The following is a 56,485-nucleotide window of genomic DNA, read 5'->3' as shown; positions in this document are numbered from 1 at the left end:
AATGCTCCCGAACGGGTTGCCGGTCACTCCTGCGGCGTAGCCTCATGCCCCGGCATCCCAGGGGTACGCCGACGCTCCTTCATCTCCGCCTCATAGATGTGCCGTCGACCGCCAGCCAGCGTCTCCCGGGCGTATCGCTCGACTTCCTGGAACGCGGCGTAGTAGCCGTCGTCGAACTCCTCCATGATCTGGAAGGTCCAGCGGCCCGGTAGGACGTTCCGGCCCAGCAACTCCCGCTCCACCCGGTCGGCCACCTCATCGTGCCCTGCCTGTCGCAACAGCTCGACCACGCGGTCAAGCGTGAGGTCTGCGCCGCCAACAAGCTGGTGTGCCGAGTATAGGTGTCCACGAACTCGGTGAATTGTCTCAAGCGACTTACTCAATTCTCCTAGCGCCTCAACGGTTGTATCATCGAGGCCCGGCGGTCGCATCAGCTCATTGCTGGGGTATTCTTCCTTGCGCATTTCTCTGGCTCCCCGAAGCTTTAGCATGGTCGTCAGTTCATCCTAAACGCGGAAGCTCGCGGAGCATATAAGCTGCTAGCCCTTTGGAAGTGTCGACTTCGCTCAGCACGGCTGCAACGGCTAGCCGAATTGGCCTAGCGTTGGCTGGCATCCCATCTTGAATGATCGACTTGGCGGCGGACTCCAGCAGGTGCCGAGCAGACCTCACGCTTTCGCCGGAGCCGCTCCTTGTCGAGCCTGAGGAGTACACTGATTCGAGATTGGCATCGAGCTGAATCGCGGCTCGCACGACCATCCGTATGGTCTGGGGAGAAAGCATTACGTGGGACAGTGCTCGGCATGCAAATGCCACAAGAGCTGGGTCATCCGGTCGGCCGCTTGGGACTTCGTCGATGAGCATTCGTAGTAGTTCATCTGCGCCGTCGTCCGTCGTTCTGTCGAACAACTGTAAGACGATTTGCCCAACTACATGAAATCTTCCGCCGGAGATCCTGTCTCGCAGCATTTCATGCAGCTCGGGTATGCTGCGCCTAGTTCTGACAATGTACTCTGCCGCAAAATATTCAAGGAATGTGCGGTGAGTAAACCCGTAAGTGGGCTGGCCATTCATTGCACCAACGTCTGACAATATCCATGCGCGCCCGGTGCAGAAGTCTAAGAACTCTTCGGCTGTTTTTAGTGCCTCGTCATGGTCAAAGTGTTTTGCTGTGAGATAGGTCGCGATTGAAGCAGTCATTCGGCGACGAGACATGGCACTGTTTGAGCCGAAGTTTGAGACTCCACCCAACTGCTCGAAGGCGAGGTATTGAACAGCGCCGCGAATTCGGGCATGAAACTCGGTTGATCCCCTGATGCCTCTCAAGTTGTCCCAGTGTCGGAAGAGGAGAAGGGCGCAGTGTTCATATGCCTCCACCATATTTTGTGGTATGTACCCCTCAGTCGAGTACATCCCACATAGTAGAGACAGTAGGAGGGGGCTTCGCCTCAAGTCGGGAACACTGGCGCTCTCGCGAAGGAAGCTGGCAGCAAGCGCCTGCTGCTGGTTACGCGGTGTCTGATCATCCAGCGCAAACCACTTTTTAACATAGAGTGCCACGCGATCGTCATCGAAGTCAGACACATTTGCATGGGCGAAGACGCGAGAGCTGAACGGCGCATCTTCATATCCGACAGACCTAGCTGTCACGAGTACGGTGGTCATAGGGTAGGCGCTGATGAAGCCCTCAATCAATGAGACGACGCGGCGACGAAGATCCGCTTCTATCAGTTCGTCGAGTCCGTCAAGAATGACAACGGCCCGACCTACGCTCACCAGATACTCGACCGCATCTGGCGGCGGCTCGACGTTGTACGGATCGGCAGCGCAACTCTTGAGGTAGTCGATGAGGGGTCGGCCTCCAGAGCTGAAGGTTGTAGTGTGGTTCCTTAGGACTACGAGGAATGGAACTTTCTCGTGTCCCTCATCCAGGGCTCCCATCGCAGCGTCATGTGCGAGCTTCGCGGCCATTGTAGACTTGCCGGCTCCGGGATTCCCAAGCACGACCAAGCGCTTGGATGACGCAACAATCTCAGGCAGCGATGCTGCGGCGGTATTGGTATTCTGGAACTCTAGCGGAGGGTCTACGTACAGCTGGTCGTAAGTTACAGCTTTACGGCTCCCTAGGTGGGGGAGTTTTAATTCCCCATGTAGTGCCACAACCTGTTTTCGCATTCTGCGCCCAAAGTCATGGAAGCTGTTCAGGCTTTCCGTTCGTTCAAGAAGTGCACCTTTACGGGCGGCTAGAGACGATATATGTCCTATCCCGGCAGCTGAAGCGGCATCTACAAGTTGCCGTGATGATTGAATAGCGTGGCTTGTGACCGCGATTAGTAACGCATCATGCAGAACGTCGGCAAGGCCCGTCCGTTGTCCCGCGTCGAGTGGTGCGAAATGCCGCAATCCGGCAATTATTTCTGCTCTAACAGCCGCCCGGACCTCATCGGCTTTCTGCCCCGGAAGTAGCTGACCTAGTGCGACATGTAACGCGACTTCGTCAAAGTCTGGTGATTCCAGGTATCGCGTGAGACCTTCTAATTGGTCGCCGCTTAACTCTTCAAGTAAATTGGAGGCGAAGCTTGTTGAGATTGCGGCACGCGCTGACCCTTTCGTCTGGTTGGCGGATCGGGTGGATAACGCCTTCTGTGTAAGTGTAGTAAGTGCACGCGTTAAAGCGCGGGTTGCTATCAGCTCGATCCCTGGAGCCAACTTGTAATCCTATCTACATTTGCTTGGGCTATGGATGATGGACGCAATTGTAGGAGAGATTCTAGTCATTCTGATCAATCAGTGAAGTCAAATTTTTGACCTATGTTCAAGTAGTGATTTAGCTAGAAAAAAACTGAATAGTCCGATCCGGTAGTTGTTCGGCAGGGGCGCGTGTTCTGGTGTCGCGACTCGCGACCAGAACTTGTTGACTTGTCTGCCAAGTGCCGTCTACCTTGGACCGCAGCTTGGCAGACAAGTCAACAAGTTGGAGGGTGAGCGATGGCTCTGCGTGGCGGTACGAGGTTCGCCGTGCGGTTCGAGGACGTGTTCCCGGCGGGGTGCGCGTTGGTGCCCGAGTCGCTGGGTGAGGTCGAGGACTACGACGAGAAGACGGGTCGGCGGTCCCCGGCGAAGGACAAGGTGACCGGTCAGCGGGTGTGGCAGGTCCGGGTGATGGACCTTGACCCTGAGCTGGGCAAGCGGTCGCGGGAGACGACGGTGAAGATCTCGGCTGACTATCAGCCGGTGCCGCCGTCGGGTGCGCCGTTCGAGGCGGTGGAGTTCGACGGGATGACCGTGACGCCGTACGTGGCGAACAACGGTCGGATGGCGTATTCGCTGCGGGCGACTGGGCTGCGTGCTCCGGTGGTCGGCGGCAAGAAGGTGGCGGCGTAGCCGCTGTTGGTGGGGGCGGGGCTGTCTGGTCTTGGCGGACGGCAGCCCCGCCCCCTGGTGTCTCTTCCCCTGCTCTGTCGAGAGAGGTCGTGACGTGTCCAAGGGTATGCCCGTCATTGGGCGGGTGCTGGTAGCGGTCGTGTGGGGTGTTCGATGATTCGCCGGCCGCGTGGTGAGGTCGTGATGACCACGGCCGGGGATCTGATGGTGATCCGTCCTCGGCGGCTTGAGCTGCCGTTGTGGCTGATCGCGCTCGGGATGGTGCTGCGGTTGCTGTTCCGGGCTGTCGTCTGGTGTGTGCGGCATCCGGTGATCGTGGGCCTGGTGGTGGCCGGCGTGTGGCTGTACGTCGAGTTCGGTCGGGCCGGGCTGGTCGTGCCGCTGGTGCTGGCCGGCCTGGTGTCGGCGCTGTGGCGGTGGAAGCACGAAGCATCGTGGTGGACCTGGTTGGCGGGGCCGGTGCTGGGCTGGTGGCGTCAGGTGTTCGTCTACCGGCGGGCCTGGCGGGAGGCCATGACGCTGTGCGGGCTGACCCGCACCTACGACCATCGGTCCGTCATGCCGCAGCTGCTGCGGGTGCGCTCGGATCAGGCGCTCGATGTGCTGACGGTTCGCATGGTGCGCGGGCAGACGCCGGAGGAGTTCCAGAAGGTCACGGCGAATCTGGCGTACGCGTTCGGTCGCCGCCATGCCCGGGTTTACTCGGAGCGTCCCGGTGATCCTCCGGCCCGGACCGGCTATTGGGCGCTCGTCCTCGGCGTCATCGACCGGGTGCGGTACCGGGACCGGCCGTCGCTGGTGTACCTGGTCGTGGTCCGTACCGACGCGCTGCGCACGGTGGTCAAGCCGTTCGACGTACCTGCGGTGCCGGACCTCACCGCGCTGCCCCTGGCCCGGCGGGAAGACCTACGGCACTGGTCGCTGCACCTGCTCGCCACCCACGTCCTGATCGGCGGGGCGACCCGCTCCGGTAAGGGCTCGGTGCTGTGGTCCCTGGTCCGCGCCCTCGCCGGTGGGATCTCGTCGGGGTTGGTGCGGCTGTGGGTGATCGACCCCAAGGGCGGCATGGAGTTCGCCATGGGCCGACCGCTGTTCGCCCGGTTCGCCGGCAAGTCCTTCGAGGCCATGGCCGACCTCCTGGACGAGGCCGTCACCGTGCTGCGGGAACGGCAGACCCGGCTTGCCGGCACCGTCCGGGTGCACACGCCGACCGAGGCTGACCCCCTGGTCGTGGTCGTCATCGACGAGATGGCCGCCCTGACCGCGTACCTCCAGGATGTCGAGCTGCGCAAGCGCATCGCCTCCTCGCTCGGGCTGCTGCTGTCCCAGGGGGCCGGCGTCGGCGTCCTGGTGGTGGCCGCGTTGCAGGACCCGCGCAAGGAGGTGCTGCCGTTTAGGGATCTGTTCCCGACCCGTATCGCGCTCGGCCTGACCGAGGCCGCTCAGGTCGACCTCGTCCTTGGTGACGGTGCCCGCAACCGGGGCGCCCTGGCCGATCAGATGCCCCGATGGGCCAAGGGCGTCGGGTACGTGATCCTCGACGGCACCCCCGAACCCGCCCGGGTCCGCTTCTCCCACATCACCGACGACGACATCCGCCAGCTCGCCGCCGACTATCCGGCGCCGGCTGACGCGGCGGACATCCTCGCCCAGGTCGGCCGGGAAACCGCCCCCGAACCCACCCGTCCGCCGCTGCCCCGACCACGCGGGCCGCTCCTGCCGGACTCGCTGCTCAACATCCTGCGCGACACCGACGGGGGTGAGCCGCGGTGACCACCCCGACCTTCTACCGGCTGCGCGCACCGCATCCCGACGGTCAGGCCAGCACTGCCGTGTCCGTCCGCGTCGACCCGCAGCGGCCCGACCCGTACCCGGTCTATCTCGCCGTCGGCGGCGGCCGGCGTCGCATGCACCTCACCCCCGACGAGGCGTGGGCGCTGTGGCGCTGCCTGTCCGAAGCCGTCGCCTCCCTCGGCGAACCACCCGAGCACATCCGTACCCGCGTCGCCCCGGCCCGGAGGTAACCGATGTCCCTCAAGCGCTTCTTCCTCGGCACCCACCGGATCAAGCCGCTGCACATCGAACTGGACGGCAGCCCGGACCGGCTCGCCGCCGCTTTGCACGGCCTGGCGCACATGGTCAACCGCCGCCGCGACCTTGACGGCCAGAGCATCCGCATCACCCTGACCGTCCGCGATACCGGGAGCCGCCGGTGACCCGCGACCGCATCGAATCCGCCGTACGCCTGACCATCCTGGTCGCCATCGGCACCATGGCCGGCGCAGCCGCCTTCACCCACGTCCACGACCTGTCCGTCGCCCACGGCCAACCACACTGGATCGGCTGGGCCAACGCCGTAGCCGTCGAACTCATGGCCATCTACCTCGGCCTGGAAATCCGCGCCCGGCGTCGCGCTGGTCGACCGGTCGGCTTCGTCGGTGTCCTCCTGGTCGCCTTCGCCCTGCTCTCCCTCGCCGCCCAGGTCGCCGAAGCTGAGCCGTCGGTATGGGGCTGGATCGTCGCCGCCGTGCCGTCGCTGGCGTTCCTCGCCCTGGTCAAGGTCGTGCTGTCCAGCGCACCCGCCACCGTGCCGGCACCGGGGCCGGCCCAGCCGCAGGCCGACCGGTACGACGAACCCGAGCAGGCCGAGCCCGTCTCGCCTGCTGAAGTGATGCCGCCGGCATCAGTCTCGGTGCTGCCTCCGCGCGGCGTCGTCCAGCCCGACCGGCGTCAGGTGGTGGGGATCATCCGATGACCGCTGCCACCCTGCCCGGCCTCGAACCCGCCCCGACCCCGGCTGCACCACCTCGGCCGGGGTCGCGGGCGGCCCGCATGGCACTACCGCGCTCGGTCGACGTGCTCAAGGAGATCGCGGCCGAATACGGCGTCTGCGTCCGCCCCCTTGCCATGCGCCGCACCGACCTGAACACCGGCCTGACCGAGGTCATCGACTTGCCCTGCGGCGCGACCCGCGAAGACAAGTGCGGGCCGTGCGCGAAGAAGAACCGCCGGCTGCGGCAGGCGCAGATCCGGGAGGGCTGGCACCGCGACGACGAGCCGCTACCGCCACCCGAGCCGGCGACCGAGGAACAGAAGGCGCTGATCCTGCTGCGCGGGCATCTAGAGTTCTCCCGCGATGAGGCATCCCGGGCCAGCCAGTGGGACCAGGTCGCCGACCTCGACGAGGCAATCCGCGAAGTCGAAGAGGCCATCACGGCCGAAGGACTCCGGGGCCGGGTAGCCCCGCCACACGCGACCGGCGACGACGACCAGGCCGACGACGACAACGGCCGGCGCCGCAAGCGCTCCACCCGCCGTCGCCAGGACGCCCCCGACCTACCTTGGCGCAAGGTCGAGCGCCGCACCGTCGGCAAGACCTACACCGCCCCCGACGGCACCACCTACCGCCCGTCGATGTGGCTGACCCTCACCCTCGACTCCTACGGCCCGGTGCGCCCCGACGGCACCCCGCTCAATCCCGACCGGTACGACTACCGCCGGGCGGCGTGGGACGCGGTGCACTTCCCTCGGCTGCTCGACCGTTTCTGGCAGAACCTTCGCCGCTGCGAGGGTTGGAACGTCCAGTACGCCGGCTGCGTCGAGCCCCAACGCCGACTCGCCCCACACGCGCACTTCGCCATCCGGGGCACCATCCCGCGTGACGTGCTCCGGACCGTGGCGGCGGCGACCTATCACCAGGTGTGGTGGCCGGCGGTGGATGTGCAGCGGTACACCCTCGACCGGCTACCCGTCTGGGACGAGCAGGCTTCCGCGTGGGTCGACCCGGCCACCCGCGCGCCGCTGACCACCTGGACGGAAGCCCTCGACGCCATCGACGCCGACCCCGACGCCGAACCGGTGCACGTCGTGCGCTTCGGCTCCCAGGTCGACGCACGCGGCGTCATGCCCGGCACCGACGACGCCGAACGAACCATCCGCTACGTCACGAAATACATCACCAAGCACACGGGAGACGTCCACAAGGCGACCACCGACCGGCAACGCGCACACCTCGACCGGCTCTGGCAGGAACTCCAGATCACCCCCTGCACCGACCGCTGCGCGAACTGGCTGCTCTACGGCATCCAACCGAAGCGGGCACACGCGAAGCTCAAGCCGGGCCGGTGCAAGGGCAAGGTCCACCAGCAAGACACCCTCGGCATCGGCGGCCGGCGCATCCTCATCTCCCGCGACTGGTCCGGCAAGACCCTCTCCGACCAAAAGCACGACGTACGGGCCTGGGTGCGGGCGCTGCTCGGCGTGAGCGTCGGCCTGGAGGGCGTCGACGACCAGGGCGCCACCGTCGAACCGGTCCGCTACGCCTGGGAACTCGCCCGACCCGACGATCCCGACGTCGGCCCCATGGCCCACCGGCTGCTCCGGGCGATCGGCGAACGTGCCCGCTGGCGCTCCGAACTCCTCGCCGCCAAGGATCGCGCCGCCCAGCTCCCCGCCACCGCATCGACGACGGAGACGGACAGCAGGACGGGGGAGGGGCTGTGATGGCGGCGAACGATGGGCTGTGGACGATCCGAGACGTGGCGGCGTACCTGCGGGTACCGCCCGAGACGCTGTACCGCTGGCGCAAGGTCAAGTACGGGCCGCCGGCAGCTCGGGTCGGTCGACACCTGCGGTACGAGCCGGAAGCGGTCCGCTCCTGGGTTCGTGAGCAGGCGGCGGCCTGATGGGACACGTAGAGGATCGCTGGTACAAGACGCTGCGTCATCCGGGCGGGCAGCGGGAGCGGGTCAAGACGGAACTGTTCGGCAAGGGCCTGCGCTACCGGGTGCGGTACATCGGCCCGGACGGCAAGGAACGCAAGAAGTCGTTCCCGGACCGGGCCAAGCGTGAGGCGGAGGCGTTCCTCGTCTCGACCGAGTCGGACAAGCTGCGCGGCTCGTACGTCGACCCGGTTGCCGGTCGGATGACCTTCGCGGAGTACGCGGAAACCTGGCTTCGCACCCGTTCCTTCGACGAGTCGACCCGGGAGGTCACGGAGTTTCGGGTACGCAAGCACCTGCTGCCGTTCTTCGGTTCCAAGAAGCTGGCCGAGATCAAGCCGGGCCACATCCGGGCATGGGACGCGGAGATGGTCGGCAAGCTGGCCCCGGCGACCCGGGCCGTCATCTTCGCCCACCTGCGGACCATCCTCGGCGCTGCCGTCGATGACGAACGGATCGCCAAGAACCCCTGTTCGGCAAAATCGGTCAAGCCACCGCGACCGGTGCAACGCCGGGTAGTGCCCTGGCGGTACGAACAGGTTTCGGCAATCCGCAGTGGCCTCGCCCAGCGGTACCGCCCGATGGTCGACCTGGGCGCCGGCTGCGGTCTGCGACAGGGCGAGATCCTCGGCCTCGGGGTCGACGACATCGACCTTGACGGCGGCTGGGTGCACGTCTGCCGTCAGGTCAAGCTCGTCCGCTCCCGCCTGGTCTTCGGGCTGCCCAAGAACGACCGGGACCGCCGGATACCGCTGCCCGACTCCGTCGCCCAGGTGCTGAAGCAGCACGTCGACGACTTCGCCCCGGTGTCACTCACCCTGCCGTGGGAGGACCCGGCCACCGACGAGCGGGTCACGGTGCCGCTGCTGTTCACCACCACCCGGCGCGGCGCGATCAACCGACGCACCTTCGACAACAAGAGCTGGCGGCCCGCTGTCGTGGCGGCCGGCATCACGCCGACCAGGGCCACCGGGATGCACGCGCTACGTCACTTCTACGCCTCGTCGCTGCTCGACGCGGGGGAGAGCATCAAGGCCCTCGCCTCATACCTCGGCCACGCCGACCCCGGCTTCACCCTCCGCGTCTACACGCACCTGATGCCGGCCAGCGAGGAACGTACCCGGCAGGCTATCGACCGACTGTTCGAGCCTGCGGATGGAGATCCGGGACTGCGCCCGTGATGCCGACTGCCGGGATCTTGTTTCCGACCACCGAGCGGTGCCAGGCTCCTCAGATGACCTTGCTTAGCCTGATTGAGACGACCCAGGGGCAGTATTCGCTGCTGCTGGAGGCGGGAACTACTCCCGTTGACGACCTGATCGATGAACTCGGTCACGAGCCCAACGGGTACTTCTGGGAAGGCGTCGCACAAGTCCTCGTCAACACCGAGGCCCAGGCGCTCGAAGGTCGGTTCGACTATGACGCCGAGGCCGGCATGTTCTGCGCCAACGGCACCGATCGGAGCGCGCTGGAGGAGTTGAAAGCTCGGATGAATGTGGTCGCGACCGACGGCGAACGCTTGCGGCGGCTGGTCGCGGAAGCCAAGGCGGGCGGGTTCGAGTTCGACGACTGACAGCCGGGACCGCTGCGCGTTCGCTGCTCCACCCCCGCACTGCCCGGACGCCCTGGCGACGCCCTGAGCGGGTACCTGGCAAACGAAGCGCCTGCTCAGGGCACGTCTCACGTTCATAATCCGGCGTACAGGTCGACTCGTCCGTCGCCCACCAGAATGACGGGGAACGGCAGCAGGTGAGGCTCAGTTACTGGAGTGGGTTGGCCTCTTCGGCTCCACTTCTGGCCGGATCACGAGGTGAGTGACGGCTGGTTGACCGTGGGCGGTGCTTCGTTCAGTGCCTGGTGGCGTACGCCGCGCACGAGCAGGTAGCCGACCATCCAGAACTCCCCGACGGACGCGGGATACGCCATCGTGTCAAAGAGGACCTGGGCGTCGCGGGCGAGGTACAGGACGAACGGGCTGAGCACGTACCCGACGCCACCGACCACGAGGATCCATCCCAGGAGTCGGGGCATCCATCCCGAGCGCAGCACACACCAGCCCATGGGGATGAGCCACAGGCCGGAGAAGAGTGCCCCGACGCCCCACATGTTGTGGCTGATCAGGTGCAGGACCTGGACGGTGGCCGCCGCGTCGCCGACCGGGTCGGCCGCTACCTGGATCGCGGTGGCCAACATCGCCGCACTCACGAGAGCCGCGCCCGCGTTGACCAGGCCGAACGCGGCGATCCCGCCCGCGGCAAAGGAGTCCACGGTGCGGAACAGGCGAAAGAGCCAGACGGCGGTGAGGGTCTGGGCGACGACCATGGCCAACTCCAAGGCCACGCCTACGCGAGCGAGCGGAGCATGTGTGACCAGATTGGCCAGCGTCGCGTCGGCGTCGTCAGCGGCGAAGAGCTGCGGACGGACGACGAGGAAGCCGAGGACGGCGGTGACGGCCATGCCGAGATAGAGAAGCCCGGTCATGCGAGCGGTGCGGGCTGGCGCGGGCATCGTGGCTCCTTCTCGATCCGGGTGGGGCGGCGGGGGTGTTCGTGATCTTTTTGCCTGCCCTGACGTGGAACCGGGCATCGGCCGCCAGGTGGGCGGCCGGGACGACGATGTCGATGGGAGGCGGACCGGAGGAGATGCGTCGCTCCCGTGTCAAGAAACTTTGACATTGCCAAGGTAAAGCAACGCTGACATTGTGTCAAGAATCCTTAACTCAACGGTTGACGCGTCGTCGGATGCCCAGGAGGCTTGGCCGGGTGGGTGAGCGCGGGGATGTGACTCGGTACTCGTACTGGTCCGGCCGCAGGGTGAGATCCATCGCCGAGGACGCCGGGATCGACCTCAACCCACGGTGGAGGTCCAAGCTCTCCGTCTCGGTTCCGGTGCTCAACTCGGCCGTCGAGTTCGAACGAGCGCCGCGTGCCCTGTACCGCAACGAGATCGCGGATCGGATCGAGCGGGCCGTCGGGGCCTTGGCGGTGGAGGACTTCGTCACCCCGCCCAAGGTCCGTTTCGCCAAGGGAGTCGGGCCGGTCGAGTTCACCCATCTTGTCGGCCGCTCGCCCGCGCGTCTTGTGCTCGGCGCACGCACGCAGGCCTCCGACGGCACCCGTGTTGCCGTCTGCCTCTTCGGCAGCAGGGACAACGTTGCCGGCTTCGTGCACGCGGAGCCGCTTCGGGTCAGCGGTGCCGAAGGCACGTCCTCGGGATGGTCGATCAGTAGTTGGCTGGCCGAGGGTTTCCCGCAGGACATGGCTGAACGGATCGACGCTCAGGCGATCTCGCTCGAAGCCGTTGCCGTGGCGTTCGGGCAACGCGGCGGGCGGACGTCCCAACGGGGTGGGCAGGCGTACACGTTCGACGAGGTGGACGACCTGGAGTGGTTCGCGGAGATCTACAGCGACGTGTTGCTGGACCGGGGTCGCCGCTACCTCGGTGAACAGGTGGACCGCGTGATCATCGGGGCGCCCTTGTGGGTGCGGACGCCACGTGGTCGTGGGCGAACCTGAGCGAACAGGCTCAGTGGTGTGCCAGGAGCTTGGCGAGGCGGTCGGCTACCGGTGGGGCGTGCAGGTGCAGGCGGGCGACGTTGATGGCGTCGGCGCCGACCACGGACAGCAGGGCGTGCCGGCCGACGGCGTACACGGCGAAGTAGCCGGCCTCGTTGCGGACGGTGGACTGGCGGAACTCGCCCTGGCCGAGGCGGAGGCTGACCTGCCGGCCGAGGCCGAAGGTCGCCGCCGCCATCGCGGTCAGGTCGTCGGGGTCCAGCGGGTCCGGCACGTCGTGGGTGATGAGCAGGCCGTCGACCCCGCCGAGGACACTTCCCTGCACCCCGGGGATCTGCAGTCGCAACTCGTGCAGTTCGGTGCCGATCGTCGGGTACGGCAGCGACGGGTCACCGGCCAGCGACGGGGGGAGCTTCACCGGCGGAGAAATGTCCGGCTGCTGCGCGGTACGGCGAGGGAGGGTGGTGTCGCCGGTGCTCACAGTTCCAGTTGCTCCTCGATGGTGCGCGGCTGGTGCCGGGCGAGCGCCAGGTCGGCGGCGACGGTGAGGTCGATCTCCGCATCTTGTGCGGCGCGAACAGGCTGAGCGGGCCACGTTCGGTGACCTCCGGTGCGGCCGAGAGCCGCCGCTGTGGCTGATGCCGGAAGTCCGAACTCGTCTGCTACCTGGGTGGATGCTCCCCGATTGACAGATCTCTATCATCTGGGTAACCGGTCGGCCACCCGCCGTACCGGTCCGTGTCGTCGAAGGGATTGTCATGGTCCGTCGTACCCTCGCCGCGGCCACCCTCGCCGTGGGTGTCTTCGCCCTGCTGCCGGGCGCACCCGCCCAGGCCCGGGTCTGTGCCCTCAACTACCAGTGCACGACGCACTACTACTCCGACTCCTCCCACACCAGCATCGTGGGCGGGCTCTACGAGGAGTGCGACGGATACCGCTTCAGCTGGGGCGTCCGCACCAGCCACATCGACTTCACCGAGGTTCCCTGCCACTGACCGCTCCGTCCGGACGGAAAGGCCGGCTCAGGTCGGCGGGCCGGCGAGCTCGGCGAGGACACGTCGCTGGAAGGCGCGGGCCGCCGACCCGGTGGGCGGGACACCGCCGTCGCGGGCGGCGACCGACCGCTCGACCAGTTCGATGGTGTCGGCGTCGACGAGCGGTCCGGCCTCGTCCAGCAACCGCCGGCCGGCGGCCGTCTTGGACAGCCACACCCCACACCGCAGCCGTACCCAGGAGCGGCAGGCGCCGAGTACGGCGTCCTCCGCTCCGGGCGCGGGCACCTCGCCGGTGGGTACCGGTCGCTCAAGCCACCAGCGCAGCGCGTCCAGGATCAGCCGGCGCAGGTCACCGGGCGCCAGGTCGGCGAAGGCTTCCGAAGCGGGCGGGCCGAACAGGGCCCGCCCGCTCTGGTGCAGGATGCTGCGGTCCAGGCCGTACCAGAACAGGCCGTCGGCGCTCGGCCGCTGCGCCGAGCCGTACGACGCCCGGAATTCCATCCGGGCACCGGTGTTCAGCTCGACCTCGAAACCCGGTTCCGGGGTGCCGGAACGGGCCACCTCCCGCCGGTAGACGACAAGCTCCAGGCCGCGCGCCGGGCAGGGCAGGGACTCGTGCCGCAGCCGCGCCACCAACTGGCCGGCGACCGTGCGGTCCAACGGACCGGCGCAGACCAGCGCCACGTCGACGTCGCTGCGTTCCGGCTGGTACGCGGCCAGACCCACGGAACCGGCAGCGTACGCACCGCACAGCTCGGCACCGAGCACCTCGCCGGCCGCCGCGACCAGGTCGGTCAGGTACCGGCGCAGTGGTTCAGGCGGGCTCCAGCTCACCGGGCTCACCCCAGAGGGTGCCGGCGGGCAGGAAGAACGCCGAGGTCTCCCCGCCGAGGGCGTGCCGGATGACCAGCCGGGCGTGCTCGTCGAGGTGGGGCAGCCGCCCCGGCGGGAACCACCGCACGTCCAGCGACTCGTCGTCGTTGACCCGCGCCTCCCCACCCAGCAGGCGGCAGTGGAAGCCGAGGTTGAGGTACTCGCAGTGGTCGCCGTTCGGGTACGTGTGCGGGTGTGAGATCGCGCTGCTGAGCCGCAGCGGTTCGACCTCCAGGCCGGTTTCCTCCAGCACCTCGCGGACGACCGCGGTGGCCGGCTGCTCACCCGGCTCGACGAAGCCGCTCACCACCGACCAGCGGCCGTCGTCGGCCCGCTGGGCGAGCAGCAGCTCACCCGCGTCGTTGCGGACGATCGCGCTCACGCTGGGTAGCCAGAGTAGGTCGTGGCCGACGTGCTTGCGCATCCGCAGGATGTAATCCGGTACGCCCATCCGGCGACCTTAGCCCGCCCCTGTGATCGCACTCCCCGCCGGGTCAGGACAGACTGATCTGGCGCCGGATCCGCTCGTATTCCTCGGCCAACTCGGCGTCGATGCGCTCGGCGCGCGCCTCGGTGAGCACCACCCTGGGCTCGTGCCGACGGCGGCCGGCCACCATCTGCCGGCGTAGTCCGACCGGTGGGTGGGTGGCGAACAGCGACGCCTCCTCGCGTACGGAGAGTTGCCGAAGGTGCGGCAGTCGGTGCGCGGCCGCAGCGAGCGACTCGGCCGCCGCGGTCCGCCACCGGGCGGGACCGTGCCCGGCCCGCGATTCCCGGCGTACGGCCAGCGTCAGCGACTCCGACCGCAGCATCTGGTCCAGCAGCCGGGTCGCCCCGTCTGATCCGGCGGCCGTCGCGGACATCTCGTCCGCGAGATACTCCGCGCGCTGGCTGTCCCGCAGGACGACGCAGAGCAGGACCAGGTGGACCGCGGCGAGCAGCCGGGACAGGGTGCCGAGGAAGATTTTGGCCAGCGCGGCACCGAGCAGCTCCAGGATGCCGCCCCGGTGTCCCGCGTCCATGGGGCGCAACAGGTCGGCGGCTTCGCCCAGGGTCCGGAACGCCGGTTGGGTGAGCAGCATCCGGCGCGGGTCGTCGTTGACGAAGTGACCCAGCTCGTGGCCGAGCAACGCCACCCGCTCCTGGGGGCCGAGCGCGCCCCAGAACGGCAGGCCGAGACAGAGGACCCGCCGTTGCCGCAGCCCGATCTGACCGGCGTACGCGTTGAGGTCGCCGTCCACACCGATCACCTGAGGCGTCGGGGTACCGAGTGCTGCGGCAACCTCGTCGACGAGTGCGAAAAGCTCCGGGGCCCGCTGCCGGGACAGCACCGTCAGTTCCGGGTCGAGGCGGCCGAACCGTGGCCGTAGTACGAAGGCGAAACCGAGCAACGTGAGCCCGGGCAACAGGGTCAGGCTCGGGAACGACCGTAGCGTCAGCCAGGCGCCGAGCGCGGCGAGCGCGCCGACTCCGGCGAGCAGCAGGAGCGAGGCCGTGACGGTCAGCAGCCTCGCCCTCCCGGCACCGGTCGCTCCGATGGGCCGTGCCAGCAGCCGGTCGAACTGCTCCCGCGTCATCCGGTACGCCAGGCGGTGCGTCCGCCGGTCGACCCAGGCCCAACCGAACACCGGGCGGCTCCGGCCCGCGTCGTACGCCTCCAGGTTCCACTCGCACGCCGGGCACCAGGGGGTGGCGTCGAGCTCCGTGATCGTCGGGGTGTGGCAACGCGGGCATCCGGTCGCAGCTGAGGCTGTCGTGGTCACGGGCGCCGATTCTGGCGGAACCGGCGTCGCGCGGACAGCGGCTTTTCGGATCATCGACATTTGCCGGCGCAGCCCTTTGCCGCGGTGGCCGGGAGCGCGGCGAGGTACCCGGCGAAAGCCGCCGGGAGGTCGATTTTCGCAGTTCAGGACCGCTGCCGGAGGATCACGTCTACTGTGGAAGGGCCCGGTGACTTGTGGTGTTCCGGTGGCGGGCGGTTGTTTCCCGGTGCACAGTGATGCCATGAGCGACAGCGGACGTGGACGTTACTACTGGTGTACGCGACACCACCGGGTCGAGACCGGTGCCGACGTGTGCCCTGCCCGGCACGTTCTCGGACCGTACGACTCGGCCACCGACGCGGAGAACGCCCTGCAGACGGTGCGGGAGCGCAACGAGGCGTGGGAGGCCGAGGACGCCCGCTGGACCGGGGAGGACAGGTAGACGGCGCGGGACGCCTCCCGCGCCGAGGCACTGCGTGCGTCGCGAGGGCGGCAGCACGTCCCCATGAAGGGAACCGAGATGGCCGAAGCACAACAGGCCACCCGCCCGGCCGCGAAGCGCACGCCCGCGAGGAAGACCGCGGCGACGGAACGAACCGCGGGCCTCGCCCGCACCCCGTCCACCCGCCGCGCCTCCGGTACCGCGCCGGCCGCCCGTAAGGCGACCGGCGGCGCCGGGCGGACTCCGGCGGCGAAGAGCGCCGCCGCCACGGCACCCGCAGCCAGGGCGACCTCGTCAACGCGGAAGACCGCCGCCAGGAAGGCGACTCCGGCGAAGAAGACGGTGTCGGCGAAGACCGCGCCGACGAAGGCACCCGCCGCGAGAACCACCTCCGCGTCGGCACGGCCCGCGACCGGCCCACGCAGGACCACGACCGCGGCGAAGGCCCCCGCGAAGAAGGCGACGACCGCGCGGGCCACCGCGGCGAAGGCTCCCGCGAAGAAGGCGGCTCCGGCGCGTAAGACCGCCCCCGCGAAGAAGGCGACGACCGCGCGGGCCACGGCGGCGAAGGCTCCCGCGAAGAAGGCGGCTCCGGCGCGCAAGACCGCCCCCGCGAAGAAGGCGACGGGTACGCGGAGCACGTCGGCGGCGCGCAAGGCACCGGCGAAGACCGCGACGTCGGCGGTGAAGAAGGCGGCGGCGCGGAAGAGCACCACGACCACGGCGCGGAAGACGACGGCGAAGGCCCCGGCGAGGAAGGCCGCCACGACGAAGGCGGCAGCCAAGAAGGCACCGGCCCGGAAGAGCACGTCGGCGGCGACCCGCACGGCAGCGGCGAAGAAGACGGCCGCGAAGAAGGCGCCAGCGAAGAAGGCGCCAGCGAAGAAGGCCACCGCGAAGAAGGCCCCGGCGAAGAAGGCCACCGCGAAGAAGGCCGCCGCCAGGAGCACCGGACGTGCCGCGTCGAGCGGACGGACCGGCGCCGCGCGGAAGGCGGCCGGCTGACCTGGGGTACGCCGACGACCCGTCGCTCGGAGGAGAGCGCGACGTGCCCGGCGCTGTCAGGATTGGCGCATGGTCATCCGACGCGTCCTGGCGCCCCGCATCGACTTCGGCGCGCTGCGCCGGGAACTGGGCCTGCCGGAGGTCTACCCCGAGGCGGCACAGCGGGAGGCCGACGAAGCCGCCGCGGCACCTCCCCGGCCGGGCGTAGACCGCACGGACATCCCGCTGGTCACGGTCGACCCGCCCGGCTCGCGGGACCTGGACCAGGCGATGCATCTCAGCCGCCGCGCCGGTGGCGGCTACCGGGTGCGGTACGCCATAGCCGACGTCGCCGCCCACGTACGCCCGGGTGGCGCGCTGGAGGAGGAGACCTGGCGCCGCGGGCAGACCGTGTACCTGCCCGACGGCAACGTGCCGCTGCACCCGCACACCCTCGGTGAGGGAGCCGCGAGCCTGCTGCCCGACGTCGACCGGGCGGCGGTGCTGTGGACCATCGACCTGGACGCGGACGGTTGCACCACGGCGGTGGAGGTGCAGCGGGCGCTGGTGCGCAGCCGGGCCCAGCTGGACTATCCGGGGGTGCAGGCCGACGCCGACGCGGGGCGGTTGCCGGAGCCGATCGCCCTGCTGCCCGAGATCGGTGCCCGCCTCACCGCCCGAGGGCTGCGTCGGGGAGCGGTCAACCTGCCGATCCCCGAGCAGGACGTGGAGGCCGACGGCGACGGTTGGCGGCTCGTGCTGCGGGCGCCGGTGCCGATGGAGGAGCACAATGCCCAGATCTCTCTGCTCACCGGGATGGCCGCCGCCGACCTGATGCTGGCCGGTGGAATCGGGCTGCTACGGACGATGCCGGCGCCGAAGCCCGAGGCCGTGCAGCGGCTGCGGGCCGCCGCCGCCCCGCTGGGCGTGCACTGGCCGGACGACGTGGGCGTCGGCGAGCTGCTGCTGCGGCTGGACCCGGCCCAGCCGCGGGCCGCCGCGTTCATCGACCAGGCCGCCGAACTGATGCGGTCGGCGGCGTACACCCCGTTCGACGGCGAGCCACCGGAGCAGCCGTCGCACGGCGGGGTCGCGGCCGCGTACGCCCATGTCACGGCGCCGCTGCGGCGACTTGCCGACCGGTACGCCACGGAGATCTGCCTGGCCCTGCACGACGGCCGTGAGGTGCCCGACTGGGCCCGCGCGGCGTTGCCCCGGCTGCCCGCGGTGATGGCGGCCACGGACCGCACCGCGTCCGCGGCGAGCCGGGGCGCGATCGACCTGGCCGAGGCGGTGCTGCTGGCCCATCGGGTGGGCGAGACCTTCGACGCCGCCGTGCTCGACGTCGACGCACCCGCGAACGGCAAGGCCCGTCCCGGCCGCCCACCCGGCGGTACGGTCGCCCTGGACGACCCGCCGGTACGCGCCCGCTGCCTCGGCGAGCTGCCGCTGGGTACCCGGGTCCGGGTCCGGCTGGTCGCCGCCGATCCCGCCACCCGCTCGGTCGCCTTCGAACTCGCCTGACGGTTCGATTCCGGGCGACCGGCTCGGCAGCGGGCTTTGTCACAGTGCCGGTCGCTGCTGCCAGCCAGCGGATTTGCGAGGATGACGACCATGGCATACGACCCGAGCGCCCTGCCCGACGTTTCCGGCCTCACCATCGGCATCATCGGTGGCACCGGCGACCAGGGCCGAGGGCTCGCCTACCGGTTCGCCCGGGCCGGCCTGACCGTGCTGATCGGTTCCCGCTCGGCGCAGCGGGCGGCCCAGTCGGCCGAGGAGATCGCCGCCCTGCCCGGCGTTCCGGCCGGTGGCAGCGTCACCGGTGCCGACAACGACGAGGTGTCCCGGCGCAGCGACGTGGTGATCATCGCGGTGCCCTGGGACGGGCACGCCGCCACGGTCGGTGCGCTCGCCGAACCACTCGCCGGCAAGATCGTGGTCGACTGCGTCAACCCGCTCGGCTTCGACAAGCAGGGCCCGTACGCACTGCCCGTGCCGGAGGGCAGCGCGGTGCAGCAGGCCGCCGCGTTGCTGCCCGACTCCCGCGTCTGCGCGGCGTTCAACCACGTCAGCGCCCCGCTGCTGGCCGACCCCGAGATCGACCGCATCGAGCTGGACGTGCTGATCTGCACCGAGGAACGGGAGCTGGTCGGCATCGTCGGCGCGCTCGCCGCCCACATCCCCGGGATGCGCGGCATCTATGCCGGACGGCTGCGCAACGCCCACCAGATCGAGGCGTTCACCGCCAACCTGATCGCCATCAACAAGCGCTACAAGGCGCACGCCGGCGTCCGCGTCACCGACCTCTGAGCCGGCACGTCCCGGCGACGCAACGCCGCCCGGCCTGCCGGCCATAGTGTGATGTGACGATCCAGATGGAGCCGACCGATCAGGAGTTGTGGTCGGCGGCGGTGGCCGGCGACGAGGTGCGCTTCGCCCGACTGTTCGACCGGTACGCGCGAACCGTCTACAACCACGCGTTCCGGCTCACCGGTTCCTGGTCGCTGGCCGAGGACATCACCCAGTCGGCCTTTCTGGTCGCCTGGCGTCGGCGCGACGTCGCCCGCCTGGTCGACGGCTCGATCCTGCCCTGGCTGCTCGTCATCACCACCAACACCGCGCGCAGCGAATCCCGCGCGGCACGGCGATGGCGCGCGCTGCTGCGCCGGGTACCGCCCGAGCGCGGTACGGACGGTGATGTGGCCGAGGACGCGGCCGGACGGATCGACGACGAGCGGCGGATGGGAGCGATCCTGGCGGCGGTGCGCCGGCTGCCGCGTGCCGAGCGCGAGGCCGTCGCGCTGTGCCTGTGGTCGGGGGTGTCCTACGCCGACGCGGCGGTCGCCCTCGGCATCAGTGAGGGGTCGGTGCGTTCCCGGGTCAGCCGGGCTCGCGCTCGGCTGGCCCGCCAACTTCTCGATGTGGAGGACCGATGAACGAGCTGTTCAGCCCGCCCGCCGAGCGTGATCTGCCGGCCGGGAGGGCAGTCGAGATGCGGACGCGACTGGTGGCCGAGGCGAGATCGGTGCCGAGTCCGTCGCCGGTCCGTCGCCGCATCGCCGTCGCGTTCGTCGCCGCGGTGGTGGTCGCCACGGTCGGGCTGGTCAGCTCGCCCGATCGCGACGGGGGAGCACAGTTCCTCGCCTTCGGGCCGGACGAGTTGTCGCCGACGCTGCGGCAGTCGGCCGAGCGATGCCTGGCCCTCGGTGACGAGCCGGCCCGCGCGTCGGTGACCCTGGCTGACCTGGCGGTCGCGGTGGAACACGGCGACCACGCCGCGTTGATGTTCCTCACCGACGACCACTATGCCGCCTGTGACCTCTGGGGTCCGCGCCACCAGGCGTTGTCCGGAAGCGCGGCGACCTCCGTCGACGATCCGACCTGGCACGGCGCGTGGCTGCCCGGCCCCGTGCAGCGGCTCCTGCTCACCTCGACCGACCCCGACGGTGGCGAGGTGGTCGCGATCGGACGGGTCGGCGCCCGCGTGGACCGGTTGGTGTTGCAACAGACCGACGGCAGGATCACGCCGGCCCGCGTCGCGGGTGGCGCGTTCGGCCTGGTCGCCGATGGCGTCGGCGAAGACGAGCAGGCGGATCTGGTGGCCTACGACAGGGCCGGCGTCGAGATCGACCGGCGACCGCTGTTCACACCGTTCGACGAGCTGGGTCGCTGCTATGTCGACCCGGCCGGCAGATTCGTCTACGGCGACCCGGGCCCCGCCTGCCAGCCCGCCGAGCCGTGGCACCGTCAGTGACCGCACACCGCCCCGGTGCCCCGCCGATCAGTTCGTGACGGCGGGGACACCGGCCGGTATCACGTGGCTTTCGGCTCGGGTGGCGGTCAGAAGGTGACGTTGACGCCGGCCGACCTGCATGCCGCGCTGAGAGAGGCACCGGCCTTCTCGAAGGCCGGGTTGTCCGCGGCCGTTGCCGGATCCGCGGCGTTGGCGGCCTTGCCGGCCTCCGCGCCGAACCGCTCCAAGGCGGCGACCACCTTGCTGTCGGTGGCGCCGGTGGCTGCCACCCGGGTCACCTCGTTCTGCAACCCGGACAGGATCTTCTGGAACAGTGCCGGTGACGGCTCGCTACCGGAACTCACCGCGGCGATGAGATTCTTCCGCATCTCGTCGCTTGCCTGCTTCGCCGACTGGCAGAGCTTCTTGTCGCTCACCGCGTCCGCCGCGTCATCGGTGGGCGGTGCCGGGGCGGGCGAGGGAGCGGTGGCGGTGGCGGACGGCACGGCGGCCGACGGCGGAGCTTCGGCCGTCGGGGTCGCCTCCTCGCCACCGCAGGCGGCCAACGCCAGCATCGAGGCGCAGGCCAGGACAGAGAAAGAAGAGCGGATCCGATTCACGAGCGAGAACCGTAGCGGCTACCGGAAAATCCCGCTCGCCCTATCCGGCGTCCAGGACGCACCCGCCCTGACCGTCGAGCTGATGATCCGGATACGCCCACCATCCCTGCCCGAGCCGCGAGCGGCTGCTGCGCCCCGGTCGCCTGCCGCGTGGTCGCGTAACGACCAGCGGTCCACCGAAGGTGCGCGGCCCCGTGGGCCTGTCGTCAATCCGGGGCACGTCGGCGCAGTCGGAGTGGCCGGGCACGCGGCTCCGCGCGGGGTTCGGGCACGTGGCTCCGCGTCGGGGGCCGAGCCGCGCAACGGCGGAGCACCGATGGGGTGGGGATCGTGCGGAAAGCCGTCCCCGGTGTCGGTGGTCGGGGTTAGCGTCCGACGGTCACCGGTCAGCTTGTCAAGGAGGGTCCCGGCATGACGTCCCAGCTCAACCCGTACCTCACGTTCAACGGCGACGCCCGCCAGGCGATGGAGTTCTACCAGTCGGTGTTCGGCGGCCAGTTGCGGATCAGCACGTTCGGTGAGTTCGGCACGTCCGATCCCGCCGTCGCCGACAAGGTCATGCACGCGATGCTCACCACCGACCGGGGCTACACCCTGATGGCCTCCGACACCGCGCCCGGCATGCCCTACAACCCCGGCGACACCATCACCTGCAGCCTGAGCGGAGACCCGGGCGAGGGTCTTGAGGAGGCATGGCAGAAGTTGTCCGACGGTGGCACCGTCACGATGCCGTTCGAGAAGCAGGTGTGGGGGGATCTGTACGGCATGTGTGTGGACAGGTTCGGCATCCCGTGGATGGTGAACGTCGTCCAGCCGCAGTGATTCGTCGGCAGCGGCGGGACCGGCACCTGCGGTCCCGCCGCGAACCGACGAGCAGCGGACGGGTCAGAAGGTGTGTTCGGCGGCGGGGAACTGGCCGGCGCGGACCTCGTCGGCGAAGCGGCGGGTCGCCTCGTCGAGGGTGTCGGCCAGGGCGGCGTAGCGCTTCACGAACCGGGGTGCCTTGCCGGTGCGCAGGCCCGCCATATCCTGCCAGACCAGCACCTGCGCGTCGGTGTCCGGTCCGGCGCCGATGCCCACCGTCGGGATCGGCAACTCGGCGGTGACCTGCTTGGCCACGTCGCCGGGCACCATCTCGAGCACCACCGCGAAGGCACCGGCGGCGGCGACCGCGCGGGCGTCGGCCAGCACCTCGTCGGCGGCCTCGCCACGGCCCTGCACCCGGTACCCGCCGATAGTGTGCTCACGCTGCGGCGTGAACCCGATGTGCGCCATCACCGGGATGCCGGCGCCGACGATCGCCTCGATCTGCGCGGCGCAGCGCCGGCCGCCCTCCAGCTTGACCGCGTGGCAGCCGCTCTCCTTCATGAACCGGACGGCCGTACGCAGCGCCTGGGTCGGGCCCTCCTCGTACGACCCGAAGGGCAGGTCGCCGACGACCAGTGTCTGTCGGGTGGCCCGGACGACCGCCCGCACCAGCGGCAGCAACTCCTCGGCGGTCACCGGCAGGGTCGTCTCGTAGCCGAACACGTTGTTCGCCGCCGAGTCACCCACCAGCAGCACCGGGATACCGGCGGCGTCGAAGATCGAGGCCGTGTACTGGTCGTACGAGGTGAGCATCGACCACTTCTCGCCGCGCTCCTTGGCGGCGAGCAGGTCGCGGGTGCGGACGCGACGGGTGGCCGGGCCGCCGTAGAGGGCGGTCACCTCGGCCGGAGTGGATTCCACCATGACGTTCTCCTTCCTCGAGGCCGCGTACGCGGTCCCCGGGTTCCGCCGCGATCGTCCCACCGTCCGGGCGGTCGGCGGCAGGGCGCAGTGGAGGATGTCACTCCGGCCCGGCAGCCCGGGCCGACGGGCTGAGAGCCCGGTCAGCCGTCCTCGCGCCACCGATTGGTGATCGGCAGCCGCCGGTCCCGTCCGAACGCCTTCATCGAGATCTTCGTACCCGGTGCCGACTGGCGGCGCTTGTACTCGGCGGTATCCACCAACCGCAGCACCTTGTCCACCACCGCCGGGTCGTGGCCGGAGGTGATCAGGCCGTCGCGGCCGAGGTCACCGTCGATGTAGCCGATCAGGATCGGGTCGAGGACGTCGTACTCGGGCAGCGAGTCGCTGTCCATCTGACCGGGGCTCAGCTCGGCGCTCGGCGGCTTGCCGATCGAGTTTTCCGGAATCGGCGGGGTCAGGCCCAGTCGGGCCGCCTCGGCGTTGCGCCACTTGGCCAGCCGCCAGACCAGGGTCTTCCACACGTCCTTGATCGGGTTGAAGCCACCGACCGAATCGCCGTAGAGGGTCGAGTAGCCGACCGCCAGCTCGCTCTTGTTGCCGGTGGTCAGCACCAGGTGGCCCTCCTGGTTCGACAACGCCATCAGGATGACGCCGCGTACCCGGGCCTGGAGGTTCTCCACCGCGACCCCGGACAGCGACATGTTCGCCAGGAAGGTGTCCACCATCGGCTGGATCGGCTCCACCCGGTAGTCCAGCCCGGTGCGCTTGGCCAGGTCCGCCGCGTCGGTGCGGCTGTGCTCGGAGGAGTGCTGGCTGGGCATGGAGACCCCGACCACCCGGTCGCCACCGAGGGCGTCGGCGGCGATGGCGGCGACCACCGCCGAGTCGATGCCGCCGGAGAGCCCGAGCACCACCGAGGGAAAGCGGTTCTTCTCGACGTAGTCACGCAGCCCGAGCACCAGCGCCTGCCACACCTCGGCCTCGTCGGCCACCGGCTCGATGATGCCGCCGGTGGCCGCCGGGCCGGTGGGCGCGGGCGGGATCCCCTCGACGGTACGGCGCACCACCCGCAACCCGTCGGCGATCTGAGCGCCGTCCGTGTCCTCGACGTCGCCCTCGGCGGTGGGCAGGTCGACGTCGTGCACGAGCAGGTGCGTGACGAACTGCGGTGCCCGGGTCAGCAGCGTCCCGTCCGCCGCGACGATCATCGAGTCGCCCTCGAAGACCAGCTCGTCCTGACCGCCGATCATGTTGACGTACGCGATGGTGGCCCCGGCCTCGGCGGCGCGCCGACGCACCAGCGGCAGCCGCACGTCGTCCTTGTTCAGCTCGTACGGCGAGCCGTTGATGTTGACTACCAGCCCCACCCCGGCCTGCCGGGCGGCGGCGAACGGGCCGCCGGCCTGCCACAGGTCCTCGCAGATGGTCAGCGCCACGTCCACGCCACCGAGGCGGACCACGGTGAGCATGTCGCCCGGCATGAAGTAGCGGTCCTCGTCGAAGACCCCGTAGTTGGGCAGGTGATGCTTGAAGTAGGTGGCGATCACCTCGCCACGGTGCAGCAGCGCCGCGGCGTTGCGTGCCCCCCGCCCCGGCTGGGCGTCCGCGCTGACCTGCGGCGGACCGTCGGCGTCGAGATAGCCGACCACGACCGGCAGCTCGCCCAGCCCGTCGGCGGCGAGATCGGCGGCCAGCCGGCCGAGCGTTGCCCGCGACGCCGCCACGAAGGACTGACGGAAGACCAGATCCTCCACCGGGTACCCGGTCAGCATCATCTCCGGGAAGAGGACGAGCTGGGCGCCGGCCTCGGCGGCCCGGCGGGTCCACGCGCGGACGAGAGCGGCGTTGCCGGTGAGGTCACCGACGCTGGGGTTGACCTGGCACAGGGCGAGACGCAGGGTGGGCATGTCCTCATCTTGCCCCAGCGGCACAGGGTCGACACGTCGGCGTGTGACAGCGGGTGGGAGGTCGGGACCGCCGGTCGGGACTGGGCGGGACGCAACGGCCGCGGTTCGGTTAACGTCTGCGTAATCGGGTCGGTGGAGACTGGTCGGTCAGGTCGGGCTGAGTCCGGCCGAAGGCGGACATAGCGTGTCGCGGAAGGTTGGGGAAGTGGACCGTCAGCAGGAGTTCGTCCTCCGTACGCTGGAAGAACGGGACATCCGTTTCGTCCGGCTGTGGTTCACCGACGTGCTCGGCACGCTCAAGAGCGTGTCCGTCGCCCCCGCCGAACTGGAGGCCGCCTTCGAGGAAGGTATCGGCTTCGACGGCTCGGCCATCGAGGGCTTCGCCCGGGTCTTCGAGTCGGACATGGTCGCCATGCCCGATCCGACGACCTTCCAGGTCTTCCCCTTCGAGGGCGGGGTCAGCGGCGAGAGCGCCCGGATGTTCTGCGACATCCTGCTGCCCGACGGCGGCCCCTCCTGGGCCGATCCCCGCCACGTGCTGCGGCGGGCGCTGTCCCGGGCGGCCGAGAAGGGGTTCACCTTCTACACCCACCCGGAGATCGAGTTCTTCCTGCTGGAGAACGGGCCGCTGGACGGCAGCGTGCCGGTGCCGGTGGACACCGGCGGCTACTTCGAACACACCACCCACGCGGTGGCGCGCGACTTCCGCCGTCAGGCGGTGCTGTCGCTGGAGCGGATCGGCATCTCGGTCGAGTTCAGCCACCACGAGGTCGCCCCCGGTCAGCAGGAGATCGACCTGCGCTACGCCGACGCGCTGACCACCGCCGACAACATCATGACCTTCCGGCACGTGGTCAAGGAGGTGGCGCTCTCCACGGGCGTACAGGCCACCTTCATGCCCAAGCCCTTCACCGACCAGCCGGGCAGCGGGATGCACACGCACCTGTCGCTGTTCGAGGGGGAACGCAACGCGTTCCACGACCCCAGCGACCCGATGAAGCTGTCCAAGGTCGCCCGGGCGTTCATCGCCGGGCTGCTGGCCCACGCCCGCGAGTACACCGCGGTCACCAACCAGTGGGTCAACTCGTACAAGCGGCTGTTCCCGCAGGCGCTGCCGGACCGGGTCACGGAGAGCCCCGCGTACGTCTGCTGGGGGCACCTGAACCGCTCCGCGCTGGTCCGCGTCCCGGCGTACGGCAAGCCGAACTCGGCCCGGGTGGAGATCCGCTCGCCCGACTCGGCCGCCAACCCGTACCTCGCCTTCGCCGTGCTGCTCGGCGCCGGGATGAAGGGCATCGAGGAGGGGTACGAGCTGCCGCCGGGCGCCGAGGACGACGTGTGGGCGCTGACCAGCGCCGAGCGGCGGGCGATGGGGTACGAACCCCTGCCGGAGAACCTGGCCGAGGCGATCGACGTGATGGCCGGTTCGGAGCTGGTCGCCGAGGTGCTCGGCGAGCACGTCTTCGACTTCTTCCTGCGCAACAAGCGCGCCGAGTGGGAGCAGTACCGCCGGGAGGTCACCCCGTACGAGCGTCAGCACTACCTGTCGCTGTAGCCACCGCCCCGGCGGGCCCGTGAGAACGGCCCGCCGCCGGGCGGCGGAGCGTTGCGCGTTCCCGCTATCGTCTCGATCACCGTGCCGGCGTCCGCCGGCCGCAGACGGTCGGGAGGCAGTCGGTGCTGGTGGATCTGCTCAGCGGAGCCTGGCAGAGCGTGGTGTTCGGGGTCGTCGGGGTCGGCCTGATGGCCGCCGGCTTCGTCCTGGTCGACCTGCTCACGCCGGGCAAGCTGCGGGACCTGATCTGGGTACGCCGCAACGCCAACGCCGGCCTGCTGCTGGCCGCCAACCAGCTCGGCGTCGCCGGCATCGTCTTCACCGCGATCCTGACCAGCTATCACGACTTCGCCAAGGGGCTGGCCTCGACGGTGGTCTTCGGGCTGGTCGGTCTCGGCATCATGGCGCTGGCCTTCTTCGTGCTGGACCTGATCACCCCGGGCAAGCTCGGCGAGGTCATCTGCGCCGACGAGCCGCACCCGGTGGCGCGGGTCAGCGCCGCCAGTCACTTCGGTGCCGCGCTCATCGTCTGCGCCTGCATCGCCTGACGCAGCCCGCGACCAGCCTCCGGGCCGCGTGGCCGACGGCCGGACCCCGCGTGGCCGACGGCCGGACCCCGCGCTGCGTTACGCCGGCCGGGTTCCGGCCCCTTGGCCGACGGCCGGGCTCCGGGTTCGGGGCCGTGTTGCCGACGGCCGGGCTCCGCGCCGTGCTTCGCGGCATGTCGCGGTTTCCCAGACGGCGGAAACCGCGACATGCCGCATCTGGCGAGCCGCCTGAGGGGCGAGCCGCCTGAGGGGCGAGCCGCCTGAGGGGCGAGCCGCGCGAGGGGTGAGACGCCCGAGGGGCGGGGCCTCACTTGCCGGCGGACTCACCCACGCCGCCACGCGGCCCCGGGCCGCCCCAGCCGCCGAGGACACCGGCCTCGACGGCGGCGGTGATGGCGTCGGCCTGTTCCTGGGTCAGCTTGCCGTCCTCGACCGCCTGCGCCAGCCGCTCGGCCAGCGCCTCCTTGCGCTCCTCGGCCGACGGCGGGGTCCGCCGCTCGCCCATGTGGCCCTCGCCGCGCCCCGGGAAGCCCCGGTGGCCCTCGCCGCCGGCCCGGCCCTGCGGCTGGTACCGCTCGCGGAGCTTCTCCAGCGCCCCGGTCACCTGCTCGGTCGGCAGGCCCAGCTCCTCGGCCAGCGCCTCGGCGAACTCCGCCTGACGCGTGGCCCGCTGCTCCTGCCGCTCGCCCTGGTCCGGCGCGCCCGCGCTGGCGCTCGGGGTGGCCTTGTCGTCGGCGAACGCCACGGTGGGAGCGGCGATCCCCACGCCGAGCACACCCGCCGTGGCCAGGCCGGCCAGCAGGTGCTTCTTCGAAATCGTGCGGGACATCGGTCCTCCAACTCGTCGGTGGTGCGATGACGCGACCGACAGTGACGAGCCTGGCTGGGCGTGGACCGTGGCGAAGCTGTCAGCGAGCTGGCAATCCCGACCAGGCTGGCAATCCCGACCAGAGAAGGGACGTGTGGAGCAGAGGATCAGCGGACGGCGGAGGTGACGGTCAGCGTGCCGGCGTCGGCGTCGAGGGTCGCCCGGGTACCCACCGGAACGGTGAGCTGACCGGGGCCGTGGCCGATCGGCAGGCCGCCGAGCACCGGTACCCCCAGGTCGCCGAGGCGTTCGGCGAGCACGTCGGTCACCCCGACCGGCCAACCGTCGGCGCAGTCGGTGAACTGGCCCACCGCCACCCCGGCCAGCCCGTCCAGCGCGCCGGCCCGGCGCAGCTGGGTGAGCATGCGGTCGACCTTGTACGGCGGTTCCTGCACGTCCTCCAGTAGCAGCACCGCGCCGGTCAGGTCGGGCATGTCCGGGGTGCCCAGCGACGCCACGACCAGGCAGAGGTTGCCGCCCAGTAGCGGGCCGGCGGCCCGGCCCGCGACGCGTACGCCGAAGGTCTCCTCGTCCTCGACGGCGCGGACGGTGACCGGCCGGGCGCTGGTCAGCGCCGCGTGCAGGGACTCGGCCGAGGCCAGCGGGGTGCGTTCGTCGCGCCAGGCCGCTCCCGGCCCGTGCACCCCGGCCAGCCGGGCGCCCCGCCAGAGCGCGAAGTGCAGCGCGGTGATGTCGGAGAAGCCGGCCACCACCTTCGGGTCGCGGCGCACCACCGTCATGTCGATCGCGTCCACCACCCGCTGCGCCCCGTAACCGCCCCGGGTGCAGATGACCCCGCGCACCTGCGGATCGGCGAACGCCGTGTTCAGGTCGGCCGCCCGAAGCGCGTCCGAGCCGGCCAGGTAGCCCTGCCGGGCGTACGCGTTGGGTGCGAGCACCGGTCGCAGCCCCCAGCCGGTGAGCAGTTCCACGCCCCGGGCCACCCGCTCCGGGCGGGTCGGTCCCGACGGTGACACCAGCATCACCGTGTCGCCGGGACGCAGGGCGGGCGGGCGTACGACGTGGTCGGACGGGCTGCGGTCGGACACAGCGGCAGAGCCTAGCGGGCCCGGTCCCGCGCGCCGGCCCGGTTAGCGAGACCGGATAGCCTCGACCACGTGGCAACCGCGTTGGTGATCGAGAATGACCCGACCGACGACCCGCGCCGGCTGGGGGAGTGGCTGACCGAGGCCGGTCTGGAGCTGTCGGTGGTCCGCCCGCACGCGGGCGACCCGCTCCCCGCCGACCTGGACGGCTTCGCCGCCCTGGTGGTGCTCGGCGGCGACCAGCAGGCCTACCCGATGGCCGACGGAGTGCCGGCGGCACCCTGGTTCCCGGCCGTGGAGAAGCTGCTCCGCAAGGCCGTGCGGCACCGGCTGCCGACCCTGGGCATCTGCCTGGGTGCGCAGCTGCTCGCCACCGCCCACGCCGGCACGGTCGATCGCAGCCCGTCCGGCCCGGAGGCAGGGCCCGCCGTGGTCGGCCGGCGCGACGCGGCCGAGAACGACCCGCTCTTCCGGTACGTCCCGTTGATCCCCGACGTGTTGCAGTGGCACGTCGACGAGATCACCGAGCTACCCGCCGGTGCCACCCTGCTGGCCGCCTCCACGCGCTACCCGCACCAGGCCTTCCGCCTCGGCGACCGGGCCTGGGGGCTGCAGTTCCACATCGAGTGCGACACCGCGATGATCGCAGAATGGGCCACCGACTCGGCGCTGCTGGCCGAGCTGGGCTACGACCCGCAACTGGTGATCTCCGCCTGCGACGCGGTGATGGTCGACGTCGAGGAGGTCTGGCAGCCCTTCGCCGCGCGGTTCGCCGCGCTGGCCCTCGGCGAGCTGGACGACGCCGGGTCCCGTCGCAACCTGCCGTTGCTCGGGCACTGATGGGCCGGCCGACCAGCGCCACGGGCCGGCTCGCCCGCTACGGCTTCGGCGTCACCGACGACGACGCCCGGGCCCGCGCCGCCGACCTGCTCGGACCGCACGGCCTCGACCTGTGGCGCCCGCAGACGCAGGAACCCACCGGTGAGCAGGCCCGGGAACTGCTCACCGCGCTGTCCCGGGTCGCCGACCCGGATCTGGCGCTGCGCCAGCTGCACCGACTGGTGGAGGCGGAGCACCGCGCGGCCGGCACGGGCGGCCCGAACGGCACCGCCGGCACGGGTGGCACCGCCGGCTCGGGCGGCGCGGTACGGCAGCGGGGCGCCGGACCTGGTCGCGTCACGGCGGCCGCCCCGGACGCCACCGGAAGTGGCGACGCTGCCGGGAGCGGGGGCGCCGGGAGCGGTGGGGCCACCGCTGGTGGCGGCATCGGGGCGGGGTCGGCGCTGCTCGCCGCGCTGCACGACGATCCGGGGCTGCGTCGCCGGTTGCTCGCCGTGCTGGGCGCCTCCTCGGCACTGGGCGATCACCTCGTGGCCAACCCCGACCAGTGGCCGGTGCTGCGCACCGAACCGGACGGCCTCGCCCCGACCGCCGACGGCCGGCTCGACCTGACCGGCGACGGCAACCCGGTCGCGGTGCTGCGGCGGGCGTACCGGCTGGCGCTGCTGCGTATCGCGGCGGCCGACCTGACCGGCGGGCGCGGCCTGGAGCAGACGATGGCCGCACTCTCGGCGCTGGCCGACGCGACGCTGTCGGCGGCGTACCAGATCGCGGTGGCGGAACTGCCCGAGGGCACCCGGGAACCGCGCCTGGCCGTGGTGGCGATGGGCAAGTGCGGCGGCGGCGAACTGAACTACGTCTCCGACGTCGACGTGATCTTCGTGGCCGCCGAGGACGACGACCTCGCCACGGCCACCACCGTGGCCACCCGGCTGATCCACATCTGCGGACTGGTCGCCTGGCCGGTCGACGCGGCACTGCGCCCCGAGGGCAACCGGGGACCGCTGGTACGCACCCTCGCGAGCCATCTGGCGTACTACCGGCGCTGGGCGCGTACCTGGGAGTTCCAGGCGCTGCTCAAGGCCCGCCCGGCCGCCGGTGACCTGGCGCTCGGTCAGGAGTGGATCGACGCGCTGGCGCCGCTGCTCTGGCAGGCGGCCGAACGCCCGGAGGCGGTCGAGGACGTCCGGGCGATGCGGCGCAAGATCATCGACCATATCCCGCCGAAGGAGCTGGAACGCGAGATCAAACGCGGCCCCGGCGGGCTGCGTGACATCGAGTTCGCGGTGCAGCTGCTGCAACTGGTGCACGGCCGGGGTGACGAGACGCTGCGGGCACCCGGCACCATTCCCGCCCTGCGGGCCCTGGTCACCGGCGGCTACGTCGGTCGGGCCGACGGCGAGGCGCTGCTGCGCGGCTACCGTTTCCTGCGCGGCGTCGAGCACCGCCTGCAACTACAGGGCCTGCGGCGTACCCACACCGTACCGACCGAGCCGGGTGCGCTGCGCTGGCTCGCCACCGCGCTCGGCCACACCGCCACCCCCGGGCGCAGCGCCGTCGAGGAGTTCCGCGCCGAGTGGGTCACCCACGCCTCCGAGGTACGCCGACTGCACGCCAAACTGCTCTACCGGCCGCTGCTGGAGTCGGTGGCCCGGGTACCGGCCGACGGGCTGCGGCTGACCCCGGAGGCGGCCCGCAACCGCCTGGAGATCCTCGGCTTCGCCGACCCGGCCGGGGCGCTGCGTCACCTCCAGGCCCTCACCGGCGGGGTGAGCCGTACCGCCGCCATCCAGCGCACCCTGCTGCCGGTGCTGCTCAGCGAGTTCGCCGACGCGCCCGAGCCGGACCGGGGGCTGCTCAACTACCGGCAGGTCTCCGATTCCCTCGGCAGCACCCCCTGGTACCTGCGGCTGCTGCGCGACTCCGGGCCGGTGGCCCGCCGGCTGGCCCGGGTGCTCTCCTCCTCCCGGTACGTCGCGGACCTGCTGGCCCGCGAGCCGGAGGCGCTGCGGCTGCTGGCCGAGGAGAGTGAGCTGAGCCCACGCCCCCGCGAGGTGCTCTTCGACGGGTTCGCCGCCGCCGCGGCCCGGCACACCGACCCGGTCGAGGCGACCCGGGCCGTACGCGCCCTGCGCCGCCGGGAACTGCTCCGCCTCGCCTGCGCCGACGTGCTCAGCCGGGCCGGCTCGCTGGCACCGGCCCGCCCCGACGGCGGCCGGACCACGGCCGCCCTGGCCGACATCACGGCCGTCGGCACCGCGCTGTCCGACGTCACCGACGCGACCCTCGCGGCCGCGCTGCGGACCGCCCGCGCCGCCCAGCCGGCCATGCCGGGACTGGCGTTCGCGGTGATCGGGATGGGCCGGCTCGGCGGGTACGAGTCGAACTACCTTTCCGACGCCGACGTGCTCTTCGTCTACGACCCGCCGGAGGGGGTCAGCGAGAGCGCGGCCAGCGCCGCCGCGCAGGCCATCGCCGAGGAGCTTCGGCGGCTGCTGGGGATGCCCGCACCCGACCCGCCGCTCGGCGTCGACGCCGACCTGCGGCCCGAGGGACGGCAGGGGCCGCTGGTCCGCAGCCTCGCCGCCTACCAGCAGTACTACGCCCGGTGGTCCCGGGTGTGGGAGGCACAGGCGCTGCTGCGCGCCCGCTGCGTCTGCGGCGACGCCGAGCTGGGCACCCGCTTCGAGCGGATGGTCGACCCGATCCGGTACCCGGCCGACGGGCTGACCCGGGAGCAGATCATCGAGATCCGCCGGATCAAAGTGCGGGTGGAGACCGAGCGGCTGCCCCGCGGCGCCGACCCGGCCACCCACACCAAACTCGGCCGGGGCGGCCTGGCCGACGTGGAGTGGGCGGTGCAGCTGCTCCAGTTGCGGCACGCGGGCGCGTACCCACAACTGCGCGGCACGCGTACCCTCGACGCCCTCGCCGCCGCCCGGGACGCGGGCCTGGTCGATCCGGCGGACGCCGAGGCGATGGCGGCCGGCTGGACGCTCGCCGCGCAGGTCCGCAACGCGCTGATGCTGGTCCGGGGCCGTGCCGGCGACCAGTTGCCCCGGCACGGCGTCGAACTGGCCGGCGTGGTCCGGCTGCTCGGCCACGAGGACCCGGGGGAGTTCCTCGACGAGTACCTGCGCACCGGCCGCCGCTCCCGCGCCGCCACCGAACGCGTCCTGGAGATGTAAGGAAGGGCCCCTTATTAACGTCTCCGGTAGAGGAAGGGCCCCTTCTTAACCGCGTCGCGGCACAACCGTGGCTGCCAGGTGACCGGTTTCAGCGGCTGCCGGTGCGGACCCGCTGCCCTGGGCAACTCGCACCCCGTGGTACGACTTCCCGGTGTCGATGTCACCTCGGGATCTAACTGTGAGCAGGCCCGATGCCGTGCCCCCGGCGTCGGTCGGTGCGCCGGCGCAGAACGGTCCCGTGCTGAGCGCGCTAGCAGCGTCGGCGGTGCTGGCCGCCCTGTTTCTGGCTGCCCCGCGGATGGGAACGGACCTCTCCGCCCAGGTCGCCCGCGCCGGGTTCGTTCAGCGAAACGGTCTCGCCCCAATCGACTTCTCCTGGTACGGCGGGGTGAACCAGTTCGGCTACAGCCTTTACACGCAACTGCTCGGAACGCTGGTGGGGGTACGTGCGGTCGGGGCGATGGCGGCAGTCGTGTCCGCTGTCGCCCTCGCCTCGCTGTTGGCGCGCACGGGTGCCCGTCGGCCGGTCCTCGGCGGAGTGCTCGGCGCGGGCGTGCTCGTCGGGAACCTGGCTAGCGGCCGGATCACCTTCGCTGTCGGTCTGATGTGGGGTCTGCTGGCGCTTTGTGCCCTTGCCGTACCGCGAGGGCCACGATGGGTGTGGCTGTCGGTGGCCGGCATGGCGGCGGCGCTGGCGACCGCAGGCAGTCCGGTCGCTGGCCTCTTTGTCGGCCTGGTAGGCGGCACGCTGCTGATTCGCGATGTCTGGTCGGGCCGACGGCCGGGAGCCGGCGCCCTGGTGTTGTGTCTGGTCCCGGTTGCTGTGGTCGTGCCGATGGCAGTGCTGTTCGGCAACGGCGGCCGGCAACCATTCACTGCCGAGTCGCTGCGAATCAATCTGGCGCTGGCCGCGCTGGTCCTCGTGCTCGTGCCGGTGAGGACCCTGCGAATCGGCGCTGCGCTCACCGTGCTGCTCCTGATCGCCGCCTACTATGTGCCCAGTCCGGTCGGATCGAACGCCCTGCGCCTGCCGATGCTCTTCGTCTTGCCGATCGTCGCCGCGTACGCCACGGTGAGCCGGCGGTGGTTGGCCGCCCTGCTCGTCGCGCTGCTCTGGTGGCAGTCACCAGTGATGACCAACGATATCGCCCGCCGTGGCTCCACCGCCGCGTACGCATCCTTCTACCGTCCGCTACTCGACGAGTTGAACCGGCGGGCACCGGTCGGCCGGGTTGAGGTGGTGCCGTTGCGGGATCACTGGGAAAGCGTGTTCGTCGCGGAAGCCGTACCGCTCGCCCGAGGCTGGGAACGTCAGGTTGATGTGAAACGTAACCCGCTGTTCTACGGCGACGGGCTTGACGAAGCAGGGTATGGCGACTGGCTTCGCCGGAACGCCGTCAGCTTCGTGGCATTGGCACCCGACGCCGCGCTCGACCGGTACGGCCGGGACGAGGCGACCCTCGTCCTAGCCGGTCAGCCGTACCTTCGGGAGGTCGGTCGCCCCGGGCAGTGGCGTCTCTACGAGGTGCTCGGCCCGGAGCCGTTGGTCTCCCCGCCGGCCCGGCTCGACGGAGCGGACGACGCTGGTGTGCGGTTCACGGTCGACGCGCCGGCCGACGTGCTCGTCCGGGTCCGCTGGTCCCGCTGGCTGTCCCTGGTGGCCGGCGACGGCTGCCTGAGCCCCGGGGCGGACGAGTGGGTCACGGTCCGGGTTCGGAACCCGGGCAGCTTCCAGGTCACCAGCAGCCTGCGGCCGTCCGGCCACTGCCAGCCCGGTTGACGCGTGCCGGCACCGATGGGTGTGGTCGGTGCGCCGCGGCGAAGGCCGGCGTGAGGTGTGGTCCGCGCCCGCCGGGCGATGCCCACCTCCATACCGCGCTCACGGTACTGGCAGCATGGCGGGCGTGCCCCATCACCTCGTGCGCTGGACCGGACTGGCCGGATCGATCATGCTCGCCGTGGCGGCGTTCCTCGGTGGCGCCCTGCCCGACGGAGACCTGCGGCCCAACCCGGTCAAGATCTGGCTGGGCCCGAACGGGCCGCTGATCATCGGGCTGTGGTTGTTCGGCACCGCCGCCATGGCGGTGGCCTGGTGGACGCTGCGCGAGCGGGTGCCGTCGGTCCGGTGGGCGCTGGTCACCGCCGGGCTCTGGGTACTGCCGTTCCTGGTCACCCCGCCGCTGGGCAGCCGGGACGCCTACGCGTACGCCTGCCAGGGCGCCAGTTACGCCAACGGCATCAGCCCGTACGAGTACGGGGTCTCCACGCTGCCCTGTCCCTGGCTGGACACCATGTCGTACATCTGGCGGGACACCCCGGCGCCGTACGGACCGCTGTTCGTGGTGCTCTCCGGCGCGGTGGTCGCCGCGACCGGTTCGCTGATCGGCAGCATCGCGCTGTTCCGGGTACTCGCCGTGGCCGGCGTGGTGCTCACCGCGGCGTGCCTGCCGGTGCTGGCCCGCCGCTGCGGCGTACCGGTCGAGCGCGCCCTCTGGCTCGCCCTGGCCAGCCCGCTCGTCGGCGTACACCTGATCTCCGGGGTGCACAACGACGCGATGATGGTCGGGCTGCTGGTCGCCGGGCTGGCCGTGGTGGTCACCTGGCCGGGCCGTACCTGGCCGCTGCTGGCCGGTGGGGTGGTGCTCGGTCTGGCCGCCGGGATCAAGGTGACGGCACTGGTGGTGGTCCCGTTCGCGGCGCTCGCCGCGATCGCCGGCGGGTTCTCCCTGCGCGGGCTGCTGCGCGACGGCACGCCGGTGGTCGGTGGCGCGGTGGCCACGCTGTTCGGCGTGACCTTCGCCGCCGGTCTGGACCTCGGCTGGATCACCGGGCTGGCGCACGGCAACGAGGTCGTCGCCTGGACCTCACCGCCGACCGCCGTCGGGCAGACCGTCGGGTACCTGGCACTGCCGTTCGGTCTGCACATCGACGCGTTGCCGGTGACCCGGGGCATCGCCGTGGTGGTGCTGGCGGCGCTGCTGGTGTGGCTGTGGTTCCGGGCCCGCTACCGCGACCCGCTGTGGCACGCCGCGTTGGCGCTGACCGCGACGGTCGCGCTGGCCCCCCTGTTCCACCCCTGGTACTGGTTCTGGCCGCTGGCGCTGCTCGCCGCCACCGCGCAGCGCATCTGGTGGTTCAGCGCGGTGACCGTGTTCGCCGCCTTCCAGGTGCTGGCCGACGGCACCGGGTTGCCCCGCTACACCAAGACCGTGGGTGCGCCGCTGATGACGCTGTTCGTGATCGTGGTGGCGGTTCGCTTGGTACGGTCGGCCCAGGCGGCCCGGGCGGCGGCCCGCCAACCGGTTCCCGTCGAGTAGAGCAGAGGTAGCGCCGGTGACCGATTCCGGCGCTCACCCGAACCCCGAGCCCGGCTCCCGGCCGTTGTCCCGCCCCGAGCCCGGCTCCCGGCCGTTGTCCCGCCCCGAGCCCGGCTCCCGGCCGTTGTCCCGCCCCGAGCCCGACCCCCGGCCCTCGTCCCGCCCCCGCTCCGAGTTCCAGGCGGTCAGGGACCGGGTCGCCGGGCGCGAGTCCGACGCTCGGGCTGTCGGACGCCGCGACCGGGTCGTTCGCTACGCCGGGCTGGCGGGGGCGCTGCTGCTGGCCGTGGCCGGGTACCTCGGCGGTGCGTTGCCCGGTGCCACCACCACCCGGGTCTGGAACTCCGGGTACGGTCCGCTCACCGTGCTGCTCTGGCTGGCCGGCACCGGTGCCATGGTCGGCGCCTGGTGGGCGCTGCGCGGCGGTGCCCCGTCGACCCGATGGGCCTGCGTCACCGCCGGGGCGTGGGCGCTGCCACTGCTGGTCACCGCACCGCTGGGCAGCAGGGACGTCTACTCGTACGCCTGCCAGGGCTGGGTGTACGCCAGCGGCGGCGACCCGTACGCCACCGGAGTGGGCGCGGCCGGCTGCCCGTGGATCGAGACGGTCGCGCCGGTCTGGCGGGACACCCCGGCACCGTACGGGCCGTTCTTCGTCCTGCTCGCCGCGCTGGCCGCGGCCCTCGGCGGCGGGCTGGTCGGCACGGTGGTGCTGCTGCGGGTGCTGGCGGTGGCGGGAGTGCTGGCGGCGGCCGCCTGCCTGCCCGGTCTGGCCCGGGCGGCCGGTGTGCCGCCCCGGCGGGCGGCCTGGCTGCTGCTGGCCTGCCCGCTGGTCGGCGTGCACCTGGTGGCCGGCGCGCACAACGACGCGGTGATGCTCGGCCTGCTGCTACCCGCCCTGCTGATGCTGCTCCACCGCCCCGCTCGGCCCGGGTGGCTGGGGCCGGTCGGTGGGCTGCTGGTCGCGGGGGTGCTGCTCGGGTTGGCGGTGTCGGTGAAGGCGACCGCCGTGGTGGTGCTGCCGTTCGCCGCGCTGGCCGCCGTGCGGGGCCGCCGCACCGTGACGGCGTTGCTGCGTGACGGTGGCCTGCTGGCCGTCGGGGTGCTCGGTGGGCTGCTCATTCCCTCGCTGCTGTCCGGTCTCGGACCGGGTTGGCTGGGCGGCCTCGGACGCAGCGGTGACACCGTGCAGTGGACCTCGCCGCCGACCGCTGTCGGCATGGTGGTCGAGTACGCCGGAGAACTGGCCGGACGGCAGATCGTCGCGGTGCCGGTGACCCGCGTCCTCGGGTTGGTGCTGCTGGCCGCGCTGCTGGTGCTGCTCTGGTCCCGCACCTGGTCCGCGGAGGCGGAGGCCGAGGCGGGGACACGGGTGGTGTTGGTGGGGGCGGGGGTCGCCCTGGTGGCGACGGTGCTGCTCGCGCCGGTGTTCCATCCCTGGTACGCGACGTGGCCGCTGGCGCTGCTCGCGGTGGCGGCGACCCGGACCGCCTGGTTCGTGCTGCCGTGCGGGCTGGCCGCCTTCCTCACCCTGCCGGACGGCACCAACCTGGCCCGGTTGACCAAGGCCCCGGGCGCGATCGCGATGACCGTCCTGGTACTCGCCACGCTCATCTGGTCCCTGCGTTGGCTGCGCCGGCAACCAACCCCGCCCGACTAGTCCTCGGCGCGCCCACACGACCGAACCGTGGCAGTAAAGGCGCTCGACACGCCGCTGCGGAAGCACCGAAACTGCCACGAATGCCGGTCACCGCCCCTCCCGGCACCGGGGGCGCGGTGCCGGGAGGGGCTTGTCAGCGGCGGGCACCGCAGGTGGGGCAGGGTTCGGTGGCGTTGCCGCCGACCCGACGTCGCAGGGCGACGACGGCCGGCAGTACGGCCGGCCCGAGCAGCCCGACGACGAGGGCGGCACCGACCAGGGTCGGATAGGTCGGACGCGGAGCACCGCTGAGACCGTCCACGGCGCCGGCCAGGATGTGCACGTTGAGCAGCCCGACCGGCGTCAGTAGGGCCACCACCGCCCAGCCGCCCCGCCAGTCCCGGCGCATGCCCAGGCCCACAGCGAGCACCAGCGCCACCACCAGCAGCACCGCCCCGGCCGCCGGGAGCAGTTGTTCGGACGTCCATCGGTACGAGCCCCAGTAGAGCTTGTTGCCGGCACCGGCAGCGAATGCGCCGCCACCCGCCGCTGCCATGATCGGGAGCACACGAGCCGGCAACGGCAGGCGACTGTCGACGGCCAGCGCCAGCACTCCGAGGGCGACGTGCGGCACCAGCACCAGCAGCGGCGGCCGGGGTAGCCCGGCGACCGGGCTCACCAGGAGAACCGCTGCGGTGGCCAGCACCGCCCCCGCGATGGCGATCCGAGTGCGTCGGCCCGGTGCGACGAGCGCGAGGATCGCCGCCGCCAGCCAGGCGACCCACGCGACGATGCCTGTCGACGTGAACGGGCCGAACACCGGCACGCCCGCCTCGGCGGGTGGTGGGCTCTGCTCGACGAGTGCCCAGAAGCCGGCCAGGAAGGCGGCGGTGGTCAGCGCGAGCAGCGCCGCCAGGCGTACCCCGGGAACCAGGTCGGTGGCGCCGGCGGCCCGCAGCCGCTGGCGGAGACCGCCCCGCACGAGGTCGGCGACGTCCGCGAGGGAGGGCCAGCGCCGGCCCGGGTCAGCCAGGTCGAGGTACGTCCCGACGATCTCGTCGCCCCGGTCGTGGCGGTATTCCGTCGGGTACGCCCGCAGCAGGTGCCGGTAGCGACGCTCCAAGGTGCTCATGCCGACCCTCCGCTTCGCCGCGTGCCGGCCTGAGGCACCGGCGCACCGTGTTGATGATTCGCTCGCTGACGCTCGCTCATGCCAACCCTCCGGCGGTACGCGGGGTGAGCGGCTGCACCGCGCGGGCACGCAGCCGGGCGGTGGCGGCCTCGACGTTGCGGCGCAGCCGCTCGGTCTCGGCGGCGAGCGTGGCGTCCCCGGTGGGGGAGAGGCGGTAGTAACGGCGCAGCCGACCGTCGACGGTCTCCTCCCGGTCGAGTTCGACCAGGCCGGCGTCGGTGAGCCGGTCCAACGCGCCGTAGAGGGTGCCGGGGCGTAGCGACAACCGCCCGTCGGAGAGGGCCGCGACCTCGCCGATGATCGCGTACCCGTGCATCGGCTCGCGGGCGAGCGCGGTCAGGATGAGGAAGGTGGGTTCGCGCAGCGGTGTGTCCACGCGCTCAATATATCGGACGCGAAGGTATCGGGTGGCCCGTAACGCCGCGGGCCGGCTCCGCGAGGTGCGGAGCCGGCCCGGACGGCGCTGAGCTGGATCAGCAGTCGAAGTACATGGCGAACTCGTGCGGGGTCGGGCGCAGACGCACCGGGTCGACCTCGTTGGCCCGCTTCCAGTCGACCCAGGTGGAGATCAGGTCGGGGGTGAAGACGCCGCCGTCGAGCAGGTAGTCGTGGTCGGCCTCGAGAGAGTCCAGCACCGCCGGCAGGGAGCCCGGCACCTGCTTGACGTCGCCCCACTCCTCCGGCGGGAGGTCGTAGAGGTCCTTGTCGATCGGCGCCGGCGGCTCGATCTTGTTCTTGATGCCGTCCAGGCCGGCCATCAGCATCGCCGAGAAGGCGAGGTAGACGTTGGCCGACGGGTCCGGCACCCGGAACTCGACCCGCTTGGCCTTCGGGTTGCTGCCGGTGACCGGGATGCGGGTGCAGGCGGAGCGGTTGCGCTGCGAGTAGACCAGGTTGACCGGCGCCTCGAAGCCGGGGACCAGACGACGGTACGAGTTGACCGTCGGGTTGGTGAAGGCCAGCAGCGACGGCGCGTGGTGCAGCAGGCCACCGATGTACCAGCGGGCGGTGTCGGAGAGGCCGGCGTAGCCGGTCTCGTCGTAGAACAGCGGCTCACCGTTGAGCCAGAGGCTCTGGTGGGTGTGCATGCCGGAGCCGTTGTCCCCGAAGAGCGGCTTCGGCATGAAGGTCGCGGTCTTGCCGGCGGCCCAGGCGGTGTTCTTCACGATGTACTTGAAGAGCTGGAGCTGGTCACCGGCGTGCAGCAGGGTGGAGAACTTGTAGTTGATCTCCGCCTGGCCGGCAGTGCCGACCTCGTGGTGCGAGCGCTCGACCGTGAAGCCGGTGTCGATCAGCCGGCGGACGATCTGGTCGCGCAGGTCGGCGTAGTGGTCGACCGGCGGCACCGGGAAGTAGCCGCCCTTGTACGCGGTCTTGTAGCCGCGGTTGCCGCCCTCCTCCTCGCGGCCGGTGTTCCAGGCGCCCTCGATCGAGTCGATGTAGTAGTAGGCCTGGTGCGCGGAGGTCTCGTGGCGGATGGAGTCGAAGATGTAGAACTCCGCCTCGGGGCCGAAGTAGGCGGTGTCGGCGATGCCGCTGGCGGCCAGGAAGGCCTCGGCCTTCTTCGCCACGTTGCGCGGGTCACGCGAGTACGCCTCGCGGGTGAACGGGTCGTGGATGAAGAAGTTCAGCGCGAGGGTCTTCTGCGCGCGGAACGGGTCGATGAAGGCGGTGGCGACGTCCGGGAGCAGGAGCATGTCCGACTCGTGGATCGCCTGGAAGCCCCGGATCGACGACCCGTCAAAGGCGAGACCGTCGGTGAAGAAGTCGTCGTCGACGGACTCCACCGGCAGGTTGAAGTGCTGCATGACGCCGGGTAGGTCACAGAAACGAACGTCGACGAACTTCACGTCCTCGTTCTTGAGGTAACGCAGGAGTTCCTCGGGATTGGCGAACACTCGTCCTCCTGGCACGTCCACGGGTAGCTAGGCTCCTGGCGACGCTATGGCCGTGCGGTTGCCCGGCCATGTCTCCAGTGTTTCTGCCGTGTTACGTCCCTCGCGTTGGGTCACCTCGACGCCTCGATGCGGGCACCGAGGTCCGAGGAACTGGTCCGGCTGTGCCAGTGTAGTGAAACTTGCTGACATTGGTCCCTTTTGGCGTTACGCGTCAGGACCCCGACCCGGGACTTCACCGCACGGCGGGCCTGGGTCCGGGCGGACGCCGACGCTGGCTAGGCTCGTCCGGTGACCACCCAGCCGCGCCCCTCGCCACCGCCCGCCACGGATCCCGACTTCGTCCGGGGCGACCTGGGCCGCCGCTTCGGGGCGCTGGTCATCGACTGGATTCTCTGCCTGCTCGCGTCGGGCCTGTTCGCCAGCCCCGCTCGGGACGCCTGGGCGCCCGTGCTGGTGCTGATCCTGTTGTACGGCCTCTTCCTCGGCCTGTTCGCCCAGACCCCCGGCATGTACCTGACCCGGATCCGCTGCGTCGACTGGACCGACGGCGGGCGCATCGGACTGCTCCGGGCCCTGCTCCGCGGAGTGCTGCTGGCCCTGGTCGTCCCCGCCCTGCTGATGGACCAGCACCGACGCGGCCTGCACGACCGCCTCACCGGCTCGGTGGTTGTCCCAGTGCCCCGCTGACCCACCGTCAGGAAGCGAACTGGGGCTGGCCGGCCACGGGCGGCGTGGTGGGAGTCAGCGGCCGCGCGACTGGCGGAACGCGCCCTTGGGCGGGCGGAGGTTCTTGGGGATGGCGCCCTTGGGCATCTGGGGACGGGCGGTGAGCGCCTTGAGGCGCTTGTCCAGGGAGTTGACGTCCTTGCCGCTCAGGTTGCGGGGCAGCCGCATCAGCGTCATCCGCAGCTTGCGGATCGGCAGCTCGCCCTCTTCCTGGCCGATGACGTAGTCGTAGAGCGGCGCGTTGCCGATCACCTTGGCCAGCCGGCGCTTCTCCTGGCCGAGCAGGCCGCGAACCCGCTGCGGGTTGCCCTCCGCCAGAAGGATCACGCCGGGCCGGCCGATGACCAGGTGGACCATGTCCATCTGGGTGGTCGAGCTGACCGCCGGGGAGACCCGCCAGTCGCCGCGCATGTTCTCCATGATCTGCGCGGCGGCGCCCGGCTGGCCCTCGGCCGCGTTCATCATTGCCCGGTTCGACCGGAGGTTGAGCACGATCAACAGGCAGAGCAGGGCGAACAGGATGCCCAGCGGCAACCAGAGCCAGCCCCAGAGCGCGACCGCCACCACGGTCAGCGCGAGCGGGATCAGCACCGCGCCGGTGGCCATCGGAGCGAACCACTTGTCCTGCTTGGCGGTGAACCGGAACACCAACCCGATCTGCTTCAGCCGCTGGCCGAACGAGACCTTCTCCTGGGGCTTTGCCATGACGTCGAGTCTAGTGGTCGCGCGCCGCACCGTTGATCCGCGGCCGGCTGAGTACCTTACGACCCCACCGTGCCCCCTCAGGCGGGGCGTAAGGAGGGCGAGTGGGCACAGATCAGGCGGCGTGCTCATGCCCCGGCGCCACCTTCGCGAGCAGAGTCAGAGTCACCAGTTGACGACGATCGCGAGGAGCACGACATGTTCAACCACGACGCGGAGCTGCTGCTCACCCTGCACCGCACGCACGCCGCGGAGCTGCGCGCCGACGCTGCCCAGGACCGCCTGGCGCGGTCCCTGCCGCACCGGTCCGTACGCGGCTGGCTCAACCGCCGGCATCACCGGGCGCGTGGCGGGCTGGCACCCCGCTGAGCGCGGACGTGGGGCGGGACCAACGGCCCGAGACGAGGTACGCCTCCCGTCCCGGCACCGGTAGCGGTGCCGGGACGGCGGCCGGCGGGCCGTCGGGGACGGGCGTGGCATGCTCGGTGCCGTGACCATCCGTACCACCAGCACCGTCCTTGTCGGCCGCGAGCGTGAGATGGGGCGACTGCGCGAAGCGGTCGCCCTCGCCCGTGCCGGTGAGCCGGTCACCCTCCTGGTCGGTGGCGAGGCCGGGGTCGGCAAGACCCGGCTGCTGGAGGAGTTCGGCCGTTCCGTCGGCGACGACGCCCGCCTGCTGGTCGGCCAGTGCCTCGAACTCGGCGAGGCCGGCCTGCCGTTCGCCCCGTTCGCCGCGGTCCTGCGGGCGGTGCTGCGCCGCGACGGCACCGGCGTGCTCGACGGGTACGACGCCGAGTTCGCCCGCCTGCTGCCGGAACTGGTCCGCCCGGCGGGTGCCACCGCGCCCGCCGCCGGACCTCCCTCGGACGCCCCTCAGGGCTACCTTTTCGACCTGGTCGCCCAGTTGTTCGGTCGGCTCGCCGCCGAACAGCCCCTCGTCCTGGTGATCGAGGATCTGCACTGGGCCGACCGGTCGACCCGCGACCTCATCGGCTTCCTGGTGCGTGCGGCCCGTACCGGACGGCTGCTGTTGATCTGCACCTACCGCACCGACGAGCTGCACCGGGGCCACCCGCTGCGGCCCTTCCTGGCCGAGCTGGACCGGGCCCGGGGCGTCGAGCGGATCGAGCTGTCCCGACTGGAGCGGGACGGCACCGGTGCGGTCCTCGCCGGGCTGCTCGGCACCGAGCCCGCCGCCCGGGCGGTCGACGACATCCACGACCGTACGCAGGGCAACCCGCTGTTCATCGAGGAACTGGCCGCCGCCGGCAGCCCGATCGGCTGCGCCGCGCTGCCGGAGACCCTGCGCGACCTGCTGCTGGCCCGGGTTGACCGGCTGCCCGAGACGGCCCAGCGGGTGCTGCGGATCGCCGCGGCCGGCGGCAACCGCCTGACCCACCAGCTCCTCGCCGAGGTCGCCGGGCTGCCCGAGCCGGAGCTCGACGACGCGCTGCGGGCCGCCGTCGCCGCCCAACTGCTGGTCGCCGACCCGGACGGCGACTACGAGTTCCGACACGCGCTGGTCCGCGAGGCGGTCCACGACGAGCTGCTGCCCGGCGAGCACGCCCGGCTGCACGCCCGGTTCGCCGCAGCCGTCGAGGCCCAGCCGCACCTGGTCGCCGCCGGCCGGGCGCCGGCCGAGATCGCCCACCACTGGTACGCCGCCCACGACCATCCCCGGGCGCTGGTGACCGCCCGGGTGGCCGCCTGTGCCGCTGCCGACCGGTACGCGTACGCGGAGCAGACCCGGCTGCTGGAACGGGTGCTGGAACTGTGGGAGCTGGTGCCCGACGCCGCCGACCGGCTCGGCATGGATCACCTCGCGGTGCTGGAGGAGACGCTCGGCGCGGCGACCACGGCCGGTGACTACCAGCGCGCGCTGACCCTGACCCGGGCCGCCCTGGACGAGGTGGACACTTCGGCGCAGCCGCTGCGCGCGGCGCGCCTGCTGGACCGGCGTGGCCGGATGCTGGCCATGCTCGGCAAGAGCGACGGCGCGACCGAACTGCGCGAGGCGTACCGGCTGGTGTCGGAGGTGCCGGACGGCCCGGAGCGACTGCGACTGCTCGCCGACCTCGCCGATCACCTGGCCCGCATCGACCATGCCGACGCGGCCCGGATCGCCGCCGAGGTGGTGACCGCGGCGCAGGTCGACGGTGCTGACTGCGCTCTGCTGTCGGTGCAGTTGGCGGTGCTGCGACGCCGGGAGGGCGAGGCGGATCTCGGGCTGGCGGAGCTGCGCCGCTGCGAGGCTCTGGCCCGCGCCACCGGGGAGGCGTCGGCGCTGGTCAGCGCGCTGGTGCACATCTCCGACGTGCTGTTCGAGCTGGGCCGGTACGCCGAGTCGGCGCAGGCCGCGGCCGACGGGGTGAGCGAGGCGCGTCGGGTCGGCATCAGCCGGTCCACCGGGGCGTACCTGCTCTCCAACCGGGCGGAGGCACTGCTGGCGTTGGGGCGCTGGGCGGAGGCCGACCAGGTGTGCGCCGAGGCGGCCCGGCTCGACCCGCCGGGCGTCTCCGGGCTGCACTGGCTGCAACTGCGGGCGATGCTGCGCCTGGCCCAGGAGCATCCCCGCGCCGACGAGACAGTCGCTCGGGCGCTGGGCTACCTCACCAAGCCGTACCTGCATCCGCACAACCGGCTGCCACTGCACCAGTTGCGGTTGGCGGCCGCGCTCGCCGCCGACGACCGGGACGAGGCGCGGCGGGCCACGGCGGCGAGCCTGACCGACCCGACGATCGCCCGGTACCCGCGCTACGGCTGGCCGCTGTTGGCCGCCCAGGCCCGGGCCGCCCGGTACATCGGTGACGAGGCCCTCACCGCCGAGGTCGCCGCGCTGGCCGGCACCGTCGCGGCCCGGTTTCCCGCCGAGCGGGCGTACGCCGCCGAGGTCGCCGCCGTCGTGGCACCCGGCACCGACGCGCTCACCGCCTGGCGGGCGGCGGTCGCCGCCTGGCGCGCCGCCGGCCAGCCCGGTGAACTGGCGCGGGTGCTGCTGGGCCACGCCGAGGCGGCGGCGGGCGCGGGGGAACGTGACGAGGTCGGCGCGGCGGTGGCCGAGGCGGCCGCGCTCGCCGGCGGGCTCGCCGCGACCCGACTCGCCGACCAGGCGGCCACCCTGGCCCGCCGCGTCGGTCTGCGCGGTGCGGGCCGGGGCCGCCCCGGCGCGGATCTGCTGACCGAGCGGGAACGGGAGGTGCTGCGCCTGGTCGCCGCCGGGCACAGCAACAGCCGCATCGCCGAGCAACTGTTCATCTCGCCCAAGACGGCCAGCGTGCACGTCTCGCGGATCATCGCGAAGCTGGACGTGACCAACCGCGTCGAGGCCGCCGCGCTCGCCCACCGCCTCAACCTGCTCCCCGACCTGCCCTGACCCCCACACCCTGCGCGATCTTGCACTCTTGGTCGGTGCATATGCCGCATACGCCGCAGAATGGCGGCGAAAGTGCGAGATCGACGGCTGAGGGTCTGGGCTGAGGGCTGTCAGCGGGTGGTCAGGGTGACGGTTTCGCGGGCGGCGAGGGCCTGCTGGTAGAGGCGGCCGGCGCGGTAGGAGGAACGCACCAGGGGGCCGCTCATCACGCCTGCGAAGCCGATCTCCTCGGCCTCCTCGCGCAGCTCGACGAACTCCTCCGGCTTGACCCAACGCTCCACCGGATGGTGCCGGGGGGAGGGGCGGAGGTACTGGGTGATGGTGATCAGCTCACAGCCGGCGGAGTGCAGGTCACGCAGCGCCTGGGAGATCTCGGCGCGCTCCTCGCCCAGGCCCAGGATCAGGTTGCTCTTGGTGACCAGACCGTCGGCGCGGGCCTGCCCGATGACGTCCAGGGAACGCTCGTAGCGGAAGGCCGGCCGGATCCGCTTGAAGATCCGGGGAACCGTCTCCACGTTGTGCGCGAGCACCTCCGGCCGGGCGCCGAAGACCTCGGCGAGCTGCTCGGGGACCGCGTTGAAATCGGGGATCAGCAGCTCGACGCCGCAGCCGGGCTGCAGGGCGTGGATCTGCCGGACGGTCTCGGCGTAGAGCCAGGCACCCCCGTCGGGCAGGTCGTCGCGGGCGACGCCGGTGATCGTGGCGTACCGCAGGCCCATCGACACCACCGACTCGGCGACGCGACGCGGCTCGTCGGCGTCGAACTCGGCCGGCTTGCCGGTGTCGATCTGGCAGAAGTCGCAGCGGCGGGTGCACTGGTCACCGCCGATGAGGAAGGTCGCCTCGCGGTCCTCCCAGCACTCGTAGATGTTGGGGCAGCCGGCCTCCTGGCACACCGTGTGCAGCCCTTCGCGGGCGACCAGCCCGCGCAGTTGGGTGTACTCCGGGCCCATCTTGGCCTTGACCTTGATCCACGGGGGTTTGCGCTCGATCGGCGTCTCGGCGTTGCGGGCCTCGATCCGCAGCAGCCGCCGCCCCTCGGGGGCGGGCGTCGCGGTACGCGCGGCCTGGCCGGTCGTCGGCGCGGAGTGCTCGATCGTCACAAAACGAGCCTACGCCGGACGGCGGCCGTCGATGAACGGCGGGCGACCGCCGTCACCCCGGAAATCCTGTGACACCGGACACCGGGGACGGGAAAAGCGGGTCACACGGCGGCGGTGGGTGGTGTTAGCGTGCCTGACACGAAGCGACGACGGAGCCGAGTAGCGTCCCGTTCCGCCAGTTGAAGAGAGCCGCCGGTTGCTGTGAGGCGGTCTGGCACCGGGCCCGCGAAGACCCTCCCGAGCTGCGGGAAGAACAGCGTCCGGTGAAAGGAAGGGCCCCCTCTTAACGCCTGCGGTAGAGGAAGGGCCCCCTCCTAACACCCGCGCCCAGTAGAGCCCGCCCGGCTGGCCCCGGTGAAAAGGCGACGAATGAGGCTTCCGTCCAGGCGGAAGCGAAGGTGTGGTGGCACCGCGAGGCTCCCGCTCGCCCACACCTCCCGGGGATCGCGTTGCGATTTGTCGAGGAGGTAGCCATGCAACGCATCCTGTCCGACCAACTCACGCCGCACGTCGGGCGTACCGTCCGGATCGCCGGCTGGGTCCATCGCCGCCGGCTACTCAAGTCGGTGGCCTTCCTGATCGTCCGGGACGCCGCCGGCCTCGCCCAGGTGGTCGTCACCGACCCCGTGGTACGCGCCGAGGTCGAGGCGCTGCCCGAGGAGACCGTCGTCGAGGTGGTGGCCACCGTGGTCGCCAACGCGGCGGCACCCGGCGGGCTGGAGCTGATCGACCCGACGGTACGGCCACTCGGCCCGCCCGCCGAACCACCACCGTTCGACCTCTACCGGCCCGACCTGGCCGCCACCCTGCCGACCCAGCTCGACCACGCCCCGGTCGCGCTGCGCCATCCGACCCGGTCGGCCGCGTTGCGGATCTCGGCGGCGGCCGTGGCGGGCTTCCGGGCCGCGCTGGACACCCGGCGCTTCGTGGAGATCCACACGCCGAAGGTGGTCGCCTCGTCCACCGAGAGCGGGGCGAACGTCTTCGCCCTCGACTGGTTCGGCCGGCCCGCGTACCTGGCCCAGTCGCCGCAGTTCTACAAGCAGCTCATGGTCGGGGTGTTCGAGCGGGTCTACGAGGTCGGGCCGGTGTTCCGCGCCGAGCCGCACGACACCGTGCGACACCTGGCGCAGTACACCTCGCTCGACGTCGAACTGGGTTTCGTCACCGACCACCGGGACGTGATGGCGGTGCTGCGGGACACCCTCGCGGGAATGCTCGACGCGGTCAACGACCGGGCATCCGGCGCGCTGGCCACCCTCGGCGTCGCGGTGCCGGCGGTGCCGGAGCAGATCCCGGCGGTGCACTTCACCGAGGCGCTACGGATCGCCGGTGCTCCGGCCGACGAACCCGACCTGGCACCCGCGCACGAACGCGCGCTGGGGGAGTGGGCTCGGCGTGAGCACGGGTCGGAGTTCCTCTTCGTCACCGGGTACCCGATGGTCAAGCGGCCCTTCTACACCCATCCGGACCCGGCTCGGCCGGGCTACTCGAACGGCTTCGACCTGTTGTTCCGGGGTCTGGAGCTGGTCACCGGCGGGCAGCGGCTGCACCGGTACGCCGACTATCTGGCCGCGCTGTCCGACCGTGGTGAGCCGGTGGAGCCGTACGCCGGCTACGTGGACGCCTTCCGGCACGGCATGCCGCCGCACGGCGGCTTCGCCATCGGCCTGGAACGTCTCGTCGCCCGCCTGACCGGCGCCCCCAACATCCGCGAGGTCACCCCCTTCCCCCGCGACCTCCACCGCCTAACCCCCTAACCCTCCCCTCCCTTCCCTTCTCCTCCCGCCCCGCCTGTCCAGCCCTGCGTTGATCATGAAGTTGTTGTCGCCGACGTCGGCGTGGCGCGGGCAACAACTTCATGATCAACCGGGTGGGCGCCGGGCGCCGGGCGGCGGTGGGCGGTGGAGGCGTGGGTGGGGTGGGGTGGTCAGGGGGTGGGGAGGAGGGTGGGGAGGTGGCGTTCGACGACGGGGAGGACGTCGGCGACGGTGATCGGGCGGCCCAGCTCGACGGTGAGGGAGGTGACGCCGGCGTCACGGATGCCGCACGGCACGATCCGGTCGAAGTACGCCAGGTCGCAGTCGCAGTTGATGGCGAAGCCGTGCAGGGTGACGCCTCGGGCCACCCGGATGCCGATCGCGGCGACCTTGCGCTCCGGGCCCCGGTCGTCGGCCGGCACCCAGACACCGCTGCGGCCCTCGACCCGCCCCGAGGCCAGGCCGAACTCGGCGCACACGTCGATCAGCAACTGCTCGACCCGCCGCACGTACGCGACCACGTCGACCGGGTCGGGCAGGCGCAGGACCGGGTAGCCCACCAACTGGCCCGGGCCGTGCCAGGTGATCTTTCCGCCCCGGTCCACGTCGATCACCGGGGTGCCGTCGACCGGACGGTCCCACGGCTCGGTGCGCTTGCCGGCGGTGTAGACGCTCGGGTGCTCCAGCAGCAGCACGGTGTCGCCGTGCCCGTCGGAGACCACCGCCTCGTGCAGGCGGCGCTGCTCGTCCCAGGCGGCGGCGTAATCGAGGACACCGGCGCGTACGGCCGTCAGGCCGGAGGTCGTCGCGGTCACCTGTCCAGCCTAGACCCGTACCCGCTGGTTACCTGTGGTGAGCCGGCTCACCGCCGGACCTGCCGGCTCACCGCCGAGCCTGCCGGTTTACCGCTGGACCCGCCAGACCCAGACGTCCTCGACCCGTTCCGGCTCCCCGAGCAGCAGCACCAGGGTGCGCCGGATGGCCTCCTCGTCGACCGGCCACTTCGCGCCGTGCACCTCGTCGGCGAGCACCACCGTCTCGATCCGCCAGTGCTCCAGGTCGGCCTGGACCTCCTCGCGGGTGCCGGCGGTGACGATCGGCGGCAGGCCGGTGCGGGCGGCCTGGTCCAGCAGGGCGCCGAACGGGCGCGGCACCGGACCGATGCGTCCCCGGTCGTCGGGGCCGCCGGGGCCGAGGAAGAACCCGGACGGGATGGCGAACTCGCCCTGCCGGTTCGCCAGCGCGTACGCCTGCCACCGCTGGCCGTCGGGGTAGACGTCCAGGGCGAGCGGTGCCGGGGTCAGCACGCCACCGGGGGAGACGTGGTCCCGCCAGGCACCGGAGGTGATGAAGCGCGGGATCGGCTCACGTTCGCTGGTCAGCAGTGGGGTCGGGAAGAGCGGCACCAGGGCCACCGCGAATGCCACCGTCCAGGCCACCGCCGCCGGGCGGGACGGCGGTCGGCGACGCAACCGGTCCACCGCGTACGCCAGCAGCAGGCCGATCACCGGCGTCACCACCAGCGCGAACCGGGCGGGCAGCGCGGCGTTCACCACCGGCAGGTGACCGAGCAGCTCGAACGGCATCGGCAGGTCGGTGCGCCGGCCGTCGACCTTGGCCACCGGCCCGAAGGAGAGTGCGGTGAAGACCACCGCGACGATCCCGAGTGCCCACAGGGTCGCCCGTCGGCGCGCGCCAGCGCCCCGCCACAGCAGTACGAAGCAGCCGAGGGCGAGCACCAGCAACGGCAGCCCGAAGAAGGAGTTCTCCTCCGTGGGGTTCGGTGCCAGTGAGGTGCCGAACCCGGCCTCGCCCGCCAGTGAGCGGCGCGGATAGGCGGCGTACGCCGCGATGTCCTCGGAATGGATCACCGCGTCGAAGCCGGTGCCGTGGAACCGCTGCGGCCCGGCGAAGTGCAGCCACAGCGGGTAGGCCAGCAGCACCCCGGCGACCACCGCGGTCACCGCCAGCCCACGCAGGAAGGACGGCAGGACCGCCCGGGCCTCGGCGCGGTTGGCCGGGTGCACCGCCCAGACGGCGACGAAGAGTCCGAGCGCCAGCGCGGTGAAGAAGAGCCCCTCGGCGGCGATCGAGAAGGCGACAGCGACCAGTACGCCGAGGATGGCCCCGTCGCGCAGCCAGTGGCCCGGCCGGCGCAGCGCGAACAGCCGCCACACCAGCAACGGCACCAGCCAGCCGGCGGTCCAGTTCAGGTGGGCGTTGGCGTGCGAGACCATCCCGGGGGAGAAGCCGATGAACAGCCCGCCGACCGCGGCGGCGAGCGGGCTGCGGACCAGGTGCCGGGAGAGCAGCCAGTACCAGGCGACGGCGGTCGCGGCCAGGTTGAGGGTGAGGATCACCAGGAAGGTGGCCGGCGGACCGATCAGGTACGTCAGCGGGGCGAAGACCACCGCGTACACCGTGATCGAGGTGTTGACCGCGAGGTTCACCCCGTCCGGGACGTTGATCAGATAGGTGAACAGGGGGTTCTCCCCGTGGGTCACCGCGTGCCCGCCGAAGGCCAGCAGCCACTCGAACAGCGCCTGGTCGCTGGAGTTGACGGTGATCGCGCGCCCGTTCGGGTCGATCCACAGCCCACTGGTCACCCAGCCGGCGAGCGCCAGCGCGACCAGCACCACGATCAGGTCGACGCGGCGGTCGCGAGCGACCCGTGACGGTGACGGCGAGGCGGGCGCGGAGGCCACGGACGGGGAGGTGGGCACCTAGCGGACGTTACCAACCGCACCGGTACACGCCGGTCAGACCCGGCACCTCCGGATGCAAGGAAGGGGCCCTTATTAACGCCTCGTGTATCAAAAGGGCCCCTTTCTAACGCTCGTCGCGCTCAAGACGTCCCGCCACACTCGGACATCGACGAATGTGTGCACGGCCGCCATGTCATCGGGACGACACAACTGCGTAACGTCGCGGCAATCATTCGTGATCCAGCTCACACCCATGGAGGCTCTCGTGCGCCGCACCCGTACCCGGCTCGCCGGTGCGCTGGCCGGGCTGGTCCTGGCCACCACCGCGCTGGCGGCCGTCGCCGCGCCCGCCCAGGCCGCGTCCCTGACCCAGGTCACCGGCTTCGGCTCCAACCCCGGCAACCTTGCCATGTACGCGTACCGGCCGGACAACCTGCCCACCGGCGCGCCGGCCGTGGTGCTGCTGCACGGCTGCGCCCAGAACGCCAGCGGCTACTTCACCAACTCCGGCTGGCAGAAGTACGCCGACCAGTGGCGGTTCGCGCTGATCGTGCCGGAGCAGCGCTCCGCCAACAACTCCAGCTCCTGCTTCAACTGGTTCGAGACCGGCGACACGACGCGGGGGCAGGGCGAGGCGCTGTCCATCAAGCAGATGGTCGACCACGCCCGGTCGGCGTACGGCACGGCCGCCAACCGGGTCTACGTCAGCGGGCTGTCGGCCGGCGGGGCGATGAGCGCGACGATGCTCGCCACCTACCCGGACGTCTTCGCCGGTGGCTCGATCATCGCCGGGGTACCGCACCGCTGCGCCACCAGCATGGTCAACGCCTTCTCCTGCATGAGCCCGGGCGTGGACAAGACCCCGGCGCAGTGGGGCGACCTGGTCCGCAACGCCCACCCCGGCTACTCCGGTGCCCGTCCGAAGGTGGCGATCTGGCACGGCACCAGTGACTACACCGTGGCCACGGCGAACGCCACCGAGTCCCGCGACCAGTGGACCAACGTGCTCGGCGTCTCGCAGACGCCCACCAGCACCCGGCAACTGCCGGCCGGCACCAGCGTCGAGGTGTACGGCAACGACGTGGTCCGCGTCCACCGGGTCTCCGGCATGGGGCACGGCACCCCCGTCGACCCGGGCTCCGGGGCCGACCAGTGCGGCACCGCCGCCGCGTACTTCCTGGACACCATCTGTTCGACGTACCACGACGCGCTCTTCTTCGGCCTGAACGGCGGCACCACCCCGACCCCGACCCCGACCACGTCACCCACCCCGACCGCGTCACCCACCCCGACCGCGTCACCCACGCCGACGGCGAGCCCGAGCCCGACCGGCACCCCGACCTGCGTCACCGCCAGCAACTACGCCCACGTCACCGCCGGCCGCGCCTACCACTCCGCCGGCTACGCCTACGCCACCGGCTCGAACCAGCAGATGGGCCTCTACAACACCTTCTACACCACCACCCTGCGTCAGACCGCCCCCAACCACTGGGTCATCGGCTGCTGACCGGCTCCCGCGCTGTTGACCATGAAGTTGTTGTCGCGCCACGCCGAGCCCAGCGACAGCAACTTCATGATCAACGAAGCAGGGGGAGGGGGATCGGTCAGTCGTGTAGGGCGGCGTGGAGGGCGGTGGGAAGGTCGGGGTGGCGGAAGGTGAACTGGGCGCGGTTCAGCACACCGGGGAGGACTCGGGTGCTGGTCAGGGCCTCCTGGGCGAAGCCACCCAGGGCCACCTTCAGGGCCAGCGCCGGGATCGGAATCACCGCGGGGCGGTTCAGCTGGTGGGCCAGCTCGCGGGTGAACTCGGCGTTGGTGACCGGAGCCGGACCGACCACGTTGACCGGCCCGGCGAGGTCGGCGCGGGCCAGCAGGAACGTGGTGGCGTTGAGCCAGTCGGTCATCGAGATCCACGGGATCCACTGCCGCCCGCTGCCCAGCCGGCCGGCGATGCCCAGCTTGAACGGCAGCAGCTGCGGCTTGAGCAACCCGCCGTCACGGTGCAGCGGCAGCCCGGTACGCAGCCGCACCACCCGTACCCCGGCGTCCTCGGCCGGCCGGGTGGCCGCCTCCCACACCCGGGCCACGTCGGCGAGGAAACCCTCGCCGGCCGGCGCGTCCTCCTCGACCACCCGGTCGCCGGTGTTGCCGTACCAGCCGATCGCCGAGGCGTTCAGCAGCACCTCCGGCCGGTCCGCCGCCGGCAGGCCGGCGATGGTGGTGGCCAGGGTGCTGGTGGTGTCCACCCGACTGGACCGGATCAGCTGCCGGTACCGGTCGTTCCAGCGCCGGTCGCCGACACCGGCACCGGCCAGGTTGACCACCGCGTCGGCCTCGGCGACCAGCGCCGGGTCCAACTGCGCCGCCGACGGCGACCATCGTCGCTCGTCGGCGGCGCGCGGCGGCCGTCGTACCAGCCGGGTCACCTGGTGCCCGTCGGCGACGAGCAGGTCGACCAGCCGGGTGCCGAGGAAGCCGGACGCGCCGGCCATCAGGATCCGCATGCCCTACATTTTCGGGTACGCGGGGCGAATCGGCCGCGTCGAGTCGGTCACGCCCGCGTGGCGGACCCGGCCGGACGCAACTCCGACAGGTGCCGCTCGACCTCGGCAAAGGCGTCGGCGGGCAGCGGCCCCAGGCTGAGCACCCGGGTGTTCTCCTCGACCTGCGCCACCGTCCGGAAGCCGGGAATTGGCACCGTACGCGGGCTGCGAGCCAGCAGCCAACCGAGCGCGCCCTGGGCGAGGGTACGACCGTCGGCGGTCAGTGCCGCGCGGACCCGGGCCACCCGCTGCGCCCACTCCGGTGCCGGTCGGCCGTCGGAGAACCACTCCAGCCAGTCCGGTGCCCGCCCCCGCACGTCATCCGCGCCGAGCGTGCGGGTGGCGGTGGTGAGCAGCCCCATCGCCAGCGGCCCCCGGTTGATGCTTGCCAGGTCGTGCTTGTCGCAGACCGCCAGCATGTCGGCGTTGTCCCGCAGCACCGACTGGTCGTGCTGGATGGCCGTGCAGCGCGGGGCGGCCGGTGCGAAGGCCGCGGCCGAGGCGGGGTCGTCGGTGCTCCACCCGTACGCCCGGATCTTGCCCTGGGTGACCATGCTCTCCAGCGTGTCGACCAGGTCGAGCGCGAGTGCCGGGTCCAGGTCGTTCAGGTGTAGCTGGAACAGGTCGACGTGGTCGGTGCCGAGCCGGCGCAGCGATCCTTCCAGGCTGGACACCGCATACTCGGGACGGTGGTCGGTGCCGGTGGCCCGGCGGGTCGCCTCGTCGGAGGTGAAACCGAACTTGGTGGCGATCACCACCCGGTCCCGTCGGCCGGCGAGCGCCCGGCCGAGCACCCGCTCGCTGTGCCCGGCACCGTAGTTGCTGGCCGTGTCGAAGAGGGTGACCCCGTGCTCGATCGCCGCGTGCACGGCCCGCACCGACTCCTCGTCGTCCACCTCACCCCAGCCGTACGGCTGCCCGTCGTCGCCCCACAGCGGCCCGCCGATCGCCCAGCACCCCATGCCGATGGCGCTGACCTCGATCCCGCTGCGACCCAGTTTCCGTGTCATCGTCATGCCGCCCAGCGTCCCGTTTAGAGCGCACTCGAAGTCAAGCGCGCTCACGTGGATGTGGCGGTGGCGCGTACGGAGGCGAGGCCCTCCCCGCTCTGTCGGCAGGGCTGCGGAAGGGGATTCACGTTGGGTAGTGTCTGCGTCGCTACCGAACGTGAAGGATGCCAGCATCCCGCGCAGTGGACCGGAAGGACGGCATGGCCAGCATCGAGCAAGTCAAGGCCGAACTTGCCCAGGCAGCCGAGCAGTGCAATGCGACGACGAACCAGATCCGAGCCGCCATCGAGAGCACCGAGCAGGTGCTCTCCCGACTGCGTGCCGTTGCCGCCGGCACCGGGCATCCGGCGATCTCGGAGGCGATCAGCCGTGCCGAGCAGAGCAAGCAGCGGCTGATCGAGGCGGCCACCGTCCTCCAGGGCAGCACCCAGGCGGCCCGGCAGTACATCAGCGTCCTCGGCTGACCCGTGAGCATCGGCGAGGTCAAGGCGGCTCTCGGAGAAGCCAGCCACCTACTCGACCAGGGCAGGACCACGATCGAGGGAGTCGGTACGGCCCTGGACGAGGTTGCCGGGCTCGTGCTCGCCACCCTGCACGACAGTCGGCGGTCCGAGGCGGAACAGGCGCGCAAAACCATCGCCGAGGCGGTACGCGAGGTGAAGCTGACCCTGCGGACCATCGCGGCGGCACAGGAGAACGGCAACGCGTACCGGAAAGTGCTGGGATGAGCGGCCTGCTCGCCCAGGTCGTCGCGCAACTCAAGTCCGCCATGGACCAACTGGACGCGCTCGCGGTACGCGCCTCCCGGGCCGCCACCGACGTCGCCGAGGCCCACACCCGATACACGATGGTCGGCACGGGCTCCGACCATCCGTCGCTGCGCGCGGCGGTGACCCACAGCCGCACCGGCGCCGACAAGGCCCACCGACTCGCCCGGCTCAGCAGCGAAGCGTCCCGACACGTCGGCGCGTACCTGAACGTCATCGCCCCAGGTGCGGTGCCGCAGCAGGCCACCGCATCCGGACCACCGTCCGGCGAAGACCTCTTGGCGGACAGCGACCGACGCGCTTTGAAGCGCGCGAAGATGAGCGGCTATCTGATCCGTTCTGCGCGGAGAGCGGATGACGTGCAGGAGCATGCCAGCACGGCTACCGATACGATGCAGCGATCGATCAGCACGTTCCGTGATCCAAAAGGGCCCAGCGGGACACACTCGGCCGGGACCACCGCTCCTACCGTCCCACCAGCGTCGCCGAGGGCGAAGATAGATGCTCCGGAAGCCGCAGGAAACCTCGCCGTGCTCGCCGTTCTCGCAGGTGTGGCGGTGAATCGGATCGGGACGGTCATCAGGCAACGGATAGTGAGGTTCAGCGACCGTGGACGTTAACCCGCTGAGTGACTTGATTCGGGCTCTGGCCAGGGCTGACTGGGATGCCGCCGACGCTGTGGCGGCCGATATTGGGCAGCATGGCCTGCGGGGCAGCCTGCGGGTCATCGGTGCTGCGTTCGCCATCGCGGTTCACCGGCACTTCGGAGACGACGCCACCCCGAACGATGTGGCCGCTTTCGTGTCGTCGGCTCGTGCCCAGTACGAGCAGGGCGACACTCTCTCCGCCCTTGAGACGGAGGGTGTCATCCGGGCGGCCCTCGGAGAACCGGAACTGATCGACAACATTTCTGCGGAGACCATCCTGGGAGCCGAGATATTCGTCCTCGGGCAGATTCTCCTTGAGTCGAACCTGAGCCCGGTTGAGCTGGACGAGTTTGTGGCCGAGGCAGAGGAACTCGCCGCCGAACACCT

Annotated in this window: 55 protein-coding genes (2 of these 55 only partly in view); 33 read left to right on the top strand and 22 right to left on the bottom strand. The window is 71.2% G+C overall.

What is annotated here, in order from left to right; genetic code table 11:
* A protein-coding gene (locus SM447_RS19320) for a glycosyltransferase family 2 protein (protein ID WP_474574212.1) crosses the window boundary here: on the top strand, nt 1–40 show its final stretch. The gene continues 728 nt to the left of window position 1, outside the view; 40 of the gene's 768 nt are visible here — the last part of the coding sequence; its start codon lies beyond the left edge, outside the window; it ends in the stop codon at nt 38–40.
* Here the strand turns inward: SM447_RS19320 and SM447_RS19315 are convergent.
* Both SM447_RS19315 and SM447_RS19310 read right to left on the bottom strand, forming a co-directional pair.
* On the bottom strand, nt 24–464 hold the full coding sequence (locus SM447_RS19315; protein WP_474574211.1) for a hypothetical protein: 441 nt from the start codon (nt 462–464) through the stop codon (nt 24–26). The genes SM447_RS19320 and SM447_RS19315 overlap by 17 nt on opposite strands.
* A gap of 37 nt (nt 465–501) precedes the next feature.
* Complete coding sequence (locus tag SM447_RS19310) at nt 502–2,709, bottom strand: NACHT domain-containing protein (RefSeq protein ID WP_474574210.1); 2,208 nt, start codon at nt 2,707–2,709, stop codon at nt 502–504.
* A gap of 279 nt (nt 2,710–2,988) precedes the next feature.
* On the opposite strand from SM447_RS19310, the gene SM447_RS19305 reads away from it, so the two are divergent.
* The 9 genes from SM447_RS19305 to SM447_RS19265 all read left to right on the top strand — a co-directional run bounded on the left by SM447_RS19305 (nt 2,989) and on the right by SM447_RS19265 (nt 9,678).
* On the top strand, nt 2,989–3,384 hold the full coding sequence (locus SM447_RS19305) for a transcriptional regulator (RefSeq protein ID WP_269737608.1): 396 nt from the start codon (nt 2,989–2,991) through the stop codon (nt 3,382–3,384).
* Nucleotides 3,385–3,567: 183 nt separating this feature from the next.
* Nucleotides 3,568–5,157, top strand: a complete 1,590-nt coding sequence (locus SM447_RS19300) for an FtsK/SpoIIIE domain-containing protein (protein ID WP_474574209.1) — start codon at nt 3,568–3,570, stop codon at nt 5,155–5,157.
* A complete protein-coding gene (locus SM447_RS19295) occupies nt 5,154–5,408 on the top strand; it encodes a hypothetical protein (RefSeq protein ID WP_474574208.1) in 255 nt (84 codons plus the stop codon). The genes SM447_RS19300 and SM447_RS19295 overlap by 4 nt, the downstream gene beginning before the upstream one ends.
* Before the next feature lie 3 nt (nt 5,409–5,411).
* Nucleotides 5,412–5,600, top strand: a complete 189-nt coding sequence (locus tag SM447_RS19290; RefSeq protein ID WP_204020560.1) for a hypothetical protein — start codon at nt 5,412–5,414, stop codon at nt 5,598–5,600.
* Entirely contained in the window at nt 5,597–6,139 is a 543-nt protein-coding gene (locus SM447_RS19285; protein ID WP_474574207.1) for a DUF2637 domain-containing protein, read from the top strand. Before SM447_RS19290 ends, SM447_RS19285 begins: the two co-directional genes overlap by 4 nt.
* Nucleotides 6,136–7,887 carry a replication initiator gene (locus SM447_RS19280; RefSeq protein WP_474574206.1) on the top strand — a complete coding sequence of 584 codons (1,752 nt, stop codon included), beginning with the start codon at nt 6,136–6,138 and terminating at the stop codon, nt 7,885–7,887. The genes SM447_RS19285 and SM447_RS19280 overlap by 4 nt, the downstream gene beginning before the upstream one ends.
* Nucleotides 7,887–8,069 (top strand): helix-turn-helix domain-containing protein, encoded by a 183-nt coding sequence (locus SM447_RS19275; protein WP_204013763.1) that lies wholly within the window; start codon nt 7,887–7,889, stop codon nt 8,067–8,069. The genes SM447_RS19280 and SM447_RS19275 overlap by 1 nt, the downstream gene beginning before the upstream one ends.
* Nucleotides 8,069–9,286: a tyrosine-type recombinase/integrase gene (locus tag SM447_RS19270; RefSeq protein ID WP_474574205.1), complete on the top strand. Its 1,218-nt coding sequence runs from the start codon at nt 8,069–8,071 to the stop codon at nt 9,284–9,286. The genes SM447_RS19275 and SM447_RS19270 overlap by 1 nt, the downstream gene beginning before the upstream one ends.
* A gap of 53 nt (nt 9,287–9,339) precedes the next feature.
* Nucleotides 9,340–9,678, top strand: a complete 339-nt coding sequence (locus tag SM447_RS19265; RefSeq protein WP_474574204.1) for an Imm51 family immunity protein — start codon at nt 9,340–9,342, stop codon at nt 9,676–9,678.
* A 230-nt stretch (nt 9,679–9,908) separates the two neighbouring features.
* On the opposite strand, the gene SM447_RS19260 is transcribed toward SM447_RS19265, so the two are convergent.
* Complete coding sequence (locus tag SM447_RS19260) at nt 9,909–10,613, bottom strand: DUF4386 domain-containing protein (RefSeq protein ID WP_474574203.1); 705 nt, start codon at nt 10,611–10,613, stop codon at nt 9,909–9,911.
* Between the two features lie 305 nt (nt 10,614–10,918).
* Here SM447_RS19260 and SM447_RS19255 point away from each other — a divergent pair, with 305 nt between their 5' ends.
* On the top strand, nt 10,919–11,620 hold the full coding sequence (locus SM447_RS19255) for a hypothetical protein (RefSeq protein ID WP_474574202.1): 702 nt from the start codon (nt 10,919–10,921) through the stop codon (nt 11,618–11,620).
* Nucleotides 11,621–11,630: 10 nt separating this feature from the next.
* Here the strand turns inward: SM447_RS19255 and SM447_RS19250 are convergent, their stop codons facing one another.
* Complete coding sequence (locus SM447_RS19250; protein WP_474574201.1) at nt 11,631–12,101, bottom strand: roadblock/LC7 domain-containing protein; 471 nt, start codon at nt 12,099–12,101, stop codon at nt 11,631–11,633.
* A gap of 277 nt (nt 12,102–12,378) precedes the next feature.
* On the opposite strand from SM447_RS19250, the gene SM447_RS19245 reads away from it, so the two are divergent.
* Nucleotides 12,379–12,615, top strand: a complete 237-nt coding sequence (locus tag SM447_RS19245) for a DUF6289 family protein (RefSeq protein WP_474574200.1) — start codon at nt 12,379–12,381, stop codon at nt 12,613–12,615.
* 27 nt (nt 12,616–12,642) lie between these two features.
* Here the strand turns inward: SM447_RS19245 and SM447_RS19240 are convergent, their stop codons facing one another.
* From SM447_RS19240 to SM447_RS19225, 4 genes are all read right to left on the bottom strand, one after another.
* A complete protein-coding gene (locus SM447_RS19240; RefSeq protein ID WP_474574199.1) occupies nt 12,643–13,449 on the bottom strand; it encodes a nucleotidyltransferase domain-containing protein in 807 nt (268 codons plus the stop codon).
* Nucleotides 13,430–13,939 carry an NUDIX hydrolase gene (locus SM447_RS19235; protein WP_474574198.1) on the bottom strand — a complete coding sequence of 170 codons (510 nt, stop codon included), beginning with the start codon at nt 13,937–13,939 and terminating at the stop codon, nt 13,430–13,432. The genes SM447_RS19240 and SM447_RS19235 overlap by 20 nt, the downstream gene beginning before the upstream one ends.
* Before the next feature lie 43 nt (nt 13,940–13,982).
* Nucleotides 13,983–15,251 (bottom strand): M48 family metallopeptidase, encoded by a 1,269-nt coding sequence (locus tag SM447_RS19230; protein WP_474574197.1) that lies wholly within the window; start codon nt 15,249–15,251, stop codon nt 13,983–13,985.
* A 267-nt stretch (nt 15,252–15,518) separates the two neighbouring features.
* Nucleotides 15,519–16,643, bottom strand: a complete 1,125-nt coding sequence (locus SM447_RS19225; protein WP_474574196.1) for a hypothetical protein — start codon at nt 16,641–16,643, stop codon at nt 15,519–15,521.
* A gap of 124 nt (nt 16,644–16,767) precedes the next feature.
* On the opposite strand from SM447_RS19225, the gene SM447_RS19220 reads away from it, so the two are divergent.
* The 4 genes from SM447_RS19220 (at nt 16,768) to SM447_RS19205 (ending at nt 20,434) form a co-directional block, all read left to right on the top strand.
* On the top strand, nt 16,768–18,201 hold the full coding sequence (locus SM447_RS19220) for an RNB domain-containing ribonuclease (protein ID WP_474574195.1): 1,434 nt from the start codon (nt 16,768–16,770) through the stop codon (nt 18,199–18,201).
* Nucleotides 18,202–18,291: 90 nt separating this feature from the next.
* Nucleotides 18,292–18,990: an NADPH-dependent F420 reductase gene (gene npdG, locus SM447_RS19215; RefSeq protein WP_474574194.1), complete on the top strand. Its 699-nt coding sequence runs from the start codon at nt 18,292–18,294 to the stop codon at nt 18,988–18,990.
* Between the two features lie 65 nt (nt 18,991–19,055).
* Entirely contained in the window at nt 19,056–19,616 is a 561-nt protein-coding gene (locus SM447_RS19210) for an RNA polymerase sigma factor (RefSeq protein ID WP_474574193.1), read from the top strand.
* Nucleotides 19,613–20,434, top strand: coding sequence for a hypothetical protein (locus tag SM447_RS19205; RefSeq protein WP_474574192.1), 822 nt, complete (start codon nt 19,613–19,615; stop codon nt 20,432–20,434). The genes SM447_RS19210 and SM447_RS19205 overlap by 4 nt, the downstream gene beginning before the upstream one ends.
* Before the next feature lie 86 nt (nt 20,435–20,520).
* Here the strand turns inward: SM447_RS19205 and SM447_RS19200 are convergent, their stop codons facing one another.
* Nucleotides 20,521–21,033: a hypothetical protein gene (locus SM447_RS19200; protein WP_474574191.1), complete on the bottom strand. Its 513-nt coding sequence runs from the start codon at nt 21,031–21,033 to the stop codon at nt 20,521–20,523.
* A gap of 411 nt (nt 21,034–21,444) precedes the next feature.
* On the opposite strand from SM447_RS19200, the gene SM447_RS19195 reads away from it, so the two are divergent.
* Nucleotides 21,445–21,855 carry a VOC family protein gene (locus SM447_RS19195; protein ID WP_474574190.1) on the top strand — a complete coding sequence of 137 codons (411 nt, stop codon included), beginning with the start codon at nt 21,445–21,447 and terminating at the stop codon, nt 21,853–21,855.
* Between the two features lie 63 nt (nt 21,856–21,918).
* Here the strand turns inward: SM447_RS19195 and panB are convergent, their stop codons facing one another.
* Complete coding sequence (panB, locus tag SM447_RS19190; RefSeq protein ID WP_474574189.1) at nt 21,919–22,764, bottom strand: 3-methyl-2-oxobutanoate hydroxymethyltransferase; 846 nt, start codon at nt 22,762–22,764, stop codon at nt 21,919–21,921.
* Between the two features lie 140 nt (nt 22,765–22,904).
* Nucleotides 22,905–24,671 (bottom strand): NAD+ synthase, encoded by a 1,767-nt coding sequence (locus SM447_RS19185; RefSeq protein WP_474574188.1) that lies wholly within the window; start codon nt 24,669–24,671, stop codon nt 22,905–22,907.
* A gap of 205 nt (nt 24,672–24,876) precedes the next feature.
* Here SM447_RS19185 and glnA (SM447_RS19180) point away from each other — a divergent pair, with 205 nt between their 5' ends.
* Together glnA (SM447_RS19180) and SM447_RS19175 are read left to right on the top strand one after the other, a co-directional pair.
* Complete coding sequence (glnA, locus tag SM447_RS19180; RefSeq protein WP_474574187.1) at nt 24,877–26,226, top strand: type I glutamate--ammonia ligase; 1,350 nt, start codon at nt 24,877–24,879, stop codon at nt 26,224–26,226.
* Between the two features lie 122 nt (nt 26,227–26,348).
* On the top strand, nt 26,349–26,774 hold the full coding sequence (locus tag SM447_RS19175) for a DUF350 domain-containing protein (protein ID WP_474574186.1): 426 nt from the start codon (nt 26,349–26,351) through the stop codon (nt 26,772–26,774).
* A gap of 307 nt (nt 26,775–27,081) precedes the next feature.
* Here SM447_RS19175 and SM447_RS19170 read toward each other — a convergent pair whose 3' ends face one another.
* Both SM447_RS19170 and SM447_RS19165 read right to left on the bottom strand, forming a co-directional pair.
* The gene (locus SM447_RS19170; RefSeq protein WP_474574185.1) at nt 27,082–27,603 is read right to left on the bottom strand and encodes a hypothetical protein; all 522 of its coding nucleotides are present in this window, start codon (nt 27,601–27,603) and stop codon (nt 27,082–27,084) included.
* A gap of 146 nt (nt 27,604–27,749) precedes the next feature.
* A complete protein-coding gene (locus tag SM447_RS19165) occupies nt 27,750–28,625 on the bottom strand; it encodes a S66 peptidase family protein (protein ID WP_474574235.1) in 876 nt (291 codons plus the stop codon).
* A 135-nt stretch (nt 28,626–28,760) separates the two neighbouring features.
* Here SM447_RS19165 and SM447_RS19160 point away from each other — a divergent pair, with 135 nt between their 5' ends.
* From SM447_RS19160 to mptB (SM447_RS19140), 5 genes are all read left to right on the top strand, one after another.
* The gene (locus SM447_RS19160; protein WP_474574184.1) at nt 28,761–29,528 is read left to right on the top strand and encodes a type 1 glutamine amidotransferase; all 768 of its coding nucleotides are present in this window, start codon (nt 28,761–28,763) and stop codon (nt 29,526–29,528) included.
* On the top strand, nt 29,528–32,716 hold the full coding sequence (locus SM447_RS19155; protein ID WP_474574183.1) for a bifunctional [glutamine synthetase] adenylyltransferase/[glutamine synthetase]-adenylyl-L-tyrosine phosphorylase: 3,189 nt from the start codon (nt 29,528–29,530) through the stop codon (nt 32,714–32,716). Before SM447_RS19160 ends, SM447_RS19155 begins: the two co-directional genes overlap by 1 nt.
* A 178-nt stretch (nt 32,717–32,894) precedes the next feature.
* Entirely contained in the window at nt 32,895–34,496 is a 1,602-nt protein-coding gene (locus SM447_RS19150) for a hypothetical protein (protein WP_474574182.1), read from the top strand.
* A gap of 124 nt (nt 34,497–34,620) precedes the next feature.
* A complete protein-coding gene (gene mptB, locus SM447_RS19145; RefSeq protein WP_474574181.1) occupies nt 34,621–36,033 on the top strand; it encodes a polyprenol phosphomannose-dependent alpha 1,6 mannosyltransferase MptB in 1,413 nt (470 codons plus the stop codon).
* A gap of 16 nt (nt 36,034–36,049) precedes the next feature.
* Nucleotides 36,050–37,693, top strand: coding sequence for a polyprenol phosphomannose-dependent alpha 1,6 mannosyltransferase MptB (mptB, locus tag SM447_RS19140; RefSeq protein ID WP_474574180.1), 1,644 nt, complete (start codon nt 36,050–36,052; stop codon nt 37,691–37,693).
* A gap of 133 nt (nt 37,694–37,826) precedes the next feature.
* On the opposite strand, the gene SM447_RS19135 is transcribed toward mptB (SM447_RS19140), so the two are convergent.
* The 3 genes from SM447_RS19135 to glnA (SM447_RS19125) form a co-directional block, all read right to left on the bottom strand.
* Nucleotides 37,827–38,804: a hypothetical protein gene (locus SM447_RS19135; RefSeq protein ID WP_474574179.1), complete on the bottom strand. Its 978-nt coding sequence runs from the start codon at nt 38,802–38,804 to the stop codon at nt 37,827–37,829.
* 76 nt (nt 38,805–38,880) lie between these two features.
* Nucleotides 38,881–39,240, bottom strand: coding sequence for a PadR family transcriptional regulator (locus SM447_RS19130; RefSeq protein ID WP_474574178.1), 360 nt, complete (start codon nt 39,238–39,240; stop codon nt 38,881–38,883).
* Nucleotides 39,241–39,337: 97 nt separating this feature from the next.
* Entirely contained in the window at nt 39,338–40,762 is a 1,425-nt protein-coding gene (glnA, locus tag SM447_RS19125; RefSeq protein WP_474574177.1) for a type I glutamate--ammonia ligase, read from the bottom strand.
* A gap of 288 nt (nt 40,763–41,050) precedes the next feature.
* Here glnA (SM447_RS19125) and SM447_RS19120 point away from each other — a divergent pair, with 288 nt between their 5' ends.
* Entirely contained in the window at nt 41,051–41,449 is a 399-nt protein-coding gene (locus tag SM447_RS19120; RefSeq protein WP_474574176.1) for an RDD family protein, read from the top strand.
* Nucleotides 41,450–41,503: 54 nt separating this feature from the next.
* Here SM447_RS19120 and SM447_RS19115 read toward each other — a convergent pair whose 3' ends face one another.
* Nucleotides 41,504–42,193 (bottom strand): DUF4191 domain-containing protein, encoded by a 690-nt coding sequence (locus tag SM447_RS19115; protein WP_474574175.1) that lies wholly within the window; start codon nt 42,191–42,193, stop codon nt 41,504–41,506.
* A 195-nt stretch (nt 42,194–42,388) separates the two neighbouring features.
* Here SM447_RS19115 and SM447_RS19110 point away from each other — a divergent pair, with 195 nt between their 5' ends.
* Nucleotides 42,389–42,559 (top strand): hypothetical protein, encoded by a 171-nt coding sequence (locus SM447_RS19110; protein WP_474574174.1) that lies wholly within the window; start codon nt 42,389–42,391, stop codon nt 42,557–42,559.
* 121 nt (nt 42,560–42,680) lie between these two features.
* Nucleotides 42,681–45,563 carry a helix-turn-helix transcriptional regulator gene (locus SM447_RS19105; protein WP_474574173.1) on the top strand — a complete coding sequence of 961 codons (2,883 nt, stop codon included), beginning with the start codon at nt 42,681–42,683 and terminating at the stop codon, nt 45,561–45,563.
* A 110-nt stretch (nt 45,564–45,673) separates the two neighbouring features.
* Here SM447_RS19105 and lipA read toward each other — a convergent pair whose 3' ends face one another.
* Complete coding sequence (gene lipA, locus SM447_RS19100) at nt 45,674–46,666, bottom strand: lipoyl synthase (RefSeq protein WP_474574172.1); 993 nt, start codon at nt 46,664–46,666, stop codon at nt 45,674–45,676.
* Nucleotides 46,667–47,139: 473 nt separating this feature from the next.
* On the opposite strand from lipA, the gene aspS reads away from it, so the two are divergent.
* The gene (gene aspS, locus SM447_RS19095; protein ID WP_474574171.1) at nt 47,140–48,426 is read left to right on the top strand and encodes an aspartate--tRNA(Asn) ligase; all 1,287 of its coding nucleotides are present in this window, start codon (nt 47,140–47,142) and stop codon (nt 48,424–48,426) included.
* A gap of 170 nt (nt 48,427–48,596) precedes the next feature.
* On the opposite strand, the gene lipB is transcribed toward aspS, so the two are convergent.
* Together lipB and SM447_RS19085 are read right to left on the bottom strand one after the other, a co-directional pair.
* Nucleotides 48,597–49,241 (bottom strand): lipoyl(octanoyl) transferase LipB, encoded by a 645-nt coding sequence (gene lipB, locus SM447_RS19090; RefSeq protein ID WP_474574170.1) that lies wholly within the window; start codon nt 49,239–49,241, stop codon nt 48,597–48,599.
* A gap of 87 nt (nt 49,242–49,328) precedes the next feature.
* The gene (locus tag SM447_RS19085; RefSeq protein ID WP_474574169.1) at nt 49,329–51,149 is read right to left on the bottom strand and encodes a DUF6311 domain-containing protein; all 1,821 of its coding nucleotides are present in this window, start codon (nt 51,147–51,149) and stop codon (nt 49,329–49,331) included.
* 247 nt (nt 51,150–51,396) lie between these two features.
* Here SM447_RS19085 and SM447_RS19080 point away from each other — a divergent pair, with 247 nt between their 5' ends.
* Entirely contained in the window at nt 51,397–52,638 is a 1,242-nt protein-coding gene (locus SM447_RS19080; protein WP_474574168.1) for an extracellular catalytic domain type 1 short-chain-length polyhydroxyalkanoate depolymerase, read from the top strand.
* A gap of 97 nt (nt 52,639–52,735) precedes the next feature.
* Here the strand turns inward: SM447_RS19080 and SM447_RS19075 are convergent, their stop codons facing one another.
* Together SM447_RS19075 and SM447_RS19070 are read right to left on the bottom strand one after the other, a co-directional pair.
* Complete coding sequence (locus tag SM447_RS19075; protein ID WP_474574167.1) at nt 52,736–53,635, bottom strand: TIGR01777 family oxidoreductase; 900 nt, start codon at nt 53,633–53,635, stop codon at nt 52,736–52,738.
* Between the two features lie 47 nt (nt 53,636–53,682).
* Entirely contained in the window at nt 53,683–54,690 is a 1,008-nt protein-coding gene (locus tag SM447_RS19070; RefSeq protein WP_474574166.1) for an aldo/keto reductase, read from the bottom strand.
* A gap of 176 nt (nt 54,691–54,866) precedes the next feature.
* Between SM447_RS19070 and SM447_RS19065 the strand changes: the two genes are divergently transcribed.
* The 4 genes in view from SM447_RS19065 to SM447_RS19050 are tightly spaced (at most 3 nt apart) and all read left to right on the top strand, a layout consistent with a single transcriptional unit that may run on beyond the window.
* Nucleotides 54,867–55,148 (top strand): hypothetical protein, encoded by a 282-nt coding sequence (locus SM447_RS19065; protein WP_474574165.1) that lies wholly within the window; start codon nt 54,867–54,869, stop codon nt 55,146–55,148.
* Nucleotides 55,149–55,151: 3 nt separating this feature from the next.
* A complete protein-coding gene (locus SM447_RS19060; RefSeq protein ID WP_474574164.1) occupies nt 55,152–55,412 on the top strand; it encodes a hypothetical protein in 261 nt (86 codons plus the stop codon).
* Entirely contained in the window at nt 55,409–56,071 is a 663-nt protein-coding gene (locus tag SM447_RS19055) for a hypothetical protein (RefSeq protein WP_474574163.1), read from the top strand. The genes SM447_RS19060 and SM447_RS19055 overlap by 4 nt, the downstream gene beginning before the upstream one ends.
* Nucleotides 56,061–56,485, top strand: the 5' portion of a protein-coding gene (locus SM447_RS19050; protein WP_474574162.1) for a hypothetical protein. It continues 7 nt past the right edge of the window; 425 of the gene's 432 nt are visible here — the first part of the coding sequence; it begins with the start codon at nt 56,061–56,063; its stop codon lies beyond the right edge, outside the window. Before SM447_RS19055 ends, SM447_RS19050 begins: the two co-directional genes overlap by 11 nt.

Source organism: Micromonospora aridisoli, assembly GCF_056150025.1.
Note: the sequence above shows the minus strand (reverse complement) of the source record. Positions and strands in the feature narration are given on the sequence as shown.

What these genes read in the sequence shown, in the direction of transcription:
- SM447_RS19315 (WP_474574211.1), bottom strand. Translation starts at nt 464, where the DNA reads ATGCGCAAGGAAGAATACCCCAGCAATGAGCTGATGCGACCGCCGGGC.
- SM447_RS19305 (WP_269737608.1), top strand. Translation starts at nt 2,989, where the DNA reads ATGGCTCTGCGTGGCGGTACGAGGTTCGCCGTGCGGTTCGAGGACGTG.
- SM447_RS19300 (WP_474574209.1), top strand. Translation starts at nt 3,568, where the DNA reads ATGACCACGGCCGGGGATCTGATGGTGATCCGTCCTCGGCGGCTTGAG.
- SM447_RS19290 (WP_204020560.1), top strand. Translation starts at nt 5,412, where the DNA reads ATGTCCCTCAAGCGCTTCTTCCTCGGCACCCACCGGATCAAGCCGCTG.
- SM447_RS19280 (WP_474574206.1), top strand. Translation starts at nt 6,136, where the DNA reads ATGACCGCTGCCACCCTGCCCGGCCTCGAACCCGCCCCGACCCCGGCT.
- SM447_RS19275 (WP_204013763.1), top strand. Translation starts at nt 7,887, where the DNA reads ATGGCGGCGAACGATGGGCTGTGGACGATCCGAGACGTGGCGGCGTAC.
- SM447_RS19270 (WP_474574205.1), top strand. Translation starts at nt 8,069, where the DNA reads ATGGGACACGTAGAGGATCGCTGGTACAAGACGCTGCGTCATCCGGGC.
- SM447_RS19265 (WP_474574204.1), top strand. Translation starts at nt 9,340, where the DNA reads ATGACCTTGCTTAGCCTGATTGAGACGACCCAGGGGCAGTATTCGCTG.
- SM447_RS19260 (WP_474574203.1), bottom strand. Translation starts at nt 10,613, where the DNA reads ATGCCCGCGCCAGCCCGCACCGCTCGCATGACCGGGCTTCTCTATCTC.
- SM447_RS19245 (WP_474574200.1), top strand. Translation starts at nt 12,379, where the DNA reads ATGGTCCGTCGTACCCTCGCCGCGGCCACCCTCGCCGTGGGTGTCTTC.
- SM447_RS19235 (WP_474574198.1), bottom strand. Translation starts at nt 13,939, where the DNA reads ATGGGCGTACCGGATTACATCCTGCGGATGCGCAAGCACGTCGGCCAC.
- SM447_RS19220 (WP_474574195.1), top strand. Translation starts at nt 16,768, where the DNA reads ATGGTCATCCGACGCGTCCTGGCGCCCCGCATCGACTTCGGCGCGCTG.
- npdG (WP_474574194.1), top strand. Translation starts at nt 18,292, where the DNA reads ATGGCATACGACCCGAGCGCCCTGCCCGACGTTTCCGGCCTCACCATC.
- SM447_RS19210 (WP_474574193.1), top strand. Translation starts at nt 19,056, where the DNA reads ATGGAGCCGACCGATCAGGAGTTGTGGTCGGCGGCGGTGGCCGGCGAC.
- SM447_RS19205 (WP_474574192.1), top strand. Translation starts at nt 19,613, where the DNA reads ATGAACGAGCTGTTCAGCCCGCCCGCCGAGCGTGATCTGCCGGCCGGG.
- SM447_RS19195 (WP_474574190.1), top strand. Translation starts at nt 21,445, where the DNA reads ATGACGTCCCAGCTCAACCCGTACCTCACGTTCAACGGCGACGCCCGC.
- panB (WP_474574189.1), bottom strand. Translation starts at nt 22,764, where the DNA reads ATGGTGGAATCCACTCCGGCCGAGGTGACCGCCCTCTACGGCGGCCCG.
- SM447_RS19185 (WP_474574188.1), bottom strand. Translation starts at nt 24,671, where the DNA reads ATGCCCACCCTGCGTCTCGCCCTGTGCCAGGTCAACCCCAGCGTCGGT.
- SM447_RS19170 (WP_474574185.1), bottom strand. Translation starts at nt 27,603, where the DNA reads ATGTCCCGCACGATTTCGAAGAAGCACCTGCTGGCCGGCCTGGCCACG.
- SM447_RS19165 (WP_474574235.1), bottom strand. Translation starts at nt 28,625, where the DNA reads ATGCTGGTGTCACCGTCGGGACCGACCCGCCCGGAGCGGGTGGCCCGG.
- SM447_RS19155 (WP_474574183.1), top strand. Translation starts at nt 29,528, where the DNA reads ATGGGCCGGCCGACCAGCGCCACGGGCCGGCTCGCCCGCTACGGCTTC.
- SM447_RS19135 (WP_474574179.1), bottom strand. Translation starts at nt 38,804, where the DNA reads ATGAGCACCTTGGAGCGTCGCTACCGGCACCTGCTGCGGGCGTACCCG.
- SM447_RS19115 (WP_474574175.1), bottom strand. Translation starts at nt 42,193, where the DNA reads ATGGCAAAGCCCCAGGAGAAGGTCTCGTTCGGCCAGCGGCTGAAGCAG.
- SM447_RS19110 (WP_474574174.1), top strand. Translation starts at nt 42,389, where the DNA reads ATGTTCAACCACGACGCGGAGCTGCTGCTCACCCTGCACCGCACGCAC.
- aspS (WP_474574171.1), top strand. Translation starts at nt 47,140, where the DNA reads ATGCAACGCATCCTGTCCGACCAACTCACGCCGCACGTCGGGCGTACC.
- SM447_RS19075 (WP_474574167.1), bottom strand. Translation starts at nt 53,635, where the DNA reads ATGCGGATCCTGATGGCCGGCGCGTCCGGCTTCCTCGGCACCCGGCTG.
- SM447_RS19070 (WP_474574166.1), bottom strand. Translation starts at nt 54,690, where the DNA reads ATGACGATGACACGGAAACTGGGTCGCAGCGGGATCGAGGTCAGCGCC.
- SM447_RS19055 (WP_474574163.1), top strand. Translation starts at nt 55,409, where the DNA reads ATGAGCGGCCTGCTCGCCCAGGTCGTCGCGCAACTCAAGTCCGCCATG.